Genomic DNA, 56664 nt, shown 5'->3' with positions numbered 1-56664 from the left:
GTTCGTCACGGGCTCGAGCGACTACCACGGCGCGGGCAAGGAGAACCGGCTCGGCGAGAACACCACGTCGGCCGAGGTCCTCGCCCAGATCGAGCAGCAGGCAACCAGCAGCACCGACGTGGTCAGGGCAGGACGAACGTGAACGACATCATCAACCTCCAGACGTTCGGCTCGGTCTTCGTGACCCTGCTCGTCATCATGGATCCGCCCGGCGCGCTCCCGATCTTCCTGGCCCTCACCGGTTCGCTGACCCAGAAGCAGAAGGTCGCCGCCGCCCGGCGCGCGTCGCTCGTGGCGCTCGGAGTGATCGTCCTGTTCGCCGTCTTCGGCCAGCAGATCCTCACCTACCTCCACATCTCCCTGCCGGCTCTGCAGGGCGCCGGCGGGCTGCTGCTGCTGCTCGTGGCGCTGCAGCTGCTGACGGGCTCGGAGCAGGAACAGCACGCCGATGCCGGCGTCAACGTCGCGCTCGTGCCGCTCGGCACCCCACTGCTGGCCGGCCCCGGTGCCATCGTCGCGACGATGCTCCAGGTCAAGAGTGCCGACGGAGTGAGCGACTACGTCGCTGTCGCGGCCGGGCTGGTGGCCACGATGTTCGTGGTGTGGCTCTTCTTCCGCTTCGCCAGCCAGGTCCACCGGGTGCTCAAGGACAGCGGCACGGTGCTCGTGACCCGGATCGCCGGACTGCTGCTGTCGGCGATCGCCGTTCAGATGGTGGCCGACAGCATCCGAGCCTTTGTCAGCGGCACCACCTAACGTGGGCGGGGTGAGTGCGGGGGAGTTCGTGCAGGAGCAGTTCGGCGGCATGCCGCGGCGCCTGTTCCGGGCCAGCCCCAGCAAGCTGCTGGCCTGGGTCGACTGCCCGCGGCGCTACCGCATGCAGTACCTCGACCGGCCTGCGCCGCCCTCGCGCCCCCAGCGCGGGCACACCTCGTTCGGCGTGGCGGTTCACAACGCCCTGCGCGACTGGTGGGACCTGCCGGCCGAGCAGCGCACCCCGGCGGCGGGCGCCGAGCTCGTGCGGTCGTCCTGGATCGACCTCGGGTTCCGTGATGCCGACCAGTCGCGCGAGTGGCGAGAGCTGGCCCAGCGCCAGGTCGTCGACTACCTCGACGACGTCGATCCCGCCCACCAGCCGCTCGGGATCGAGCGCACCGTCTCGCTGAAGACCGACGTGTTCACCCTCCAGGGCCGGATCGACCGCCTCGACGACCGCGGCGCCGAGCTTGCCGTCGTGGACTACAAGACGAGTCGCTGGGAGCCGACCGACGACGACGCCCGCACGTCGCTGCCGCTGGCGCTCTATGCCGCTGCCGCCTGGAAGATGTTCCGTCGCAAGTGCGTTCGGGTCGAGCTGCACCACCTTCCGAGTGGCGGGGTCGCCAGCCACGAGCACACCGGCGAGTCGCTCCAGCGCAAGATCGCCGAGGCCGAGTCGATCGCCCAGGACGCCCGCAGGGCCGAGGAGGACTACGCCGACTTCGGCGTCGACTCCAGCCGGTTCCCGGCCAAGGTCGGTCCGCTCTGCCAGTGGTGCGACTTCCGCGCCCACTGTCCGGCGGGTCAGGCGTTCGGTCCCGAGAAGTCCGACTGGGCGGCCCTGGAGCAGCCCGCCGTCCGCACCTGACAGACTTGGCCCACCGGCATACGCAACTCTCGAGGTAACCGCACAGAAGAAGGGCGCCACTGGTGGCCAGGACACCCACGAAACCGGCCACGATCGTCTCGGTGGCCAACCAGAAGGGCGGCGTCGCCAAGACGACGTCGGTCGCCTCCCTCGGTGCGGCCTTCGCCGAGCAGGGCAAGCGGGTGCTGCTCGTCGACCTCGATGCCCAGGCCTGCCTGACGTTCAGCCTGGGGGTGGACCCGGACGAGGTCGAGAGCTCGATCAACGAGGTGCTGCTGGGTCGGGCCACGATCGCCGATGTGCGGGTCGCCTGCGATGACGGTGTCGACCTCGTGCCCAGCGTCATCGACCTCGCGGGCGCCGAGGCCCAGCTGCTGCCGCGACCAGGCCGCGAGTACATCCTGCGGACGGTGCTGGAGGAGGTGCGCAGCGAGTACGACGTGATCATGCTCGACTGCTCCCCGAGCCTGGGGGTCCTGACCCTCAACGCCCTCACCGCCAGCCAGGGCCTCATCATCCCCATGCCCTGCGAGATGCTCAGCCACCGCGGCGTCGGCCAGCTGCTCGACACGGTGACCGACGTGCAGAAGATCCTCAACAAGGACCTCGAGGTGTGGGGCATCCTGCCCACCTTGTTCGACGGTCGCAGCAACCACGCGCGCGAGGTGCTCGCCGACGTCGGTCAGCGCTACGACCTGCCGGTGCTGGACCCGCCGATCCCCAAGACGGTGCGGTTCGCCGAGGCCCCGGCGGTCGGGCGGTCGATCCTGGCCACCTCCCGCACCTCCAAGGGCGCCAAGGCCTACCGCGACGTCGCGGCAGCGCTGGCCAAGAGGCTCTGACCCAGGTCCCGGATGGTGGGATCTCGGAATACCCCCGGGGCGAGCCGACTTGTCACTGGACGGCGACTGAACCCGACCCCGAGGAGAATCATGTCCCGCACGGCTGCACTGTCCACCGCCTCCGCAGGCGCCCCGCTGACGTCGACGACGATCGAGCGCCGCGAGCTGCGTGACGACGACATCACCATCGACATCGCCTTTGCCGGCATCTGCCACAGCGACATCCACCAGGTCCGCGAGGAGTGGGGAAGCGCGATCTTCCCGATGGTGCCGGGCCACGAGATCGCCGGGGTGGTGTCCGCCGTCGGTGACGGGGTGACCCGCTACAAGGTGGGCGACCGCGTCGGCGTCGGCTGCATGGTCGACTCGTGCGGCGAGTGCGAGTTCTGCAAGGACGGCCAGGAGCAGTTCTGCGTCGAAGGTGCCGTCATGACCTACAACGGCAAGGGCTACGACGGCGAGGAGACGCTGGGCGGCTACAGCCAGCAGGTCGTCGTGAGTGAGCGGTTCGCCATCCGCATCCCCGACGCCCTCGGGCTCGACGTCGCCGCACCGCTGCTCTGCGCCGGCATCACGACCTACAACCCGCTCAAGCGCTGGGGCGCAGGCCCGGGCACCAAGGTCGCCGTCGTCGGGCTGGGCGGCCTGGGCCACCTCGGCGTGAAGTTCGCCGTGGCGCTGGGGGCCGAGGTCACCGTCCTCAGCCAGTCCACCGCCAAGGAGGCCGACAGCTTGGCCTTCGGCGCTGTCGAGCACCGGGCCACCAAGGACGACGCGACCTTCGAGGACCTACGCGGCCGGTTCGACCTCATCCTCAACACGGTCAGCGCCAACCTGCCGTTCGACAAGTACCTGTCCCTGCTGCGTCCGAACGGCGCGATGGTCAACGTGGGGGCGCCGAGCGACCCGAGCTCGTTCCAGGCGTTCTCGCTCCTCGGCGGCAGCAAGGTCCTTGCCGGTTCCAACATCGGTGGCATCCCGCAGACCCAGGAGATGCTCGACTTCGCCGCCGAGCACGGCATCGCGGCCGAGATCGAGACGATCAGCGCCGACCAGGTCAACGAGGCCTACGACCGCGTCGTCGGCTCCGACGTGCGCTACCGCTTCGTCATCGACACCGCGACCATCGGCGCCTGAGGCTCGTAACGGCCAGGGACGTGGCCGGCCACCGATGAGCGGGTATGCCGTGGAGTTCCGGCGCGTGACGCGCGCCGACTTCCCGCTGCTCGCCCGGTGGCTGGCCGCCCCGCCTGTGGCCCGCTGGTGGAACCACGCGTGGACGGCCGAGGCGGTCGAGCGTGACTTCGGGCCGTCCGCCGACGGGCACGAGCCCAACCAGGACTGGCTGGCCCTCCTCGACGGCGTGCCCGTCGGGCTGGTCCAGCGCTCCCGGGTCACGGACTACGAGGAGAACCTGCGGGACTTCTCCTCGCTGGTGGACGTGCCGGACGGCGCGCTGACGATCGACTACCTGCTCGGTGACCCCGCGGCATACGGGAAGGGGCTGGGCTCGGCGATGATCGCCGCCTTCGTCGCGCTGGCGTTCGACGAGCTCCCCGACGCACCAACGGTTCTCGTGTCGGTGGTGGCGGCCAACATCGCCTCGTGGCGTGCCCTGGAGAAGGCCGGCTTCCGCCGGATCGCCGAGGGCTACCTCGCCCCGGACAACCCGGTCGACGACCCGCTGCACTACGTCCTTCGCCTCGACCGCCCCGCCTGAGCGCGGTCGGTCGCGGGAGCTCGCACCACCCCAGAGAGCGAGCCACGCCCAGAAACAGGTATGCCGCGCGGCCTGGGCCACGCGGCATACCTGGTCTGTCTGTGGGTGGGGCGTCAGGCCTGGGTGGTGGCCTCGCCCGCGTCGGCGCCACCACGGGTGCGGCGACGGTTGCGGTTGCGGCGTGGCTTGGACGCGGCCTCGCCACCCTCGGCGGGTGCGCTCTCGGCGCGACGTTCGCCGCCACGGCCGGCATCCCGACCGCTGTCACGACCGCCGCGACCGCCACCTTCACGGCTGCCACCGTCACGACCACGGCCGCCGTCACGACCGCCGCCGTCGCGACCGGAGCCACCCGCGCCGGGGCGACGCCCTCCGGACTTGCCGGTCTCGCCGAGGTCCTCGAGCACCTCGGCGCCCAGGCCCGCCAGCTTCTGCGCGGCCTTGGGCAGCCTGCCCTTGGCGGTGCGCGGGATGTCGAGCTGGTCGTAGAAGTGGTCGGAGGAGGAGTAGGTCTCCTCGGGCTCGGGGATGCCGAGGTCGAGGGTCTTGTTGATCATGCCCCAGCGCGGCAGGTCGTCCCAGTCGACGAAGGTGACCGCGATGCCGGTGTTGCCCGCGCGGGCGGTGCGGCCGATGCGGTGCAGGTAGGTCTTCTCGTCCTCGGGGCACTGGTAGTTGATCACGTGCGTGACGTTGTCGACATCGATGCCGCGGGCGGCGACGTCCGTGGCCACGAGGATGTCGACCTTGCCGTTGCGGAACGCGCGCAGGGCCTGCTCCCGGGCACCCTGGCCGAGGTCACCGTGGATCGGGGCCGCGGCGAACCCGCGGTCGATCAGGTCGTCCGCGACCTTGGCCGCAGTGCGCTTGGTGCGACTGAAGATGATGGTCAGGCCACGGCCCTCGGCCTGCAGCATGCGGGCCAGCATCTCGACCTTGTCCATCGCATGGGCGCGGTAGACGAACTGCTCGACGGCCTTGACGGTGTGGGCGTTCTCCTGGTCGTCGCCCATCGCGCGGATGTGCGTCGGCTGGCTCATGTAGCGACGGGCCAGGGCGACGACGGCGCCCGGCATGGTGGCCGAGAACAGCATCGTCTGGCGGGCCGGCGACGTCATGGCGAGCAGCTTCTCCACGTCGGGGAGGAAGCCGAGGTCGAGCATCTCGTCGGCCTCGTCCAGCACGACGGACTTGCAGTGCGAGAGGTCGAGGTGGCCCTGCTTGGCCAGGTCGATGAGGCGGCCCGGTGTGCCGACGACGATCTCGACCCCGTTGCGCAGGGCTTCGATCTGCGGCTCGTAGGCGCGGCCACCGTAGACCGTGAGGACGCGGATGCCGCGGCGCTTGCCCGCGCGCTCGAGGTCGCTGGCGACCTGCACGGCGAGCTCGCGCGTCGGGGCGACGGCGAGGGCCTGCGGCTTGCCTGCGTGCGTGAAGGTGTCCCAGCCGTCGTCGCCACGGGCGATCGTGCGGTTGAGCATCGGGACCCCGAAGCCGAGCGTCTTGCCGGTGCCTGTCTTGGCCTGGCCGATGATGTCGTGTCCGCCCAGGGCGACCGGGAGGGTCATCGCCTGGATGGGGAACGGCGAGATGATGCCGGCGTCGCTCAGCGAGGCGACGATGTCCGGGTGGACGTCGAAGTCGGCGAAGGTCAGTTCCGCCGGCGCAGCAACAGCGGCGGTGTCGGGCGTGGTGGCATCGGGCGTGGTGGCATCGGACGCGTTGGCGTCGGGCGCACTCGTGCCCGTGGTGGTTTCAGTCATGAAGTTCTCTCGATCGGGGGCGCTCCCAGAAACAGGGGTGGCGCTCGCACAGCGGGCCGATCGGAGGTCTTCGTCATACGGGGCGCGGACCGTGTCCGCGGCTGATTCGTGCCGACCGGGCACCTTTGACGACTGTGAGTCTAGCGGTGCGCGCCCGACATCCCCGCATCCCCGACGGTCACGGGGCGCCCCGACGTTAGGGTGACCGGCATGACCAAGGACGACTGGCTGGCCGATCCGCAGTACCGCGACGCCGTCGCCGACCTCCTCGGAGCGCTCGCGTACGGCGAGCTGACGGCGTTCACGCGCCTGGCCGGTGACAGCGAACTGTCGCCGAGCCAGCCGCTCAAGGCCGCCGTGGCCGGGCTGGCGGTGGCCGAGTTCCGGCACTACGAGATCCTCGTGGCGCGACTGGACGAGATGGGCATCGATCCCGAGGTGGCCATGGCGCCGTTCATCGCGCCCATCGACGCGTTCCACGAGCGGACCAAGCCGAGCAACTGGCACGAAGGCCTGGTCAAGGCCTACGTCGGCGACGGCATCGCCACCGACTTCTACCGCGAGATCGCCGCGTACGTCGACCCGTCGACGCAGGCCCTGGTGCACTCGGCCATGGAGGACGTGGGGCAGGCCGAGTTCGTCGTCAAGGTGGTCCGCGAAGCCATCAAGGCGGACCCCAAGATCGCGGGCCGGCTGGCGCTGTGGGGCCGCAGGCTCGTGGGCGAGGCGCTCTCGCAGGCCCAGCAGGTGGCTGTCGAGCGCGACGCCCTGGCCTCGCTCATGGTGGGTGGCATCGGGGGAGCGGATCGTCCGAGCGCAGACCTGGCCGAGCTGGGCCGGATGTTCGCCCGGCTCACCGACGAGCACACCCGCCGGATGGGTCGTCTCGGCCTCGCCGCCTGACCGTTCTTCCCCACTTCTGGCCACTGGTGCCGCGTCTCAGCCCCGGATCTGCCGTCTGATGCGGGATGCCTGGCCACAAGTCGGGTGGTCGCGCGACTTCTGGCCACTGGTGCCGCGTCTCAGCCCTGGATCTGCCGTCTGATGCGGGATGCCTGGCCAGAAGTCGGGTGCCTGCGGCCTGGGATGCGGAAGGGCCCCGTCCTGGTGGACGGGGCCCCTCGCTGCGTGCTCGAGCCAGGTCAGACCTTCTTGCGCCCGGTCACGTTGCCGTAGACCGCGATGAGGATCGCTGCGACGACGATGCCCGCCAGGAACGGGATGATCTCGAAACCGCCGTTCTCGTTGTTGTACCCGAGCTGGTAGACCAGCCACGAGGCAATCAGCGAGCCCAGGATCCCGATGATGATGGTCACGATGACCGAGATGTCCTGCTTGCCTGGCAGGAAGAGACGGGCCAAGGCTCCGATGATGAGACCGCCGATAATGGCGCCGATAATCGTTCCGATCACGGTTGCTCCTTTGCGCGGCTGATGCCGCCCTCAGCTGGGGGCCGTCTTCGGCCCGGACAACGCCAACTCGACCACGAATCGGCCCGAAACGCACGTTTGTGACCAGCGAGCCGGATCACGGTGTGGACACGATGTCCGTGATATCCGTGCAGGTCAGGGCCGTGTAGCAGGGGACCCGAGGTCGCGGTGAGCCCCGGTCGCGGCCGGAAGGGTCAGACGCCGAAGCCGACACCGCGCTTGTCGGACTCGCCGATCTGGACGTAACCGAGCACCGCGGCCGGCACGAGCAGCTGGCGGCCCTTGTCGTCGACGAGCGTGAGGACCGTGCCCTTCTCGAGCGACTTGCTCACGGCGGCAGCGATGTCGGCTGCACTCTCGGTCGACTCGAAGACGACCTCGCGCGAGACGTTCTGGACGCCGATGCGGACCTCCACGGTGGTTCCCTTCAGGTTTGGGTGGGCACGCGGCATACGAGCGCGTGCGGAACTGTCGACAAGGCTAACCAGCGGTGCGTCAGGAACCTTCCCCGCCCACCTTGGGGAACGATCCGAGGCCCCGCCACGCGAGCGCACCCATCAGCAGGGCAGCCTCGTCCTTGGGGACGTCGGACCCCTGGGCGAGCCAGTGGCGGGCGCTGACCTGGGCCAGGCCGGTGAGGGCCATGCCGAGCAGCGACGCGTCCTCGTCGGTGAGACCGGTGTCCTCGGCGATGACCTCGGCCACGGCTTCGGCGCAGACCAGCCCCACGGCGTCGAGGCGGTTGCGCACGGCCGACTCGTTGGTGAGGTCGGACTCGAAGATGAGCCGGAAGGCCGCGCCGTCGCGCGACACGAAGTCGAAGTAGGCCGCGATCGTCGCGTAGACGCGTTCCCGGTTGTCCTGGGTCGAGGCGAGGGCCTCGCGGACGAGCTGTTCGAGCGCCTCGCTGTGCTTGTCGAGCAGGGCGAGGTAGAGCTCGAGCTTGCCGGGGAAGTGCTGGTAGAGCACCGGCTTGGAGACTCCGGCGCGGTCGGCGATGTCGTCCATCGCGGCCGCGTGGTAGCCGGACTCCACAAAGGCGGCCTGCGCGGCTTCGAGGAGCTGGGCGCGGCGGGCGGAGCGCGGAAGGCGTTGGCCTCGCGCGTTGTCGGTGCCTGGAACTGCTCGAAGCGACATGGTGACTCTCTGTTCGGCGGCGGGTCGGGCCTGACTGCGGTGTCGTGGACATCGTACGGGTGGGTAACCTGCATCACATGGCGATCCCACCGCTGGTTGCGCCCGGACCCGAGCTGACGACCGAGCAGAAGGCCCGCTACGCCCGCCACATCCTGCTCCCCGAGGTCGGTCTGGAGGGGCAGCGACGGCTGGCCAACGCGCGCGTCCTGGTCGTCGGGGCCGGAGGCCTGGGGTCGCCCGCGCTGATGTACCTCGCCGCTGCCGGAGTGGGCACCATCGGGGTGGTCGACGACGACGTGGTCGACGCGTCGAACCTCCAGCGGCAGGTGGTGCACGGCATCGCCGACGTCGGTCGGGCCAAGACCGAGTCCGCGGCCGAGACCGTGGCGGCCATCAACCCCCTGGTCACTGTCGTACGCCACGACCTGCGGCTGACCTCCGAGAACGCCCTCGAGATCCTGGCCGACTACGACGTCGTCCTCGACGGGGCCGACAACTTCCCGACGCGCTACCTCGTGAACGATGCGTGCGTCTTCCTCGGTATGCCGCACGTGTGGGGCTCGATCTACCGCTTCGACGGCCAGGTCTCGGTGTGGTTCTCCGGCCACGGCCCCTGCTATCGCTGCGTGTTCCCTGAACCGCCGCCTCCCGACGCGGTGCCGTCCTGCGCCACGGGTGGCGTGCTCGGTGTGCTCTGCGCAGCGATCGGATCCGTCCAGGTTGCCGAAGCTGTGAAACTCATTGTGGGACAAGGCGATCCGCTCGTCGGACGTCTCCTCGTCCACGACGCCCTGCGCCAGACCTGGGACTCCCTCACCGTCCGTGCCGACCCTGAGTGCCCCGTGTGCGGCGAGTCCCCGACGGTCACCTCGCTCGTCGACTACGAGCAGTTCTGCGGTATGCCGGGCGCTTCCGTGTCGGGGTCCCTCCAGGGAGTGGGCCAGGAGGGCGAGGACGGCGAGGCGGGGCCCCCGGCTGCCGCCTTCGCCGAGGTGTCGGCGACGGACCTGGCCGCCATGCTGGCGGAGCGGGACAGCGGGGACCGCGAGTTCGAGCTGGTCGACGTCCGCGAACCGGGGGAGCGCGCCGTCGTGTCGATTCCCGGTGCCCGGGACCTCCACCTCGACCGGTTCCGCGACGGGACGGCCGCCGACGAGCTGCCACCCGGCATACCGGTCGTGCTCATGTGCAAGTCCGGCGTCCGGTCCGCCGAGGCGGCCGGGCTGCTCGCCGCGACCGGTCGAGCCGACGTGGCCAACCTGACCGGGGGCGTGCTGGCCTGGGTCAAGGACGTCGACCCGAGCCTGCCGGTCTACTGAGAGGGCGGGGATGGTCACGCAGTCCGGGCGGGTCAGTGGTGCCCCGAGCGACTTCGCCGACGACGTCCTCGAGGTGGTCGACACGATCCCCGAGGGCATGGTGATGACCTATGGCGACATCGCCGAGCTGCTCGGTCGCGGTGGGCCGCGAGGCGTCGGGACCGTCATGGCGAGGTACGGCTCGGACGTCCCCTGGTGGCGGGTGATCCGCTCCGGTGGCTACTTCCCGCAGGGGCTCGAGGCGGAGGCCCTCGCGCACTACCGCGAGGAGGGCACCCCGCTCGTGCGTGGCCAGGTCGAGGGGCGACGCGTCGACCTGACGCGCGCCCGGTGGTCGGAGGCGAAGCTCCCTGTCCCGCCACCGGTCTCCTGAGGTCCCGATGGGGCCTCGCCGCGACGATGCGCAGCGGCACCGGGCGGGCGCGGAGGGCGTGGCGGTCGGTCGCCTGTCGGTCATGGATGGTGGGATGAGCGGATGCTGACGCTGCGCCGTGCTCCGAGCGTGGTGGCCGAGGCGCCGCCGCTCGACGACGTCCAGCAGGCTGCCCTCGCCCACCGCGGTGGAGTGCTGCGCGTGCTCGGGGGCCCTGGCACCGGCAAGACGACCACTGCCATCGAGGCCGTCGTCGCACGCGTCGAGTCCGGTGAGGCGACGCCCGACCAGTGCCTCATCCTCACCTCCTCGCGCGTGTCGGCGGGCAGCCTGCGAGAGCGGGTCACCTCCCGGCTCGGCGGCACCTCGACCGAGCCGCTCGCCAGGACCCACCAGGCCCTCGGCTTCGGCATCCTGCGCCAGGCGGCCGCCTTGCGCGGCGACCCCACGCCGCGGCTGCTGAGCGGACCCGAGCAGGACGTCATCCTGCGCGAGCTGCTGGCCGGTCACGCCGAGGAGGGCACCGGCCCCGACTGGCCCGAGCGGGTCCACCTGGCGCTGGGCACCCGGGGCTTCCGGGGTGAGCTGCGCGACCTGTTGATGCGGGCGGTCGAGCACGACCTCGAGCCCGCCGACCTCGTCCGGCTGGGGCGCGAGCACGACCGGCCCGAGTGGGTGGCGGCGGCGGACGTGCTGGCCGAGTACGACGAGGTCACGGCGCTCTCCGCACCGGGCGCGTACGACCCGGCGTGGATCCTCGGGGCCGCGGCCGACCTGCTCGAGGAGGACCCGGCGGCGCGCGCGCGTCTCGTCGACGGGCTGCGCCTCGTGGTCGTCGACGACGCCCAGGAGCTCACCTCCGCAGCGGCCCGCCTGCTGCGCACCATCGCCTCTCCGGGCCTCGACCTGATCCTGCTCGGCGACCCCGACAGTGCGGTCCAGACCTTCCGCGGCGCCGACCCACGCCACCTCAGCGACGGCTGGACCCAGCTGGCCACAGGTGTGGAGCGCGCGGTCGGTCCACGCGGGGCCGATGCAGGCCCGGGCGGTGAGCCGCGCACCCTGGTGCTGCCCACGGCATACCGGCTCCCGCAGGCAGTCGTCGACGCCGCAGCCAGGGTTGCCCCCAAGATCGGCGCCCTCGGTGGTGGCCTCCAGCGAGGTGCCGCGGCGGGGCGAGCCGGTGGCCACGTCGACGTGCGGCTGCTGCGCGCGGTGAGCCAGGAGGCCAGCCACGTCGCCGCGGAGCTGCGCGAGTCGCACCTGCGGTTCGGCATCCCCTGGTCGGAGATGGCCGTCATCGTCCGCGGCCAGGGCCGCACCTCGACCCTGCGACGCGTGTTGATGGCCGCGGGGGTGCCGGTCGCAGGGACCGCCACCGACCTGCCGGTGCGCGACGAGGTGGCGGTCCGGCCGTTGCTGGCGCTGCTCGAGGTGGTCCTCGACCTGGCCCGCGGTGCCACCGACGCGCTCGACCCCGAGGTGGCCGTCGACACCCTCCTGTCCCCGATCGGTGGCGCCGACGCGGTCGGGCTTCGACGGTTGCGCCGGGCGCTGCGCAGGTTCGAGCTGGAGAACGGCGGGGGGCGCACGAGTGACGAGCTGCTCGCCGAAGCCCTCGTCATGCCCGGCGCACTGATCGAGCTCGGGCCGGAGGCCTACCCCGCTCGGCGGGTGGCCGCCACGATCGCCGCCGGGGTCAAGGCGGCGCGGGGCGCGGTGGAACGCAATGCGGCCATGGAGGGGTCCGGTGCACCGGAGGGGGATGGTGTCGCCGCGGGCGGCGGTGACGGCGAGGTCTGGCGCTGGGAGGCAGGCGTCAGCGCTGAGTCGGTGCTGTGGGCGATGTGGGCCGCGACGGGGCTCGGCGCCGAGTGGCAGGCGACCGCCCTGGGCGGTGGCGCCGGCGCTGCCCGGGCGGACCGTGACCTCGACGCCGTCGTGGGACTGTTCGACGCGGCGGCCAAGTTCGTCGACCGGCTGCCGCAGGCCGGACCTGAGGAGTTCCTCACCCACATCGGCAGCCAGGACATCCCGGGGGACACGCTCGTCGCCCGGTCACCGGTGGGCGAGTCGGTCACCGTCACGACCCCCCAGGCGGCAGCCGGTCGCCAGTGGCACCTCGTCGTGGTGGCGGGCGTGCAGGAAGGCGTCTGGCCCGACCTGCGGCTCCGGGGTTCGCTGTTGGGTTCGGAGCACCTCGTCGACGTGGTGTCGGGGCGGGCGACGACGTTCCGGGCCGCGCAGGCCGCCGTCCGCTACGACGAGACGAGGTCCTTCCTCGTCGCCCTGACCCGGGCGAGCGACCGGGTCATCGTGACGGCGGTGCGGTCCGACGACGAGCAGCCCTCGGTCTACCTCGACATCGTCGACCCGGAAACCATTGCCACCCAAGGAGATCGACGGTTCGCCGAGGTCGCGCGCACCATGACCCTGCCGACCCTGGTGGGTGAGCTGCGCCGTCAGCTCGTCTCCGACGACTCCGCCGTGCGCGCCACCGCGGTGGCCGCGCTCTCCCGCCTCACCCGCGAGGGCGTGCCGGGCGCTGACCCGGCCCAGTGGTGGGCGCTGCGCGAGGTGTCCGACGACCGGCCGCTGCGTGCGGAGGACCAGGAGGTCAGGGTCTCGCCGAGCAAGGTCGAGTCGTTCGGCAACTGCGGCCTGCGCTGGCTGCTCGGCTCGGTCGGCGGCGACGGGCCGTCCGTGGGCGCTGCCGACATCGGCACTCTCGTCCACGACATCGCCGCGGAGCTCGGTGACGTCGATGCCGACACCCTGGTCGCCGAGGTGGACGCCCGCTGGGGACGCCTCGGTATGCCGGCCGGCTGGGTCTCCGACCGCAAGCGCCACGAGGCGCACGGCATGGTCCGCCGGCTGGCGACCTACTTCGACGAGGCTCGAGCGGGTGGCTGGGTGCGGCTCGGTGCCGAGATCGACATGAGAGTCGTCCTCGGCAGGGCCGTGCTGAGTGGCAAGGTCGACCGCATCGAGGGCGCGCCCGACGGCACCGGCCTGCGCGTCGTCGACTACAAGACGGGCAGCAGCAAGCCCCGCGGCGAGGAGCTGGCGCGTCATCCGCAGCTCGGCGCCTACCAGCTCGGGGTCGAGAGTGGCGCGTTCGGCGAGCTGGGTGACCGGTCCGCCGGGGCCGCCCTGCTCCAGGTCGGCAAGGCCGCGTTGGTCAGGACCACCCTGCAGACGCAGGGCCCGCTGCGCGACGACGCGGACCCCCAGTGGGCATCCGACCTGGTGACGGCGACGGCCGAGGGGATGGCCGGCTCGACCTTCCGGGCGACGATCGGGGACTGGTGCAAGCTGTGCAGTGTCAGGGCATCCTGCCCGGCGCAGCCCGAGGGGCGGGTGCTCTGATGACGCACAACCCCGCAACGCAAGACCTGGCAACCCAGGACCTGGCAGCCCAAGACCTGGCGTTGCAGGGCCCGATGGCGCGGGACCTGTTGTCCGCCAAGGAGATTGCCCTCGCTCTGGGTCAGCCGGAGCCCACGACTCAGCAGGTCCAGGTCATCGAGGCGCCGATGTCGCCGCTCCTCGTGGTGGCCGGAGCCGGCTCGGGCAAGACCGAGACGATGACCGGTCGCGTCGTGTGGCTGGTCGCCAACGGTTTCGTCGAGCCTGACCAGATCCTCGGTCTGACGTTCACGCGCAAGGCCGCGACCGAGCTGGCCGAGCGCATCGGGGCCCGCCTGCGGCTGCTCCAGCAGCGTGACGTGTGGCACCCGCGCACCGACGACGCCGAGACGGGCGCCGAGGTCCTCGGCGGCACGCCCACCGTGTCGACCTACCACTCGTATGCCGGGCGGCTGGTGCGCGAGCACGCGCTGCGGCTGGGGTACGAGTCGGAGTCGCGGTTGCTGTCCGAGGCCGCCGCCTGGCAGTACGCGTCCGAGGTGGTCGCGGGCTACGACGGGTCGATGGACGACGTGCAGTTCGCCGAGTCCACCGTGACGGCGGCCGTCGTGGACCTGGCCGGCGAGATGGCCGAGCACCTCGTGGGGGTCGGTGACGTCGCGGCATACCTCGACCGGGTCCTGGACGCACTCGCCGCGCTGCCCCCGCATGCCGGGGCGCGCGGCAAGGACCTGCCCGGCGAGGTCAAGAAGATGCGCGAGCAGCTGCGGGCGCGCGCGGGCGTGCTGCCGATGGTCGAGCGCTACCTCGCACTCAAGCGCACCCGTGACGCCATGGACTTTGCCGACCAGATGGCGCTGGCCGCCCGACTCGCGATGACCTTCCCCGACATCGGCGCCATCGAGCGGCAGCGTTTCGGTGCGGTGCTGCTCGACGAGTTCCAGGACACCTCGGCCGCCCAGCTCGAGCTGCTCCGGTCGCTGTTCGTCGCGCCGGGGGAGCCGTCGCCCGTGACCGCCGTGGGCGACCCGCACCAGTCGATCTACGGGTGGCGAGGAGCCAGCGCCACCACCCTCAGCGAGTTCCGCAGCGCGTTCGGCACCGACACCGCCCTGGCTCCGGTCCTCCCGCTGGCCACCAGCTGGCGCAACGACGTGGGAGTGCTCCAGGTGGCCAACGCGGTGGCCGGTCCGCTGCGGGCGGGGTCGAAGGTCCCCGTCGACGAGCTCGTCTCGCGGGTGGGGGCCGGGCCGGGTCGGGTGGTCGCTGCCCGCGTGGAGACCGCCGGCGACGAGGCTGCGCTGGTCGCGGCGTGGCTGGAGGAGCGTCGGGTGGCTGGGGCGAAGTCGTCGGCGGTGCTGTGCCGCAAGCGGTCCCAGTTCGCTGCCCTGATCGACGCGCTCGACGCGCGGGGAATCCCCCACGAGGTCGTCGGCCTCGGCGGGTTGCTGCTCACCCCCGAGGTCGAGGACATCACCGCCTTGCTCCACGTGGTCAACGACCCCAGTCGTGGGGACCAGCTCATGCGGCTGCTCACCGGCCCCTTGTGTCGTCTGGGGGCGGCCGATCTCGATGGCCTGATGGCGTGGGCCCGTCACCAGCAGGACCTGCGGCTGGGTGTCGACGACCGCTTCGCGCCACAGGACGACGACGACGCGGAGGGCGCGGTCGCGGGGCCGGCCACGCGCGAGACCCGCGACCAGGCGCCCGACAGCTCCGACCGGGTCAGCATCGTCGAGGCCGTCGACGACCCACCGCGCCCCGGGTGGACCAGCTGGGACGGCAAGCGCCTGAGCGACGTCGGGCTGGGGCGGCTGCGCGGACTGCAGCAGGCCATCCGCCGGCTGCGGTCCCTGTCGGCGCTGCCCTTGGCCGACCTCGTCGGCGAGGCGGAGCGGGCCCTGGGCCTCGACATCGAGGTGCTGGCCCGAGAGGGCTACACACCTGCGGCGGCACGTGCCCACCTCGACGCCTTCGCGGACGTCGCGGCGACCTTCACGGTGAGCGCGGACCGGCCGAACCTCGGTGGGTTCCTCGCCTGGCTGGCGGCGGCGCTCAAGGAGGAACGCGGACTCGACAAGGGCTACATCGAGGCCTCTTCCGACGCGGTCCAGATCCTGACCGTGCACGCGGCGAAGGGCCTTGAGTGGGACGCCGTGGCTGTCCCCGGGCTCGTGGAGGGCTCGTTCCCCGCGCTGTCGTCGGCGGCCAGCCGCTCCGACGGCGAGCAGTGGCGGATGTCCTCGCCCAAGCAACGCGGCTGGATCGGCGGATTGTCCGACGGTGGCATTCCCTATGCCCTGCGGGGCGACCGCGACGGCCTTCCCCTGCTCGACTGGCAGGGGGCGTCGGACTGGAAGGCCATGGAGACCAGGGTCGAGGACTTTCTCCGTGCCGGAGGCGACCACGGCGTCGACGAGGAACGTCGGCTGGCCTACGTCGCCTTCACCCGTGCCCGGTCCGACATGCTGCTGACGGCGCCGGTGTGGACCGACGGCAAGACCCCCAAGGTCACCTCGCGCTTCCTCACCGAGGTCCTGGACGCCGAGTCGGCCCTGCCCGTCGAGCGCCTGGCGTGGGTCGAGATGCCTGACCCAGCTGTGCCCGAGGAGGCGGTGAACCCCACCGCCGCCGAGGCCGTGTCGGTCCAGTGGCCGGCCGACCCGCTCGCCCAGCGGCGTGCCGCCCTCGCCACCGGGGCCGCTGCCGTCCGGTCCGCGGTCCAGGCGCATGCCGAGGGGTCGGGCCAACCCGTCACGCCCGCAGAGCAAGGGCTGCTGCCGATGCCCGGCGCCCCGCTGCCGGTGCTCGAGGAGCTCGACCTGCTCCTCGAGGAACGCCGTCGACTGGCCCACCGTGGCGACGTCACCGTCCTCATGCCGCGGCACCTCTCGGCGTCGGCGGTGGTGGCACTCGCCCAGGACCCGTCCCGTTTCGCGTCATCCCTGCGCCGCCCCATGCCCGAACCCCCTGCTCTTGCCGCTCGACGCGGGACGGCCTTCCATGCGTGGGTGGAGCAGCACTTCGCCCAGGCCGCCATGGTCGACATCCTCGACCTGCCCGGCAGCGCCGACGACGACCCCGGTGACGACGCCGACCTTCCCCTCATGAAGGAGCGGTTCCTCGCCAGCGACTGGGCGCACCGCACGCCGGCCGAGATCGAGATCGCGGTGGAGACCGTCATCGACGGGATCGCGGTCCGGGGTCGCATCGACGCGGTCTTCCCCCGGCCGGGGGGTGGCTTCACGATCGTCGACTGGAAGACCGGCGCCACGCCGCGGGGCGGTTCCGGTGCGACCCGCGCTCTGCAGCTCGCGGCCTACCGCGTCGCCTTCGCGCGCCTGCGCGGCCTCGACCTGGAGGCCGTCGATGCGGCGTTCTACTACGCCGCCACGGGCGAGACCGTCTGGCCGGACCTGCCCGACGACGGTGCTCTCGCACAGCTGCTGCAGGGCGTGCCCGACTAGTCGTCGAGCGAGACTGCCCTGTGACGCGTTGTTACGGCCGTGGGCTGTAGCCGGGCTCGAACTCGGGTCCGGGGTCGTCGCCCTTGATGGGCTCGGGAGCTCGCAGCTCGGACACGTCGATCTCCGCCGTGACGTCGTGCTCCACCAGCTCGAACTGGGGCGCTCCCTCGTCCTCGAGTTCCGCGTTGTCCTCGAGCTCCGACTCGTCCTCGAACGGTGGCGCCCCCTCGTCCGAGTCGGACCCGTCGAGGTCGGTGTCGTCCGCATCGATGGCTTCGTCGACCTCGTCCGACCAGGACTCGCCGTCGCCGTCGCCGTCGCCGTCGCCCACGCCTTCGTCATCGTCAGCCGTCCGGCCGAACATCACCTCGACGTCGTCCTCGTCGTCGTCATCGTCCTCGACGACCGGCGGCGGCACGAGCACCGGGCTCTTGGGCCGTGCCGGTGTCAGGCCGGCCCGGCGGTAGTCGTTGGCCGCTTCCTCCTCGGCGTGCACCCGCGCGTCCAGTCGGCGCAGCGCCGAGGCGTGGCGCTCGACCTCCAACCGGTCCCCGCCGGTCACGGCGGACATGAGCTGTGACAGGGTCCGCATCTGGGCGCACAGCCGAGCCCGGGTCAGCAGGTGGATGTCAGGGCGTTCGGCGCGGGCGTGCGCATAGGCCTCCATCAACGTCTCCATCGCCCTCGGCGACGCCTGGGTGACCAGCGCGAAGAAGTCGTCCGCGGGGTCGGCGACCTTGGCGTCCTCCCAGCCCGTGAGCGCCTTGACCCGACCGGTCGACGCGTCGTCCTCGTCGTCGAAGACCACCAGCACCTGGTCGCCCGTGAGGTCGCCGTGGGTCGGAGTCGGCGCGAACCGCCAGAGCGTGACGTCCTCGAGGAGCTTCTCCCAGCGCGCCAGGAGCCCCGTCGGCACGTGTCCGGTGGCCGCCGCCCGGTCCAGCTCGCTGAGCCTTCGCGTGCGGTAGGTGTCGGCGTCGTAGGCAGGGAGCCCGGCTTCGTCGAACAGCCCGTGGTCAGCGTTGTGCAGGGCGGCGATGGCCCGCCCGAGCTCGGCGGCGACGCCGGGACCGCTCGGCAGCTGGGCGAAGTCGACGTGCTGCCCCGGCAGGTAGGGATAGATCGCGGCCCGGCCGCCCTCCTTCAGCGCAGCGAAACCCTTGGGCGTCGGCACGCTGAACGGCAGGCGTCGCGCCAGCAGGGCCAGCAGGCCGAAGGTCGACTCCATCTGGGCCGCGGCTGCCTGGCTGCGCGGTACCCGCACCACCCACCGACGGTGTTGGGTGTCCTGGACGAACGCCACGTCGTAGTGGTGGTCCGGCGCACCGGGGAGAGCCTCGACGCTCGCCGGGTCGAGGCCCGGCACGGCGGCACTCGCGAGTGCGGCGAGGAAGAGGGGGCTGCGGTCCACACGGTCACCGTATGCCGTGCGGGCGCGCCTAGGGTGGAGGCGTGGGCCTCCTGACCGAAACTCTCCCGAATCTGTCCCTCGCCCGTCCTGGCCTGGACCGCCACGCGGAGCGACGGGCGGATCCGGACCTCGTGCCGCAGCTGTTGGCCCAGCCGGCGACCCGGGTCCTGGTGGTGCGCGGTGACAAGGTCCCCGTGGTCACCCACGACGCCCCCAGTGAAGGCGCCACCGGTGACCCCGTCCTGGCGCTACGACCCCCTCTGGGGTCCGACTCGGCCGCGCTGGTCCTCTACCTCGGGCAGGACGGTGAGGGCACGGCATACCTCGCGGTGGCGGAGCCGGCCGCTCCGGAGGGCGAGGTGCCCGCGGGCGAGGAGGACCACTGGCGCTCGCTGCGCCAGATCGGGGCCGACCTGTCCGACCGCGACGCCACGATCTTCGCCACGGCGCTGGCGCTGGCGAACTGGCACGCCACCCACACCCACTGTCCGCGCTGCGGCGCCCCGACCACCCCCGTCCAGGGAGGATGGCTGCGCCGGTGCGAGCAGGACGGCAGCGAGCACTACCCGCGGACCGATGTCGCGGTCATCATGTCCGTCATCGACGACCAGGACCGGATCCTGCTGGCCCGGGGTGCGGGTTGGGGGACCGGGCGGTTCTCTGTGTTGGCGGGCTTCCTCGAACCGGGCGAGAGCCTGGCCGCGGCGGTTGCGCGAGAGGTGCACGAGGAGGTCGGCCTGGAGGTCAGCGACGTGGAGTACCTCGGGGACCAGCCCTGGCCGTTCCCGAACTCGATCATGGTCGGGTTCACCGCGCGCGCGAATGGCAGCGACCTGCGACTGCAGGAGTCAGAGATCGCCGAGGCCCGGTGGTTCACGCGCGACGAGTACCGCGAGATCCTCGCCGCGGGTCACGTCAGTGCGTCGACCCGCCTGTCGATCGCACGCCGCATCATCGAACGCTGGCTGGGCCACGACCTCGAGGACGCCGCGCCCGCCTGAGCAGGGAGTCGACGCAGGCAGGTCAGCGGGTCAGGACGCGAGCTTCTTCTTGACCTCGTGGATCGAGGGGTTCGTGGCAGAGGAGCCGTCCGGGAAGAGCAGCGTCGGGACGGTCTGGTTGCCGTCGTTGGCGTCCATCACGAACTTCACGGCCTCGGGGACGTCCTCGATGTTCACCTCAGTGAAGGCAATGCCCTCGCGACCCATCTGGGCCTTGAGACGGTTGCAGTACCCGCACCAGGACGTGCTGAACATGGTCACGGAGCCGGGGGCAGGGGACTTCAGGGCGGTGGGGCTCATGCGTCTCTTTCGAAGGTGGGGTCGCGGGTGGGGGCGGTCGCAGGGACCCGGGGGTGTGCCTGGTGGTCAACACCGACCCGGCGGCATACCTTCCGCGCAGGAGTGTGACCTCTATGACCATGATGTCCCATGCCGCAGAATCCCGCGCACGACCCCGCCCTGCTCGCCCTGGCCGCGGGGCGCAACCTCGGCACCCTGGCCGCGCTCAAGCGCGACGGCCGGCCCCAGCTCTCGATGGTCAACTTCGCCCTCGACCAGCCCGGCCCCAGTGACCCCACTGGTCCCGACAGCCCCACCGGCCCCACCGTGCGGGTGTCGGTGGTCGACGGCCGCGCCAAGGTGGCGAACCTGCTGCGCGACCCGAGGGCTTCGCTCATGGTCACCTCGCCCGACGGCTGGTCGTATGCCGTGCTCGAGGGTGACGTCGAGTTCTCGCCCGTGGCGAGGGCGCGGGACGACGAGACCGTGGAGGAGCTGGTCGAGCTGTTCCGCACGATCCGGGGAGAGGACCACTCGGACTGGGACGACTACCGGCGCGCGATGGTGCAGGACCACCGCCGGATCCTCCGGCTGCACGTGACCCGGGTCTACGGCCTGGTCCAGTAGGTCACGGCCCGGTCCGGTGGCGACGGGCGTCGGTCGCGCATGACAGGATCGCGCCGATGCCTATCCAGCCCCGCGGCATACCCGTGCACGCCTCTGCCGACGACATCCTCGACGCCCTCGACCCCGAGCAGCGCGAGGTGGCCGCGCACCCCCTGGGGCCCATGGTCGTGCTCGCGGGCGCGGGCACGGGCAAGACCCGGGCGATCACCCACCGCATCGCCTACGGCGTGCACTCCGGCGCCTACCAGGGCCAGCGCGTCCTGGCGGTGACGTTCACCGCGCGTGCAGCCGGTGAGATGCGCACCCGCCTTCGCACGCTCGGCGTCGCCGGCGTGCAGGCACGCACCTTCCACGCTGCCGCCCTGCGGCAGCTGCACTACTTCTGGCCGCAGGCGATCGGCGGCGCGGCCCCCGAGGTGATGAGCCAGAAGGCCGCCGCGGTGGCCCAGGCCGCCGCATCGCTGCGGCTCGACCTCGCGCGTGACCGCACCGCCATCCGTGACCTCGCCGCCGAGGTGGAGTGGGCCAAGGTCTCGATGCTCACCCCGGAGACGTATGCCGCGGGGGCACGCGCCGCGCGTCGCGAACCTCCCGGTCTTGACGCCACCGCCATGGCGCGCGTGCTCGAGGCCTACGAGCAGGTCAAGACCCAGCGCGGCGTGATCGACTTCGAGGACGTCCTGCTGCTCACGGTCGGGATCCTCGCGGAGCGCGACGACATCGCCCGTGCGGTGCGCTCGCAGTACCGCCACTTCGTCGTGGACGAGTACCAGGACGTCAACGCGCTGCAGCAACGGCTGCTCGACCTGTGGGTGGGGCAGCGCGACGACCTGTGCGTCGTGGGCGACCCGGCCCAGACGATCTACTCCTTCACCGGTGCGAGCCCCGCGCACCTGCTGGACTTCCAGACGCGGCACCCCAAGGCCCAGGTCGTCCGGCTGGTCCGCAACTACCGGTCGACCCCCCAGATCGTGGGGCTGGCCAACCTCGTCGTGCGTGGTCCGTCGGGCTCGATGCGCAGCAACGCCGTGCAGCTGCAGGCCCAGGGTGCCGACGGCCCGACACCGGTGCTGAGCTCCCACCCCGACGATCCGGCCGAGGCGGCAGCGGTGGCCGGCGAGATCGCCAAGCGCGTGGCCGACGGGGTCTCCCCGGCCGAGATCGCCGTGCTGTTCCGCACCAACGGACAGTCCGAGGCTTTCGAGTCCGCGCTGGCCGAGCAGGAGATCCCCTACCTCGTCCGCGGAGGGGAGCGGTTCTTCTCGCGCAGGGAGGTCCGCGACGCGATCCTGCTGCTGCGCGGGGCGGCCCGCTCGGACGACTCGTCGAAGCCGCTGCCTGAACTCGTTCGGGACGTGCTCCTCGGTGCCGGCTGGACCCGAGAGGCTCCCGGATCGGGAGGGGCTGGCCGCGAGCGGTGGGAGTCCCTGAGTGCGCTTGCCGCCCTGTCCGACGACCTGGTGGTGGCGACCCCCGAGGCGCGRCTGCCCGACTTCGTCCGCGAGCTCGACGAACGCGCAGCGGCCCAGCACGCCCCAGCAGTGCAGGGCGTCACGTTGGCCTCCCTGCACGCGGCCAAGGGGCTGGAGTGGGACGTCGTGTTCCTCGCCGGCGTCTCTGACGGCTACCTGCCGATCATGATGGCCGAGACACCCGAGGCGATCGAGGAGGAGCGGCGGCTCACCTACGTCGGGGTGACCCGGGCCCGGCGCGAGCTGCGGTTGTCCTGGTCCGGTGCGCGGACGCCGGGCGCCCGGGCCAGCCGTCGGCCGTCGCGTTTCCTCGACGGCGCGGCGAGCATCCTCGGCGACGGCGCCCGCTCCGCACCCAAGGGATCCGGCAAGGTCGGGTCCACCAAGGGCGGCCGGGGCAAGGCACTCAAGCCGGCCCTCCCCGTGCACTGCCGCACCTGCGGCGCCGAGCTGACGACGGCCGGCCAGCGGAAGACCGGTCGCTGCGACACCTGCCCCCCGACGTACTCCGAGGAGACGTTCGAGCGCCTCCGTGCCTGGCGCCTGGCAGTCGCGCGCGAGACCAGCGTGCCGGCCTACGTCGTCTTCACCGACGCGACGCTCACCGCGATCGCCGAGCGTGAGCCCACGTCCGAGGGCGAGCTGACCCAGATCTCGGGCGTCGGGGCACGCAAGCTCGGGCTCTACGGCGAGCAGGTGTTGGCCCTGATCGGGGGCGAGGACGTCGAATCTGTGCTCGAAAGTCGTTCTGCCGCAACGAATTCCGACGAATAGGCGTTCGTTCACCAATTCGTTGCAGGAAATCTCGTTAAATGCGTTGCTGCCGTCGCAGAACGTCCCCTACTCTGGACGAACACACCAACCCAGGGTGTCGCGCGCGATGCGCTGGGGTCCACGAGCAGCCGAAGGAGGGTAGGTCCCAATGGAGAACATCACGATGACGATCGACGCGACTCACATGTCCCGCGTCCGTTCCGTGTGCCCCGAGGTCGGCCGTGTCCTCCTCGCAGGCAACCGTGGATGGGTCCAGGGGACCACTGTGCCCGCGCCCATCGCCGCCCAGGTGACCACCGATGCCCCGGTTCCGACGTTCTACGTCGGCGGCTTCGGCGCCACCACCAAGGATCTTGAGTTCCGTCCCTTCGGAGACCCACCTGTCTAGGCCACCAGCCAGCAGGCCCTCTCCAAGGCCGCGGAACCCGATATCCGGGATCCGCGGCCTTTCTGTTTGTCAGAAACAGGTGTTTGCCCCACCGGTTGTTCGCCCCGGCGGTTGGCCAACAGCAGAGATTTCTTCCGCACCACCACCAGCAGGAAGAAGCACCACCAGATGAAGTTCGACACCGAAGAGAACGGGCCGGCCCCCGACCGGGGACCCGCCGGCCAGACGAAACCAGGAGAACTCGCCACCACCGTGGCGGGACGACGAGAGAGAGGTGACACCCGATGCATCTGAGCGCACTCCACGACCTGAACGAGCAGGCCGCGATCGTTGGCGCCGGCATCCCGTGTCGAGACAACGACGCCGAGATGTGGTTCGCCGAGAGCCCGGCCGACGTCGAGTTCGCAAAGTCGCTGTGCCACACGTGTCCGGCCCTGGCCGCCTGCCTTGCGGGTGCCCTCGAGCGGTCGGAGCCGTGGGGCGTGTGGGGCGGTGAGCTCTTCGTCCAGGGAGCCGTCGTCGCACGCAAGCGGCCGCGGGGCCGGCCGCGGAAGAACCCGGTCGCCGCCTGATGTCGTCCACGACGCACGTCGTGACCGGTCGGGGGAACACCGGCGGGGGCGCCGGAGAGGTGATCGCGGGGCCAGCCACAGGAGCTGGCCCCGCGGGACCGACCGTCGATCCCGCCCGCGATCCCGACCACACCACCGAATTCACCTTTTCACTCACCAGGAGTCTCACCATGTTCCAGGCCTTGTACGCCGACCTGGCGCGCGCTCATCGAAAGCGCCGCCAACGGGAGTACCAGCGCCGGCTCGAGGCGCAGGCGCAGCACGACATGCTGCTCGCCCTGCCTCGCATGCTGGCCCGGTGACCCCCGTGCCCGAACCCGCCGGGACCTTCCGCTCTGGAGGTCGTCCCGGCGGGTTCTTCATGTCCGGGGGGCCGTCGAGAGTGCACGACACGCTGACGGCTGGCCCGCGTCGTCAGCGTGTCGTGCACGCTCGACTCGTTTATCGTCCGGGCATGTCCCGCGAAGCCGTCGTCACGGCGCTGACCGCCCCCGACCTGTCCACCGTGGTCGACCTCGTGGTCTGGGTGGACGAGGGTGTCGCCCACGCCGCCAGCCACCTGGGCGTCGTGCGGTTGCACGCGGACGGCAGCCACGAGGTGGTGTCAGGCGTCGATCCCGTACCGAGCGAGGACCCGATGGCGTTCCTGCCCTACGAGGCCGAGCTCGCGGCCGCCGGTCCGCGGGTGTCCACCGACAACGCCTACCCGTATGCCGCGCAGCGGATCCTCTCGTTGTTCGGCGACCCCGACCGCAGTCCCGACGTCGCGGTCGTGCACACCCCCAGGCACTACTTCCCCGATGAGGGCGGCCACCTGGGCGAACACGGTTCGCTGGACGTGATCCAGTCGCGGGCGCCGTTGGTCATGTCCGGCCCCGGCGTCGCCAGGCTCGGCTTCGTCGACGACCACGCCCGGCTGGTCGACGTGGCCCCGACCCTGGCGGTGATGTCCGGGGTGCCGGAGGCGGACCTGCGCGACGGCAGAGGTGAGGCGCTGGACGGTCGTGTGCTCACGGCATACCTCGAACCGCTGCCCGTGGGGCAGCGGCGCAGGGTCGTCGGGATCCTGTGGGACGGTGCGCACTGCGGCGACCTGCTGCACCTCGCCGAGGCGGGGGATCTGCCCGGAGTGGCGCGGTTGGTCGAGCACGGGCTGGCGTTGCGGGGAGGTGCGGTCGCGGAGTTCCCCAGCGTGACCCTGACCAACCACACCTCGATCCTGACCGGGGTCGGACCGGGGCGGCACGGGGTGCTGGGCAACGTGTACTACGACCGGGCACTCGACGAGCAGGTCGTGCCCAACAATGCCGAGACCTGGCACCGGAGCGCAGAGTGGCTGCGTCCCGGCGTTCGGACGGTCTTCGAGATGGTGAACGACCATGTGCAGCAAGGAGATTCGCCCCGAACGGCGAGTGTGGACGAGGCGATCGACCGCGGGGCCGACTACGGGACGATGGCTCTGCTGCGCGCGGCAGGTGGGTTCGAGGCGGCGACGAACGGCATGGGCGACCTGCTGCCGGACCCGGACGCCTCGCGGTTCGTGCAGCGGGCCGAGCACCTCGAGGACGCGTACTTCCGGTGGGGTGTGCAGGTCGACGACATGGGGCTGCAGCAGATGCTCCAGCTCTGGGAGGACGCCGAGGAGGCGCCCACGCTGACCTGGTGGGCGCACGTCGTGACCGACGCCGGTCACCACGGGGGCGGCCCGAGGTCGGAGATGGCGCGGGACTCGTTGCGGCAGAGCGACGCCCGGCTGGTGGCCTTCCTCGACCACCTGGAGACCCAGGGGGTGCTCGAGGAGGTGACCTTCCTGCTGACCGCCGACCACGGGTTCGAGGGGGCAGACCAGAGCGTGACCGGTTCGTGGAAACCCGCCCTCGATGCGCTCGGCATCGCCTATCGCGACGAGGGCCCCGGCTTCGTCTACCTCCTCTGACACGGTCTACCGAGAGCCTTATCCGCCCGGTTAGGCTGGCGCGCATGGCTACGCAGATCCGGATCGCCCAGGACGAGGCTGCCGACGAGGTGCTGAGCAGCGACCCGTTCGCCCTGCTCGTCGGCATGCTGCTCGACCAGCAGTACCCGATGGAGCACGCGTTCCGGGGGCCGTGGAAGATCCTCGACCGGTTCGGCACGCTGGCGCCGGATGCGATCGCGGCGGCCGAGGCCGAGGCCTTCGCCGACCTGTGCGCGACGCCGCCTGCCATCCACCGCTATGGCCGGTCGATGGCAGGGCGGGTGCAGCAGCTGGCGACCGTGGTGCGCGACCAGTACGACGGCAGGGCCGAGACCATCTGGACCGACGCCGAGGATGCCCGCGACCTGCTGGACCGGCTCAAGGCGCTGCCCGGTTTCGGCGACCAGAAGGCCCGCATCTTCGCAGCGCTCGTGGCCAAGCAGCTCGACGTGCGACCGGCGGGCTGGCAGGAGGCGATCGGCCCCTACGCCGAGGACGGCTCCTACCGCTCGGTGGCCGATGTCGTGGACGCCTCGTCCCTGGCCAAGGTGCGCGAGTTCAAGCAGGCCGCCAAGGCAGCCGCCAAGGCCAAGGCCGCCACCGTCGCGAAGAAGTAGCCGTGGCCGAATCCGTCGCGGCCCACGAGCAGCCACCGGTCTGTGCCACCTGCGGCACCACAGCGCCAGATGCGTCGCTCGCCGCGATCACGTGGACTCGTGGCGTCGAGAACGGTCGCGACACGTGGACCTGCGACCGCTGCAGCCGCGAGCACCTGCGCAGCATCGAGGGCAAGCTCGACTCCGCCTGGTGGTGAGCTGGGTCGTCTCCCACTTCGGGCCACTGGTATGCCGCGTCAGGGCCGAATCCCGTCCGAGACCCAGCATGCGTGGCCAGGAGTGCGGGGAGGCCGCGACTTCTGGCCAGCCGTGCGGCACGGAAGCGGCGCAATCGGGGTCGCGTGCGGCATACCTGGCCAGAAGTGCGGAAAGCCGCGGGGTCAGGCGACGGGCGGGGGGAGGTGCCGCAGCTGCATACCGGGCATGTGGTCGACCACGATCTGGCGCGCAGGCACGGTGCCACCGAGCTGGCACAGCACCCCGATCCCGCCCAGCCAGACCCGGTGGATCAGCAGGTAGGACGGCGGCAGGTTGAGCTTCATCCCCACCAGGAACTCGGGCCGCCGGATGTCGTTGACGTGCGCTGCGACCCCCCGCAGCCACGGGCGGCTGAAGGTGAACTCCGCGTGCGTCAGGGGCTCGATGAACGGTTGGAGGTACTCGAGCAGCGCCTCGGCGTCCAGTGACATGGACGGCTTGATGAACCCCTCGGAGCGCAGGCCCTTCTCCAGCTCGGGCGCCTCGGACCGCAGGGCCGCGCTCACGAGCGAACCCATTGCGGGCGGCAGTCCCGAGGGCAGCCGGTTGACGGCGCCGTAGTCGATGACGCCGAGCCGTCCGTCGTCCAGGAGCCGGAAGTTGCCCGGGTGGGGGTCGGCGTGCAGCAGCCCCGCGCGAGCCGGGCCCACCAGCAGGAAGGCCATGTAACGGGCCGAGGCGGCATTCCGCTCTTCCGGCGTGCCCGACGCCACGATCTGGGACAGCGGAGTGCCGTCCATCCACTCGGAGACGATGACGTGCTCGCTGTTGACGAGGACGTCGGGCACCGCGAAGTGCGGGTCGCCGCGGAACGCCTTGGCGAAGGTGCGCTGGTTGGCCGCCTCGAGGTTGTAGTCGAGCTCCTCGCTCATCCGCGACTTGAGCTCGTCGGTGATCGGCTTGATGTCCATGCCGGGGATCCAGCCGCCGGCCAGGCGAGCCACCCGCGCGAGCTGGTTGAGGTCGGACAGCAGTGCCTTGCCGGCGCCGGGGTACTGGATCTTGACGGCCACCTCGCGCCCGTCCCGCCAGACCGCCTTGTGCACCTGACCGATCGAGGCGGCAGCCGCTGGCTTGTCCTCGAACGACTGGAACTTCGCCGTCCGCCAGCGCGGCCCGAGCTCCTCGGCGAGCACCTTGTGGACCGTGGCCGTGGGCAGCGGTGGCGCCGCCTCCTGCAGCTTCGTGAGGGTGGCGCGGTAGGGACCGGCCATCTCCTCGGGCAGCGCGGCCTCCATGACCGACATCGCCTGCCCGAACTTCATCGCCCCGCCCTTGAGCTCGCCGAGCACCTTGAACAGCTGCTCGGCCGTGCGGGCCTGGAGCTCGGCCGCGACGGCCTCGGCGGGCTTGCCCCCGACCCGCTTGCCGAACCCCATGGCGGTCCGCCCGGCGAAGCCGAGGGGCAGGCTGGCCAGACGGGCCGTGCGGGTGACGGCGCGGCGGGGGATCTCGTTCACCCGGCCATTCTCGCCTGTGCGGGGGTGTCGACGCGGGCGGGTCGCCCAGACGCGTCGGATCCGGCCCCGCAGCCGCACCGCGGGTGCACCTCCCACTGCCGCTGGCGCACCCGCGGCCACGGCAGCGAAACCTCCAGTGAACGCCCCACCGGAAGCACCTGACCATCGAGCACCGCGAGGGCCACCATCGCCGTCATGGACGTGGCCAGCCCCACGAGGGTGGTCTCGCCGCTGACCTCCGTGCCGGCGCCGACCCGGGCCGGAAGCAGCTGGCCGAGCAGGGCCGGCCACCCGGGGTCGCGGTCCGCGCGGGCGAGGTCCAGGCACCGCAAGCACGGCCCGTGCGGCACGACGACCGGCCCCACCACGGCCTCCAGCCCGTGCAGCACCACGGGCACGACCGGTATGCCGCGGGCTCGCCACGGACTCGCGGCCGCCGGATCGAGGGCGCAGCTACCGACCAGGACGACGAGCGCGGGCGCGGTCGGGCCGCCCCGTCCGGTGAGCGACGGCGTGAGCGACTGCTCCCAGTCGTCGGCCACCTCGAAACCCTGTCGTACGGTGCCCACCCCGGCGTGGCGCAGCTCGGCGGCCACCGCGGACGGCAGCTCTCCCCGTCCCACGACGAACAGGTGAGCAGCGCGGCGCCTGGCCAGCGCGGCATACCCCTGCAGTGGTGGCGTGGCGGTGCGCAGCAGCGCCTGGGCATCGTGGGTGAGCAGGGCACGTACTGGTGGCGGCAGCGAGACGGGGTCACCGGCCTCGACGACCAGCCCGTGCCCGAGGAGCAGGTCCAGGAGGTCCTGCCCGGCGGGGGAACGCAGCACCGTGGGCACCTCGCGGGTGCCGTCGAGCGACTCGAGGGCGGACACCTCGTCCTCGTGCAGCCCGTCGAGGACGACCGCGTGGTCCGGGTCGGTGCCGAACTGCACGCATCCGGCGCCCCGCCGGAACACCGGCCACAGGGTCCTGAGGAGGGGTCGTCCGGTCACGCGGCCCAATCTCGCACAGCCGCAGGGGCCGGCCGCCGGTCATCCACAGGGTTGCGGGAGGTGCGGGCAGTCATGGCCGTGCGCCCGGGGAATGCCGCGAGGGGCGGACCCGACCGAAGTCGGACCCGCCCCTCGCGATGGAAAGCCTGGTGTCAGGCCTTGCCGAGAATGCGGTTCAGGTTGGTGCCGCACACGGGGCAGACGCCCTTGGCCATACGACGGCCGTTCGTCTCCACGACGCGGCCCTCGGCCTCGCGCTTCTCCTTGCACTTCACGCAGTAGAACTCGCCTTTGTAGGTCTCTTCAGCCATCGCCATGTCTCCTCTTGTTCACGGCACACGGTGCGCCGTCGGACTTCGGCCAAACTTAGACCATGCTGAGCACAAAATGGCGCAAGGGGGGCCTGTGCGTCGTGCTCAGGGCCCACCCCTAGTCTTCGCCCCATGAGCGCACAGCCGTGGTGGGAGACCGAGCTCGACGACCTCGGAGTCGAGCTGCGAGAGGCCTCGGGCCGTCGAATCGCGGTGGTGACACTCGACTTGCCGGAGCGTCGCAACTCGATGAGCACCGCCATGACCGCGTCATGGGTGAGGCTCATGGGGTTGCTGCGCACGGATGAGGCGCTCGCGGCCGTCGTCGTGACCGGCGCGGCCCCCGCCTTCAGTGGTGGTGGTGACCTGTCGTGGATCGTCAAGGACCCTGACGCGTCGGTCAGCGAGCTGCGCGCGCGCATGCTCGCCTTCTACCGCTCGTGGCTCTCGATCCGCGACCTCGAGGTGCCCACGATCGCGGCCGTGAACGGCGCGGCGATCGGTGCCGGCTGCGCCGTCGCCCTCGCCTGTGACATCCGGTATGCCGCCGCTGACGCCCGTCTGGGCGTGCCGTTCACCTCCTTGGGGCTGCACCCGGGCATGGCGACGACCTGGTCGTTGCCCAACATCGCCGGGCTCGCCGTGGCCCGCGACCTGCTGCTCACCGGTCGCGTCGTGACGGGCACCGAAGCCGTGGGACTCGGTCTCGTGTCCCAGGCGCTGCCGACCGACGAGGTGCTCCACGAGGCGATCCTCGCGGCCGAGCGCATCGCGGCCGCAGCGCCGGTCGCCACGCGGCTGACGTTGCAGGCTCTGCGCGACGGCGGGCACGCGACGTTCGAGGACGCGCTCCAGTGGGAAGCCCTGGCGCAGGCGGTCACGCTCGCCACCGACGACCTGCACGAGGGGATCGCAGCGGCGGCGGCCAAGCGGCGACCGACCTTCCACGGCCGCTGACCTCCGCCCACCCGCGACTTCTGGCCACTGGTGGCGGATCCCGCGGCCATTCCGGGGGGTTGGTGCGGCACGGCTGGCCAGAAGTCGCCGTAGCCCCGGACTTCTGGCCACTGGTGCCGGATCCCGCGGCCATTCCGGGGGGTTGGTGCGGCACGGCTGGCCAGAAGTGGGGGAGGGACGCGCCGGCGCGGCCGTGACTAGGGTCGGGCGCATGGACTTCTCCCTGTCACCCCGTGCCACCGACCTGCGCGACCGCGTCCGGGCGTTCGTCGACACCGAGGTCGAACCCGTCGAGGCCGGCGTGCACGCCGAGATCCTCAGCCGGCGTGAGAGCGGCGGCGACCCGTGGACCCCGTCGCCGGTCATCAAGGAGCTCCAGGCCAAGGCCCGTGCCCAGGGGTTGTGGAACCTGTTCCTGCCCAAGGAACACGCCGGCCGCTATGCCGCGGACTTCGGGACCGACGGCGGCGAGGGTCTGTCGAACGTCGACTACGCGCCCGTGGCCGAGGCGATGGGCCGCTCGGCGCTGGCACCCCTCGTCTTCAACAGCAACGCCCCCGACACCGGCAACATGGAGGTGCTCCTGAGGTACGGCTCGCCCGACCAGCAGCGCGAGTGGCTGGAGCCGATGCTCGACGCGCGGATCCGCAGCGCCTTCTGCATGACCGAGCCCGACGTCGCCTCCTCCGACGCGACCAACATGGCCGCGACCGCTGTGGTCGAGGGTGACGAGGTGGTCGTCAACGGGCGCAAGTGGTTCTCCACCGGGATCGGCAACCCGGAGTGCAAGATCCTCGTCTTCATGGGGCTGTCCGACCTCGGCGCCGACCGGCACTCGCGCCACACCATGGTCCTCGTGCCGCGCGACGCCCCCGGCGTCAGGGTCGAGCGGATGCTCTCGACGATGGGCTACTACGACGAGCCGCTCGGCCATGGGGAGGTGTCCTTCACCGACGTCCGCGTCCCCGTCGCCAACATCCTGCTCGGGCAGGGCCGCGCCTACGAGATCGCCCAGGGACGACTCGGACCGGGGCGCGTCCACCACTGCATGCGGACCATCGGCCTGGCCGAGCGATCCCTCGAGCTGGCGTGCCAGCGGGCCCTGTCGCGCACCGCGTTCGGCAAGCCCATTGCCAGGCTCGGGGGCAACCTCGAACGCATCGCTGACGCCCGCATCGCCATCAACCGCTCGCGCCTGCTGGTCATGCACGCGGCGTGGCTGCTCGACCAGGGCATGTCGACCGAGGCGTTGTCGGCCGTCAGCGAGATCAAGGTCGAGGTGCCGGCCATGGCGCTCGACGTGATCGACCTCGCCGTCCAGCTGCACGGCGGCGCCGGCATGACCACGGACTTCCCCCTGGCCGCGGCCTGGGTGGGGGCCCGGTCGCTGCGGCTCGCCGACGGCCCCGACGAGGTGCACCGCAGCGTGGTCGGCCGGATCGAGCTGGACAAGCACCAGTGAGTGCCGTGGCCGGCGCCAGGCCGGTGCGCTCCGAGGACGCCTTCGACGTCGACACCGCCGTTGCGTGGCTGCGCACCCACACCGACCCCAGGTATGCCGCAGGGCTGGCTGGGCGGCCGGAAGTGCTCCAGTTCTCGGGGGGTGCGTCCAACCTGACGTATCTGCTGCGGTTCCCCGACCTCGACCTCGTGCTCCGTCGGGGTCCCAGCGGCACCAAGGCCAGGGGCGCCCACGACATGGGCCGCGAACACCGGATCCAGTCAGCGCTGGCACCCGTCTTTCCTTATGTCGCAACGATGGTCGCGTTCTGCGACTCCCCGGAGGTCATGGGGGGCGACTTCTACGTGATGGAGCGTCTCGTCGGCACGGTGCCGCGACGCGAGATGCCGGTGGAGCTGTCGCCTGACCAGGCCGGTCGGCTGTGCCAGTCCATGCTCGACGTCCTCGTGGAGCTGCACTCCGTCGATGCAGCGGCATGCGGGCTGGTCACCCTGGGCAAGGGCGAGGGCTACGTCCGACGCCAGGTCGAGGGCTGGTCGGCGCGCTACCGCAAGGCACACACGTCCGGTCAGCCCGACCTCGAGCACGCCATGGTCTGGCTCGACGAGCACCAGCCTGCCGACGTGCGCAGCGGCGTGATCCACAACGACTACAAGCTCGACAACCTCGTCCTGGCACCGGACGACCCGACCCGGATCGTGGGCATCTTCGACTGGGAGATGGCCACGATCGGCGACCCGCTGATGGACCTCGGCGCGGCCCTCGCCTACTGGGTGCAGGCCGACGACGACGAGGACTTCCAGGCCTTCCGTCGAGTGCCGACCCACCTGCCGGGGATGCTGACGCGCGAGCAGCTGATCGCCGGCTACTGCGAGCGGATGGACGTCGCCGTCACCCCCCGGCAGGCGCTGTTCTACCAGGCCTACGGCGTCTTCCGGCTCGCGGTCATCGCCCAGCAGATCTACTACCGCTACGCCAACGGTCAGACCACCAACGAGGCCTATGCGGTGTTCGGGCCGGCCGTCCAGATCCTCGACCGACGGCTGCGCAAGCTCCTCACCTGACGCGGGGACGGCGCGGATCACCGGAGTTGTCGGCGTGCTCGCCTATCGTGGTGGGTATGGGGAGCAACGACGTCGAGGTCCGTCGCAGCCGCAAGCGCCGCCGCACCGTGAGTGCCTACCGCGAGGACGGGCGCACGATCGTGCTGATCCCTGCCCGGTTCACCAAGGCCGAGGAGCAGCAGTGGGTCGCCACCATGCTCGACAAGCTGGCCAAGGGTGACAAGCGCCGGCGCCCGAGCGACGCCCAGCTGCGCACCCGCTCGGTCGAGCTGTCGCAGCGTTATCTGGATGGCCGGGCCCGACCGAGCAGCATCCGCTGGGTCACCAACCAGAACTCCCGGTGGGGTTCCTGCACGCCGTCCGACGGCACGATCCGGATCTCCACCCGGGTCAAGGGCATGCCGGGCTTCGTCCTCGACTACGTCATCCTGCACGAGCTGGCCCACCTGCTCTCACCGGGCCACGGCCCGGACTTCTGGGCGCTGCTCGAGGGGTACCCGCGACTCGAGCGCGCGCGCGGCTACCTCGAGGGTGTGGCGGCGACGGCCGGTCTCGACCTGTCCGACGGCGAGACCGACACCGACGAGCTGGGCCAGGCCGCCCTGGACTTCGGTCCCAGCGACTGACCCGCGACGTCGGGGCCTTCCAGGGGGCAACCCCTAGGTGCCCAGCACCCGTCTGGCTGCCTCGGCCAGCGGTCGGATCTCGCCCGCGCTCGCGTCGGGGAGCCCGTCCACCGGCCACCAGGCCACGTCGAGGGACTCTTCGCTCACGGCATACGCGTCCTCGTCGCGGGCCACGCCGACATATCTGAGGTCGAGGTGTTCGCTGCACCGACCGAAACCCGCGGCCAGCAGCGCGTGCCGGTCGAGGTGGACGAGCTCGGGATGCAGCACGAGGTCGGCGATACCCGACTCCTCGCGGGCCTCTCGGGTCGCCGCCCCGAGCACCGAGTCGTCGCCGGGCTCGAAATGGCCGCCGAACTGAAGCCAGAGACCGGCCTTCGCGTGCAGGGTGAGCAGCACCTTGTCGAGAGAAGCGCTGAGCACCAACGCACTCGCCGTGAGGTGGGCCGGTGGGCCCTGCTTCCACAAGGCGTCCGGGTGCGCCTCGCAGTGGGCGAGCAGCTCGACCCTCAGCCGGTCCTGCTCGGCGTCGGGTGCCTGCCACCCCTCCAGCACCCGTCGGGCGTCAGCCCGGAGCGCAAGGTATGCCGTGGGCACGCGCGTCGGCGGCGCCGTCACCGTCCGTCCTCGTCGGGGGAGTCCGGGCCGTCGTGCGGGCCGTCGGTCGGCTGCGCACCGCCGTTGGCCTCTCCCTCGGCGAGGAGCTGGTCGAGGGCGGCGTCGAGGTCGGCGCTGTCGGACGTGCCGTAGCGCTCGACGTAGCCGAGGGGGTCGTCGAGGTCCGCGCCGGTGGGCGCGACATCGGGGTGGCCCCAGGCGCCGTCGCGTCCGGCGGCCCCGTGCCTGGCCTCGAGGGCGGCCCACAGGTTGGCGGCGTCACGCAGCCGCCGTGGCCGCAGCTCCAGTCCGACCAGTCCGGCGAAGGCCTTCTCTGCCGGACCCCCGGTGGCCCGCCGGCGTCGCACGGCTTCGCCCAGGGCGGCCGCTTGTGGCAGGTGCTGGCGGGTGGTGCGGTCGGCGACGACGTCGACCCAGCCCTCGACGAGGGCGAGGTAGGTCTCGAGTCGGGCCAGCGCCGCGCGTTGCGCGGGACTGGGGTCCGGGCGGAAGAGCTGGTCCTGGAGCGCTGCCTGCAGGGCGTTCGCGTCGCTGGCGTCGACGGATTCCAGCGCCGTCTCGATCCGGTCGGTGTCGATGCTGATGTCGCGGGCGTAGTCGCGGACGGCCGCCACCAGCTGTGGCCCGATCCACGGGACCTCGGAGAACAGCCGGACCCGCGCAGCCTCGCGGACGGCGAGGTAGATGCGGACCTGGTCGAGGTCGACGCCGAGTCCCTCGGCGAAGGCCTCGACGTTGGCGGGGAGCAGGGCCACCGACCGGTCGGGCACGAGCGGCAGACCGACCTCGGTGCCGCTGACGGTCTCGGTCGCGAGGGCGCCCACGGCCTGGCCGACCTGCAGCCCGAACATCGCACCGCTCATCTTGGCCAGCATCGGCTCCATCTGGCCGAGCATCGCCGCGGGGTCCATTCCCGCGGGCAGGATCCCCTCGGGGAGGGCGCCCTCGCCGAGCTGCTGGAGCTGGGCGCGCATGGCGTCCCCGACGGCCCGCCCGACGCCTTCGGCGACCGGCTCCACCAGCGTGCGCCAGGTCGGCATGGTCGCCTCGACCCATTCGGCCCGGCTCCAGGCGTGGGTCGTGATGCCGGGTGCCTCGAAGGAAGTCACCTCGTCGAGCCAGAGCTCGGCGACCTGGACGGCCTGGTCGAGCTGGCGGCGGGCCGCGTCGCCGACCACGGCATCGCCCGCCTCGGACACCGTCTTGCGGGCCGTGTCGGTCGCGAGGGTGAGGTTGAAGGCGTCGGTGTCGGTGCTGGCGAACATGGACTGCATCTGGCCGACCATCATCTGGAGCATGGCGGGGTCGACCTGGTCGATGCCCATGTCCTTGAGGGCCTTGGCCATGTCAGGGTCCACCTCGCCCCCGGTGAGCCGGGCCAGCACGGCCTCGATCTCGGGCGACAGCCCGGAGCCCGAGGAGGAGTCGTCGGACGTGTCGTCCGGCTCGTCACGCGGGTCGCGTGAGTCACTGGGGTCATGGGGGTCTGGGTCGTTGCGGTCACGGGGAAGGTCGGGCACAACTGCTCCTCAGCGGTTCTGAGAGGATGGTCTCTCACTAGACAACCACGCGGAGGCCACAGTGAGTTCCCCCGGGCGGGCTGGACGGGACGCCGTTCGCTCGCGGCGTAGCGCCATCGACGTCGCGGTGATCGGCACGGCCGGTCCTGCCAGTCGTGCGGTGTTGCGCGCGCTGGTCTCGGCGGCTGCCCGGGGGTCCACCACGGCTCGGCCGGGCGGTGCTGTCGGTGAGGCGCGCATCGGTGCCGTCGTCGCGGTCGACACGGAGCCACCTCCGGTCGGTGGGGTGCAGTTCCGCTACGCCGACCCTGGCGAGCCGAGCCTGGTGAAGGCGCTCGCGGGAGTCCACGCCGCGGCATACGTGGCGGCGAGCACCAACCTGGCACGCGACCTGGCGATGGGCACGCGGTCGCGCCGCGAACGCAGCCTTCGGGTCGCCCAGACGGTCATCACCGCCGCCGCGGCCGCGGGGGTCCGCCACCTGGTCGTCGTCACGTCGGCGCAGGCCTTCGGGGCGCTGGCCGACAACCCGGTGCCGCTGGAGGACGACGCGCCGCTGCGCGCGCCCTCGGACGGGGGACAGGTCGGTGACCTGATGGACGTCGAGCAGCTCATTCGCGTGGCCCGCGACGTGCACCCGGGACTGGCCATCACGGCGGTGCGGCCCGCAGCCCTCGTCGGCGCCGGCGTGGACACCGTCGTCACCCGCCACTTCGAGGCACCCCGGCTGCTGATGCTGCGGGGCGCCGAACCCGCGTGGCAGTTCTGCCACGTCGACGACCTGGGCTCGGCAATCGCCCTCGTGATGGCTCAGGGGCTCGCCGGCGACGTCTCGGTCGGTGCGCCGGGCCACCTGGCGCAGGCCGACCTCGAACGCCTCACCGGCATGCGCAGGGTCGAGCTCGGCATGGTGGCGGCGATGGGAACTGCGGACCGCCTGCACCGCGTTGGGGTGTTGCCGGCACCCGCCAGCGACCTTGCCTTCGTGGCTTTCCCCTGGGCAGTGTCTGCCCGCACTCTGCTGGGTCGCGGCTGGGTGCCGGTCCACGACAACGAAACCTGCGTCGGCGTGCTGCTGGACACCATCCGGGGTTCGCACGCAGTGGCGGCCCGCAGACTGGACCGCAAGGATGCCGCTCTCGGGGCGGCCAGCGCCGCGGTGGCCCTGGTGGGCACGGCAGCAATCATGCGGCGACGCCGCAGGAAAGGTTCGACGGCATGACCGACCCGGTCCCAGAGCTCGACAGCGAGCCCACGGTGGTGCTCAGCGACGTCCGCGACGAACCCCTGAGCGTCGACGAGGTGCTCGCCCTCGTGCAGCACCCCCAGTGCGGGGGCATCGCTCTGTTCGTGGGCGTCGTGCGCGACCACGACCACGGCGCGCCGGTGTCGGCGCTCGACTACTCGGCCCACCCCAGCGTGGTCGAGACGCTGGAGCGGGTATGCCGCGAGGTCGCCGCGCGCCACCACGTCGCCCGCCTCGCGGCGGTGCACCGCGTCGGGCACCTCGAGATCGGCGACCGCGCCGTGGTGGCGGCGGTCTCGGCTCCGCACCGCGGCGAGGCGTTCGAGGCCTGCCGTGACCTCATCGACACGCTCAAGGGGACGGTGCCGATCTGGAAGCACCAGCTGTTCACCGACGGCAGCGACGAGTGGGTGGGGCTGCCGTGACCGGGCCCCACCAGCAGCACTCCCCGCCGGAGGAGCACGCAGCGGACGAGCACGCACCCGATGACCAGACCCCGGTGGGTGTTCCGCTCGACGATGATCCCTACCGGCTCAGCCGACGGTCCACCGTGGCCCTGGTCGGCTTCTTCCTGCTGATCGCCCTGGGGGCCCTGTCGACCATGGTCGGACTGCCCTATGTCGTGATGAAGCCCGGACCGATCACCAACACCCTCGGCACGCTCGACGGCAAGCAGCTGATCACCGTCTCGGGCGCCCAGACCTTCCCGACCCGGGGAGCGCTCGACTTCACCACCGTCCGCGTCGTCGGCGGCCCCGGCTACCGCGTGACCGTGTGGAACCTGCTGGCGGCCGCCATCGACCCCAGTGAGGCCGTCGTCGACGAGGAGCTGTACTTCCCCAAGGGCGTGACGGACAAGCAGGTCGAGGAGGAGAGCACCGCCGAGATGATCGACTCCCAGCAGGAGGCCGTGGCGGTGGCGCTGAAGGCCCTCGGCACCAAGGTCGTCGAGCACGTCGTGATCGGCCAGGTCGCCAAGGACGCGCCGTCCGCGGCTCTGCTGAAGGCCGGCGACGAGATCGTCACCATCGACGGCAAGCCGGTGGCCGACTCGGACGCGGTGCGTGCCGGCGTCGGCGCGCACAAGCCGGGGGAGAGGGTGGCCCTGGGGTTGGTCCGCGGCGGCAAGCCGCTCACGGTCCAGGCCCAGACGCGCGAAGCCGACGGTCGCGCCACGGTCGGTGTCTTCCTCGGCATCCGGTTCGAGTTCCCGATCGACGTCAAGATCAACGCCGGCAACGTCGGAGGCCCGTCGGCCGGGACGATGTTCTCCCTGGCCGTCTACGACACGCTCACGCCCGGCCCGCTCACCGGTGGGCAGAAGATCGCCGGCACGGGCACGATCAACGCGGCCGGCCAGGTGGGCCCGATCGGTGGCATCCGGCAGAAGCTCGTCGGCGCCCACGACGGCGGTGCCACGTGGTTCCTCGCTCCCGCGGACAACTGCGACGAGGTCGTGGGCCACATCCCCGACGGACTGCGCGTGGTCAGGATCGCGACCTTTGACGAGGCCAAGAAGGCAGTCGAGGCCATCGCCGACAAGCGCGCCAGCTCCCTGCCCACCTGCACGAAGTAACGGCAGGGGTATGCCGCGGGGCCGGCTCAGCCCTGGAGCGTCGCCCTGAGGGCGTGGACCAGACCGGGCGCGATCTGGTCGCCGAGGGCGACCTTGTCGTCGCTGTCGTTGGCGCGCTGGCGGAGCAGGCAACGGCTCTGACCGTCACGGGTGACGGCGACGAGCAGCCGGACGTCCTGGCGGCCAGGGTGGGACGCCAGCGCGTCGACGGCCGACTCCGTGTGGGCGGGCAGGTCGCGCTCGGCCTCCGGGGGCACGACGATGCGCTCGACGGCCAGGGCGGCGCCCACGACGCTGTCCGGCCACGCGATCCCCCCGAGCAGGCTCTCGAGGTTCGAGGTCGGCGGCAGGTCTTCCTGCTCGATCGCACTCAGGGCGCCCTCGGCCAGGTCGGAGCCACGCATCTGGGTGCGCAGGTGCGGCTCGCGCTCGAGGAGCTCGGCCGTGGGGACGAGTGCGAACAGCCGCGGGTTCTGGTCCCACCCGGAGGCAGCGACGTGGCGTTCGGTGTCCAGTGCGGCGATGGACAACGGGTCGGCGACGGGCTGGGAGTTCTGGCTCACGCGCCCATGGTGCCCCATGGCGCGTGGTGGCCGGCCACGCGGCATACCCAGGGGTTGCACAGCTGGTGCCGAAGCGTGTCCAAGGTGAGCGTGGGAACCACTGGGGCGGTCGGTAAGTTGGACCCACTACAGCAGGCGGCCCCGCTGGGCGGTCGCACGGCAGATCGGGCGTGGCGTGAGTTCTTCTGAATGGTTCGGCCAGGGCGAGTCGGGCGCCGAGGGCTCCCGTCCCGAGGGCACTCCGCGCGGGGCAGGGGCGGGAGGAGGCGCTCGCCGCCCTCCGCAGCTGTCCTTCGGCAGACGGCGTGGGCCCCTGGTCCCGACCGTCGTGATCCTGGTGGTCCTGGGGTTCGTCGTGTCGATCATGGCGTCCTTGTGGACCGAGGTGCTGTGGTTCGACTCGGTCGGCTACGAGGGTGTCTTCGTCACGCAGCTCACCACCAAGATCCTGCTGTTCGTCGTGGGCTTCGTGCTGACCGCGGGAGTGGTGGCGTCGAGCCTGCTGATCGCCTACCGCACCCGACCGATCTACGCGCCGGTGACGCCGCAGCAGCAGAGCCTCGACCAGTACCGCGAGGCGATCGAGCCCTTGCGCAAGATCGCCATGTTCGCCATCCCCGGCATCCTGGGCCTGCTGGCGGGCACTGGTGCGGCAGGGCAGTGGAAGACGTTCCTGTTGTGGCGCAATGGCGTCCAGTTCGGCAGCCAGGACGCGCAGTTCCACCGCGACCTGTCCTTCTTCGTCTTCACGCTGCCATGGGTGCAGTTCCTGCTGGGCTTCCTCACGATGGTGCTCGTGATGGCCACGCTGGCCGCCGCGTTCACGCACTACGTGTACGGCGGGCTGCAGATCCAGGCGCGGGCGGAGCGCACCTCGCGGGCGGCGCGGACCCATCTGGCCATCCTCGTCGCGGCGCTGGTCCTGGTCCGGGCGGCCACCTACTGGTTCGACCGCTATGCGCTCGCGACCAAGGACTCACCGCTGCTGACGGGCATCCGCTACACCGATGCCCACGCGGTGCTGCCGACCAAGGCGATCCTCGCCGTGGCCGCGCTCATGACCGTCGGTCTGTTCATCGCCTCCATCTGGACCCGCTCCTGGCGGCTCCCCGTGGTCGGCGTCGCCCTGCTCGTGATCACCTCGATCGTCGTCGGGAGCATCTACCCCGGGCTCTACCAGCGGTTCAAGGTCAAGCCCTCGGAGAAGTCCCTCGAGCAGGTCTACATCGACCGCAACATCAAGGCGACCCGCGCGGCCTACGGCATCGCGAACGTCGACACCGAGGGCTACACCGCGACGACGGAGGCGAGCCCCGGTCAGCTGCGCGACGACGCGGAGACCATCCCGGGCATCCGCCTGGTCGACCCCATCGTGGTCTCCCCGACGTTCAAGCAGCTCCAGTCGGTGAAGTCCTACTACGCCTTCCCCGATGCCCTCGACGTCGACCGCTACAACATCAACGGCAAGGTCAACGACACCGTCGTGGCAGTCCGCGAGCTGGACCTCGACGGCCTGCCGCAGAACCAGCGCAACTGGCTCAACGACCACACGGTGTACACCCACGGGTTCGGTGTGGTGGCGGCCTACGGCAACCAGCGCGGGGCTGACGGCCAGCCGGTCTTCTACGAGCAGAACATCCCCCAGATGGGTCCGCTGGGACAGTTCGAGCCGCGGGTCTACTTCGGCGAGCAGTCGCCCACCTACTCCATCGTCGGCAGTGCCGCCGGTTCCAGGGCGCGTGAGTTCGACTACCCCGACGGCAGCGCAGCCGGACAGAAGAACAACACCTACACCGGCAAGGGCGGGGTGCCCCTCACGTCCTTCCTGCGCAAGTCCGCCTATGCGATGAAGTACCGCGAGCTCAACTTCATGCTCTCCGACGCCGTCAACGACAAGAGCCGGCTGCTCGACCACCGCGAGCCGATCGACCGCGTGCAACGGGTCGCGCCCTGGCTGACCCTCGACGGCAACCCCTATCCGGCCGTCGTCGACGGGCGGGTGCAGTGGATCGTGGACGGCTACACCACCACGGCCGACTACCCCTACTCACGGCTGACCGAGATCGACAGCGCCACGTCCGACTCGACCACCGCCACCTCGCAGTCGGTGCGCCCCATCGGCACCGGTCAGGTCAACTACATCCGCAACTCGGTGAAGGCCACCGTGGACGCCTACGACGGCTCGGTGAAGCTGTACTCGTGGGACGACAAGGACCCGCTGCTCAAGGCGTGGTCCAACGCGTTCAAGAACACGGTGCTGCCCATGAGCGAGATCAGCGGCGACCTCATGTCGCACCTGCGTTACCCCGAAGACCTCTTCAAGGTGCAGCGCACGATGCTCAACCGCTACCACGTGACCGATGCCGACTCCTTCTACGGCGCGGGTGACTTCTGGGAGGTGCCGGAGGACCCGGCCCAGGAGGGCAACGTCGACCAGCCGCCCTACTACCTCACGCTCAAGATGCCCGACCAGAGCGGAGCACGCTTCTCGCTGACGACGACGTTCAAGCCGATCGGCGACCGGCAGGTCCTGTCCGGCTTCCTCGCTGTCGACGCGGATGCGGGTTCCACCGACGGCAAGCGCAGCGACGACTACGGCACGCTGCGGCTGCTCACCCTGCCCAAGGACAGCCAGGTGCGAGGGCCGGGTCAGGTGCAGAACGACATCAACTCGTCGAACGTCACCTCGCCCGACTCGACCCTCAACCTGAGCCAGTTCCTCAACAACGCGCGACAGACGGGGTCCCAGGTCACCCTGGGCAACCTGCTCACGCTCCCTGTCGGCGGTGGGCTGCTGTACGTCCAGCCGATCTACGTGCGGGCCCAGGGCACCTCGGCGTTCCCGCTCCAACGGGCCACCGTCGCGGCGTTCGGCGACAAGCTCGCGTGGGCCTACACGCTCGACGGCGCCCTGGACGGCCTGTTCGGCGGCAACTCCGGGGCCAGCGCGGGCGACTCCGGCTCGACGCCGACCACGCCGCCCACCACCGGTGGCGGCACGCCGACGACACCGACCACGCCACCACCGGCTGACGCGGCCGCGCTGGCGAAGGCGCTGGCCGACATCCAGACGGCCTACGACGCGGGGCAGAAGGCGCTCAAGGCAGGTGACTTCGCGGCATACGGCACGGCCCAGAAGCAGCTCGCCGACGCCATCGCGCGCGCTGTGGCCGCCGCCCCGAAGGGCGGGTCGGTGACGTTCACTCCCACGCCGTCATCGAGCACCACGACACCGGCGCCGACCGCGACGTCGACTCCCTAGGGGTCTCGTCCGACCTCGGTGCGGCCCGATTTGGTTCTGGCGCAGGGGCTCCCGTAAGGTGGTGTCTACCGACGCGGGGTGGAGCAGCTCGGTAGCTCGCCGGGCTCATAACCCGGAGGTCGCAGGTTCAAATCCTGCCCCCGCTACCAACGCGTCACAGACAGAAGGCCCGGACCACTGGTCCGGGCCTTCTGCTGTTCCCTCGCACTTGCCGGGTATGCCGCGTGGCTCAGGTGCGCCGCGCCCGGACGAGCGTGCTTCCGAGAGCAGCGGTGACCAGCGCGACGACCGCAGCGGCGGTGAAGGCCGCCGAGAACCCGTTTGCTCCGAGCAGGCCGGTGTCCGTGGCTCCCGCGGAGATGCCGATCGCGGTGAACGTGGCCGTGCCGAGCGCGGCCCCGACCTGGGTCGCGGAGCCGGCGAGACCGGACGCCAGTCCTGTGTGCGACTCGGGGGCGGCCGAGGCGATGACCATGGTGGTGGGCGTGAAGCTGAGGGCGACACCGATGGCGACGAGCAGGAGCCCGGGGAGGACTGCGACGAGGTACCCGCCTGCCGGGGGTGCGTAGGCCAGCCACAGGTGGCCGGCGGCGAGGACCACCAGCCCGATGACGAGGGCGCGCCGCGGACCGAGCGCGCGCAGGACCCGCGGCAGCAGAGCAAGTGAGACGGCGAAACCTGTGAGCGACGTGGGGACCATCGCGAGCCCGGCTTGCTGCGGAGCCATCGTGAGGGCCTGCTGGAGATAGAGGGCGACGAGCACGAAGGTGGATGCCCGGGCGGCCCCGCCGAGGACAGCCAGTCCTACGCCGGTGCTGAGAGTCCGGGACGCGAAGAGCTCGAGCGGCACGAGGGGGTCGGCGCTACGGCGTTCGACGGTCACGAACACCGCGACGAGGAGGGCGGAGCCGACGAGGCTTCCGAGGACGGTGGGAGAGGTCCATCCGCTGTCGGCGATGCCGAGGGCACCGTGGACCAGGGCGATGACCGCGCCGGTGATGGCCGCCGCACCGTGCCAGTCGAACCGGCGGCGCCCGCCGTGCGCACCCTCGGGGAGCACGTACCGGGCCATGGCGACGGCGCTGAGCGAGATGGGCACCGTGACGAAGAACACCGACGACCAGCCGAACGAGCCGACGAGCAGTCCGCCGGCCATGACACCGGTGGCTCCTCCGAGCGCCGAGGCGGCCCCCCAGATGCTCATGGCCCTGGCTCGCTGTGGTCCGGGGAAGGTCACGAGGAGCAGCGACATGGCGGCTGGGCTGAGTGCCGCGGCGCCGACGCCCTGGACGATGCGACCGCCGAGGAGGAGTCCTTGGTTGGTTGCTGACGCGGCGAGCAGCGTGCCGACGGTGAACAGGGCTGAGCCGGCGACGAACATGCGGCGGCGGCCGAACAGGTCTGCCGCCCGTCCGGACAGGAGCAGCAGGCCGCCGAAGGCCAGGACGTAGGCGTTGACCACCCACGTGACGGCGGTGGGGCTGAGCTGGAGATCGGTCTGGATGGACGGCAGCGCCACGTTGACGATGGAGGTGTCGAGCATGACGACGAACTGGGCGGATACCAGGAGCCCGAGTGCGACCCCGCGACGATGACGTGCCCCGACGTCCGTCGTGCTGGTGCCCGGGGGGGTGCTGGTGCCTTGCGCTGGGCGGGTGGTCGCGCGCGGGGTCTGGACGGAGGTGGACACGATGRCTTCCTTCAGGAGGGTGACCGGGGAGTGTGGTGCTGCGTGAGCGCTGGCCGCCGTGTGGTGTCAGCGAGTCGGCAGCGGGCTGTGGGTGCGAGCGGCGGTGACGACGTCGGTGATGGCGGTGACGGTCTGGGCGGCGCCGGTCGGGTCGGTCAGGAGTCCGACGTGGGACAGGTCCTCGACCGTGTGCCGGGAGTTGGTCGACAGGGCGGCCATCTGGTCCTGCGCGGTGCCCCATCCGGGCTTGGCGTCGATGTTGTCCTGTGCGGTCAGCACCACCAGCGGGGTGTCCCCGAGCGTGGTCAGTGCCTGGGCCTGACGGAACGCCACGGGCAGTGCGGCCTGGTCAGCGCGCGTGTTCGCAAAGCCTCGAGGGCTGTTCGTGAACGCGGACACCTGCGCACCGGCGTTCCCGGGCAGCGACGGGCTGCCCATCGCGGTCAGGGCGTGACCGACTCCGAAGCGGAACAGGGTGGGTGCAACCGCGAGGACGCGCCGCATGACCTGGTACTCACCCTTGAACGGCTTCACGAGCTCGACCTGGCGCGGGCTGGCACTGTCGAGCAGCACCACTCCGGCCACGTCGTTCGGGTACAGGTGGGTGTAGGTGAGGGCGTGGACGCCGCCGCTGGAGTGTCCGGCCAGGACGAACGGGCCGGCCTCGCCGGCAGCGGTCAGGAGCTTGTGCAGGTCGGTCGCCGCGGTGGTGGCGTCGGCCGGGTTCGACGAGTCGTCGCTCCAGCCCTGCCCGGCCCGGTCGTACGCACAGACCCGAGAGGTGGCCGCGACGGCCGGCTGGACGCGCGCCCACAGGGGGGACGTCTCACCGAGACCGTTGAGCAGCACGACGGTGCCGGTGCCGGTGCCGGTGCAGCTCAGGTGCAGGCGGTACCCGCCGACGTCCACCAGCTTGCCGGGCATGGCGCCGGCCGCGGCCTGCGGCGCCTTGGTGGTGGCCTGGTACAGCCCGCCGAGACCGGCGAGCAGCATGGCGAGGGTGACCGGGTAGACCCAGAGGCGGGCGCGGCCGGGGAGGTCACGGCGGGTGCGGCGCTCAACCCACACGGCCCCAACCACGAGGGCAGGCGCCCACACCCACGCGAGGCGGGTCATGGCCGGCTCGCCCGGGTTGACGGCGGCCAGGGCGACGCCGGCGGTAGCCAGGATGGTGGCGGGCGCGTACGCCCACCGCTGCGGGCGGGTCGTCTTGCGGGTGGACAGGAACGCGAGCATGGCCCACCCGGTGGCGAACGCGACCAGGACGGCGCCGACGACGCGGGCCTCGGTCGCGTTCGGCACGACCCCGATGAGCAGAGCAGCCGCGGCCACGACGCCGGTGGCCATGGACGCGAACGTGATGCGACCCATCGGGCCGACCCGGGTGGCCGACGAAGGGGTCGCGACCTCGGTCGGGGTGGTGCGGGCTGTGGTGGTCATGACGGTTGTCCCCTTTTCCTGGCCGTCCGGGAGTGGTCGGCCACAGACACCACGGTCGCGGTGAACGGATTTGCTCGCCCCGGTCACATGGCCGGGATTGCCCGGCCCAGAACCCGGTCACTTGACCGGGGCGAACCACCCGCCCTTTGCGTCAACCTCGAAGCAGACCAACTGGGACGAAGGAGAGACATGCACGCCGCCACCACCGTGGGAACCGTCGACTGGACGATGCGCACCGGCGGCCACCTGCAACCCGCAGACACTCGCCGACTGCTCGTCGACCTCGCCCGCGCCCACGCCACCAACGCCGTGGGCCGCCTTGCCCTGCTGACGCACCTGCACCCTGGCCGGAACGCCTACGTGCCGCCCGCCCGCCTCGTCGCCCCGAGCTCGGCCCTGACGCGCGCAGCCACCGACGCCGCCACCAAGGTCCTGCCCACACCGCTGCTCAACCACAGCCACCGCACCTACCAGTTCGGTCGAGCCATCGGCGAGCTCGAAGGAGTCGACGTCGACGCCGAGCTCCTGTACGCCGCGGCCCTGCTCCACGACACCGGCCTCGTCCTCGCCGACGGACGCGCTGACTTCACCCTCACCTCAGCTCGCATCGCCAGAGACGTCGCCGAACACGTCGGCCTGTCCACGGCGGCCACCGAAACGCTGCAGACCGCCATCACCATGCACCACAGCCCCCGCGTCACCCTCGATGCAGGACCCGTCGCCTACCTGCTCTCCGCTGGCGCCGGTGTCGACGTCGTCGGCGTCCGCACCTGGCAGCTACCCGCTGCCACCCTCACCACCGCCGTTCGCGACCACCCCCGCGACGGTTTCAAGAAGTACTTCACCCAGGCATGGGCGTGCGAAGCAGCCCGCGTCCCAGAAGGCCGCGCCCGCCTTCTGCGCCGCTACGGGGCGTTCACCGCCGCCGTCGCACTCGCCCCGTTCGACGAATGAACACCCTCGCCCCTCCACCCACCCCACTCGCAAAGGACCCAGTGACATGAAAGCCATCGTGCAGGACCACTACGGAAACGCCTCCTCGCTCCGGTTCGACGACATCGACCACCCCCAGGTCGGCGACGACCAGGTCCTCGTCCAGGTCGTCGCCGCCGGCGTCGACCGCGGCGCCCTCCACTTCATGACCGGACAGCCGTACCTCATGCGACTCGGCACCGGCCTGCGAACCCCACGGGTGCGCGTCCCCGGCGTCAGCTACGCCGGACGCATCGAAGCCATCGGCTCCAACGTCACCGGCTTCGCCGTCGGCGACGAGGTCTACGGCGCAGCCCGCGGAACCTACGCCGAGTATGCCGCCGCGTCGCCCAGCAAGATGGCCCTGAAGCCACCACGGCTCACCTTTGAGGAAGCCGCCGTCCTGCCGTACGCGGCATACGCGGCCCTCCAGGCAGTTCGAGACCACGGACGGGTGCAGCCCGGCGAACGTGTCCTGGTGGTGGGCGCCACCGGAGCCGTCGGAAGCATCGTGGTCCAAGCCGCCAAGGCAGCCGGAGCCGAGGTGGCCGGAGTGAGCGGACCCCGCCACCAGCAGCTCCTCACATCCCTCGGAGCCGACCACATCGACTACACCCAGGGCGACTTCACCGACGGCGCCCGCACCTACGACGTCATCATCGACGTGTTCGGCCGCACCCCCACGAGGCGCCTACGCCGCGCACTCACCCCCCGAGGCCGGCTCGTCATCGTCGGCGGCGAAGGCGACCGATGGGTCGGCGGCATCCAACGCCAGGCCGGCGCCATGCTCCTCACCCCGTTCATCAGCCAAACGCTGCGAATGTTCGTCGCCAAGGAGAACACGGACACCCTCGACCGCCTGAACGACCTCATCGCTGCGGGCAACGTGCAGCCCCCGCACATCCGGGCCTACCCGCTCGCAGACGCAGCCAACGCAGTCGCTGCCGTCGAGACGGGCTCAACAGCAGGACGCCTCGCGCTCACCATCTGACCTGACGAGACACCAGCAACCGCGAGTTCGAGCATCCGGACGGAGATGACGGCCATGACCCTCGACAACAGCCCCCGCACCACCACACCGCATGCCACCAGCGGGCAGCGCGCGGACGCCTCCCAGCGGCGTCGAGTCATCGAGGCGGTCGGGTTCGTGACCACCTGGGTGACCGCCGGATACCTGCTCGGGCTCAGCTCCAACGCGTACCTGCTGCTTGGCATCCCCCTGACCGCCGCGTTCCAGCTGGGTGTGCGTCGCCGCCCGCTGCGCGAGCTGTTCGCCGCGGGCGAGACCCGGTTCGCGTTGGACCACAAGGGGGCCGCGATCGCGACCGCCCTTGCCATCACTCCCGGGTACTACGCCACGCTGGCGTTCACGGACGGCGACTGGACCACCTTCGGCTGGTACCTGGCCGCGATGGCCGGTGCCGTGGCCGCTGCGTTCTCCCTGCGGGCCAGCTCGAGCGTCGCCACGCTCCGCTCGGCAGCCCTGCCGATGGCGGTCGGCGCCGGCGGCATGGCCACCGTCTACGGGGTGCTGCACATCGCGACCGGGACCCCGCTGCCCGCGATGGCTGCGGTCGCCGCCCTGGTCAAGTACACCGCCCTGTACTTCCCGGCCACGTTCCTGCTCGAGGAAGTTGCGTTCCGGGGAGCCATCGACGCGCACGTGCACCACGACGGCGACGCGCGCGGCTGGCAGTCAGCAGTATTCGTGTCCGCGCTCTGGGGCTTGTGGCACCTTCCGGTCGCGTCAGGCTTCCCCCTGCCGGTCCTGGTCGCCGAGCTCGTCGTCGTCCACGTCGTGCTCGGGGTGGGGCTGTCGCTCGCGTGGCGCCGCACCCGCAACCTGGGCGGGCCAGCGCTGGCGCACGCCGTCATCGACGCCGTCCGCAACGCCACCATGCTCGGGCTGTGAACCCGCCCCTTGAGACGGCACCGCCAGCCCGGAAGGGGCCCGCTGCGCCTGCCCCGGTGGCATGCTCGCGAAAGGTGGCCGCGCGGGACGTGAAAAGCTCGTGAAGCTCGGCGGCCGCAACCACGGGCGACGGCGAGGCCAGTCTGAAACTGCGCAGGCCCGGCCGATCCCGACGCCGAACCATGATCGGGTCGCGACGAGGCCCGGAGCAAACGGTCCGGGCCCGCCTTCGTGTCCGCCCGACGTGCGTACGTCAGCAGTGCGCCCCGCCTTGGCCGCTGACTGCCATCGGCACGCTGCGAAGGTCGACAACGAGGGTCGTCACCCTGCCATCGGCGTCGCGGACGACCTCGTCGATGAACCCGGTGGCCTGCAGCGCCCTGAAGTCGGACTGGGTGAACTCCAGCGGTTCGGGGAAGGAGACGGTCAGGAACGGGAAGTTCACGGTGATGATCTCCTCGGTCAGCGCGTCTGGCGTCTGGCCGGGCGGGTTGGCGACGGGCGCGTGGGCAAAGGCGGCCGCTGCGGCGCAGTTGATCGACTGGACGATCGGGTGGATCGTTGCTTGTGCGGGACTCGGCATCAGGACCAGGGTCGCCACGCACACTGCAGTGGGAACAGCTGCACGGACAATCGCACGGGTGATTGACATTGGTCGGCTCCCTTCGGGCCAGTTCTTGGAGTACGGACCAAAGCATCCCCCCACTGGCCGGGCCTCGAATCCGACAATGGGGTGAGGAGCCTGGGGCACTGAGTCGGGCACCCGTCCCCCCGACGCGGCCAGGCGGCGTACCCGCGGCGACCCGGCTCGGCTCCGGGCCTAACGCGGACCCTCACGCGACGCAACGGGGGGGGCAGCCAGTGGGAGTCCCCAGGACGCGCGGGTCAGCATCGTTGGAACTACTCGGAGTGAAGCTCCTCGAACACGGTGAGCTGGAGGTCGGCCGGCGCCTGAAGCCGAGCGTTGAGCGAGTCCCAAGGTGTGAGCGTCGGCTCTGCGATGAGCTCCGCGCCCGCGTCAACGAGGCGATCAGTCACCGAGCGTGCAGAGGCGACCTCGAACGCGACACGCATGCGCGGGCTGACGCGCCGGCCCACCTCGACACGGTCGATCATGTCGACCTGTCGCGGGTTGGAGATCTCCAGCGTTGCCCGGCCCACATCCAGGATGGTCACCTTCTCGCCGTCGTCTCCGTGGACCTGAAGCTCCACCTGCCCGCCGAGCGCGTCCCGGTAGAACCGCACCGCCTCGTCGTAGTCGGCCGCTTCGACAACCAGCCGCATCTGCAACACCGACCGGTCGGGGTGGTTCGTCTCGTCCATCGTCGTCCTCCGATTCCCGCGGTCACCACAGCCGCAGGCGGTCGCCCGTGGCCAGCACCAGGAGGCTCATCTTGGGGGTGTCACTGTCCCGGCCAACCTGATTCTGCTGGCGGTCCTGGGAGGAGGAGAAGTCGCCCGCGTAGTAGCCATTGTGCGGGTGAATCGTGTGCCGAGAAGTGCCTGATTCTTCCTCGAGGGTCATCCATGCAGCCATTGGTCTCACGTTCCTTGTCTTGGGGCCGGCGGTCCGGCGCTGAAGTCCTTGAGACCACGGTGCAGGGCGCCTCTTGCCCACCACTGTCCCTGCGCTTTCGCGCCCCACGTGGCCTGGTGACCAGTCACGTGCGGCGGGCGGTATGACCGTTCTGCCGCGGACAGTCGACGGACAGCGCCGCATCGCATCGTGGAGCCATGACAGGTCCTACAAGGGAGGTGATGGCCGCATGCGGCAGCTCAACCTGTTCGTCGGTGGCATGAGTTGTCGGCGTTGCGTTCGCGAGGTCACCGCGATGCTGCGGGACGTGCCGGGAGTCGTGACGGTCAGCGCCGACGCGGCCCGGTCCGTCATCAGCGTGAGCGGAACGATGCAGCTGCGGGACGTCATCGCAGCGTTCAACGGCTCAACGTTCGCCACATCACTGCCGCCCATCGCAGCTGAGTCCGTCAACCTCCAAGCCCACCCAGACGGCCCGACAGAGTGAGGACAGGACGAGGACAGGGGTCCTGTGAACGCTTCTCCCACTAGCTCACAGCCGCCGTCGGCTGTCAGACACGAGAGAGGCACCTAATGTCTTCCACCCCACCCGTTGCGGGGCGCCAGAGTGGCCGGCGCTGGTTGGCCCTTGGCCTGATCGCCACCGCACAGTTCATGGTCATCATGGACACGTCCATCATCGGAGTTGCCCTGCCCAAGATGCAGGCCGACCTCGACTTCACACCCCAGGGCTTGAGCTGGGTCTTCAACGCGTACGTCGTCGCGTTCGGCGGTCTGCTCCTGCTCGGGGGCCGGCTGTCCGACCTGTTCGGCGCGCGCCGCATCTTCTCCACCGGATGGGCCGTCCTCGCGGCCGGCTCACTGGTCGCGGGCCTCGCCCAGAGCGGACCGGTAGAGCTCATCGGTCGGGCCATCCAAGGGGCCGGGTCCGCGCTCATCGCACCCGCCGCCCTGACCCTGCTGTTCACCATCTTCGGGGCCACTCCCAAGGAGCTCACCAAGGCGCTGGCGCTGTACGGCGCCGCAGCGCCCGCCGGTGGCACCGCTGGCGTGTTCCTCGGTGGGGTCCTGACCCAGTACGCGAGCTGGCCGTGGGTGTTCTTCATCAACATCCCACTCGCTGCCGCCGTCCTGGCCCTGACCCCCGCGGTCATGCCGCACGGGGCTCGAGCCCGCGGCTCGCTTGACGTCGCAGGTGCGGTCACCGTCACCGGCGGCCTGGGTGCGCTCGTGTTCGCCATCGTCCAGGCACCCAACAGCGGCTGGACCTCACCCACCACGCTGGCCGCCGCCGCGGCAGGAATCGTGCTGCTCGCCGGGTTCGTGGTACTGCAGGCCCGGCTACGTCAGCCGCTGATGCGGCTCGGCATCTTCCGCGCCCCCAACCTCGCCGCCGCCAACGGCGCCCAGTTCCTGCTCGGGGCCGCGTGGATTCCGATGTTCTTCTTCATCAACCTGTACCTGCAGCAGGTCCTGGGCCTGGGTGCGTTCGCCAGCGGAGCGGCGCTGCTGCCGCTGACCGTGACCATCATGGTCGGAATGGTCGTGGCCGCACCCAAGCTCATCGCCCGGTTCGGACCCAAGACGATGACCGTCACCGGTCTGGGCACTCTGGCCGCAGGGTTGGTGTGGCTGTCCTTCATCCGCTCTGATGGCACCTTCCTGGTCGACGTGCTCCCAGCGACCCTGGTCACCGCTGCCGGCATGGCGATGGCGTTCATCCCCTCCCTGGGCCTGGCCCTGTCCTCGGCTGCGCCGCACGAGGGCGGACTCGCCGCCGGCATCGTCAACACGAACTACCAGGTTGGGTCAGCTCTCGGCCTGGCCGGGATGACCGCGGTCGCCGCTGCCGCCGGCGGCGCTGGCACGGACCTCGCGTCGCTGACCGACGGGTTCTCCGCCGGGCTGCTCGGCGCGGCCGCCATCGCCGCCCTCGGCGGCGTCGTCACCGCCGCCTGGCTGCGCAGCCAGCAGCCGGCACCGCAGACCGTCGACGGCGCGTCCACGGGCAAGCCGGAGCACGCGACGGCCTGATCCAACCCCAGGCTCCGTGCCCCCGGTGAGCACCCCGATCCCGCCGGGGGCACGGTCCCAACGTCGCACCCCGCCACCTTGCCGCCCACGCACCACCACCACTCGCCACGTCCCGTCGGCACCACCTGAGGACATCATGTTCGACCAGCTCAGCCCTGACGTCGTTGACGTCCGCCCCAAGCCCGAACGTCGCCGCGTGCTGCGGGCAGTGAGCACAGTCCCCGCCCTGGCCGCGGCACTGCTCCTGGCAGCCGCGCCAGCGCCCGCCGCCACCACTACCGCCACCCCGCCTGTGCCGGTCACGGTCGCCCAGCAGGTGGACCACTTCCTGGCCACGCAGCTTCGGCAGTCAGCCATCCCCGGGACCGCCGTCGCCCTCACCCGCGGCGACCAGGTCCTCATGGTCCGCGGGTACGGGCACGACTCCACCGGAGCCGCAGTGACTCCGAACTCCCTGTTCCGGGTCGCGTCGCTGTCCAAGTCGTTCACCGCCCTGGCCGTGATGCAGCTCGTGGACGCGGGCCGGTTGAACCTCGACGACCCGGTCCAACGGCACCTGCCCGAGTTCCAGATGGCAGACCCGCGCGCCAGCCGCATCACCGTCCGGCAGCTGCTGGACCACACGTCCGGCATCAGCGACGCGGTCGTACCCGACCTGAGCCGCCCCGCGCCGACCAGCCCAACCGACGCGACGACGAGCCTGCGGTCCGCCCGGCCGGCGTCCACCCCGGGAACGAAGTGGGCCTACTCCAACCCGAACTACCAGGTCGCGGCCCGCCTCGTCGAGGTCATCACCGGTCAGGAGTTCGGGCAGTACATGAGCGACCACATCTTCGGGCCCGCGCACATGACGTCCACGACCTCCACGACCACCGACCGGCAGCCCGTTCCCGGCCTCGCAGACGGTCACGTCACCGCGTACGGTCACGCGTTCGCCACGCCCGGGTTCGGCAGCTTCACCGTCGGCGAGGGCGGCATCGTCAGCTCCGCCACCGACATGGCCCAGTGGCTCATTGTGAACGCCCACGACGGCCGAACCGCTGACGGCACGCCCGTCGTGTCCAGCCGCGGCCTGCGGCTGCTGCACACCCCCAGCGCTCCCCACGTCGGTTACGCCCTCGGCTGGTCCACCCGCGGCCCCCGCAGCGCCCCCACCCGCATCGACCACAGCGGCAGCCTGTTCACGTTCACGTCCCAGCAAGCCGTCTGGCCGGGCACCGGGTACGGCGTCGTGCTGCTGTTCAACAGCGGGTCCCCGATGGTGCTCGACCAGACCGCCATCGCCCGCGGCGTGTTCGACATCATCGAAGGGACCACCCCACCGACCAACGCCTTGCACCCCACGACCACGTTCGACACGGTCCTCGCCGCGCTCACCGCGCTGGCGCTCATCCTCGGCACGGCCGGTGTGGTCCGCGCGGGCAGCTGGGCTCGCCGCCGCCGCGGCGGCCGGGTCAGCACGACCCTGCGGATGGTGCCGTCCGCCATCGTGCTCACCGTCGGAGCAGAGTTTCCGCGGGTCGCCGACGCGTTGATCGGACGCGACGTGACCTGGCGTGCCCTCATGTACGAGTGGCCAGCGCTGGTCGTGTTCGTCAGCGCGGCGCTGCTCGCCGCGCTCGCCACCACGCTCACCCGGTCCTGGCAGTGGGGTCGTGCCCGGCGCCCGGACCAGCAGCCAGCCCGCTCGTCACGACGGTTTGTCCCCGGACCGCAGGACGGCGACACCAAGCCCGCGCAGTCCCCGGCCGTCGTCGGCTGGCACGACCCAGAACGGCCCGTCTACGGGCCCGTTCGCCCATGAGTCGCCGGTGCCCGACGAGCACGCTCGCGGGCACGGGCGAGAAACCGCCGGACACCGGCACCAACCCAACCCACAGGAGGAACCACCAATGAGCACCACCCAGACCTACACCGTCACCGGCATGACGTGTGACCACTGCGCCCGGGCAGTGCGCGCCGAAGTCACGGCGGTGGACGGCGTGACCGGCGTCGACGTTGACGTCGTCCGCGGTCAGGTCACAGTGACCAGCACCGGGACCGTCCCGTTCGCGGCGCTGCGGTCCGCAATCACCGAGGCCGGCTACACCCTGTCCGCCTGACGGGCGCCCGGCGGGGCTCTTCCGAGCCCCGCCGGGCCACGGGCACCGTCCCACCGAAAGGCCAAGCCCGCGCGGGCACGCCTGGGTCAGGAGTGTCCGACCACCTTCGAACCAGCCCCACGCAGCCGATCCGGGCGACCACACCGACCAGACAGCAGACGGACAGCGCCACCGCCCACCGTTGGCGCAACCAGAAACTCACAGTCTCAGGAGAAGGAATGACCACCCAGACAACGACCGACGCCGCACGCGTCACGGGCGCCGACCCCGGCACCCAGGGCGAGACATGCACGCTGCAGATCGGCGGCATGACGTGCGCGTCGTGCGTGCGACGCATCGAGAAGGCACTGAACAAGCTCGACGGCGTCACCTCAGCGCAGGTGAACCTGGCCACCGAGGTCGCATCCGTCACGTTCTCGCCCAACCTCATTGGCGTGCAACAGCTCACTGCCGCCGTCACCCGTGCCGGCTACACCGCGACCCCGACCAGCGCACCCGCGCAGAGCCCGAACACGCCGGTTGCCGACACCGCCGGTCACGACAGGGACCGAGAGCTTCGCCAGCTCAAACGCCGCTGGCAGGTCGCCCTGGCCACCGGCCTGGGGCTGATGGTCCTCATGTACGTCCCGCTCTACCTCGACGCCATGGACTGGCTGATGCCGGCCATCTTCGTCGTGGCGACCGTCGTCCAGTTCTGGGCCGGTCGAAGCATCTACGCCACAGCGTGGGCAGCGGCCAAGCACCACAGCACCAACATGACAACCCTGGTGTCTCTGGGGACCGGCGTCGCCTACGGCTACAGCACGTTCGTCACCCTCTGGCCCGGCCTGGCCGAAAGCTGGGGCCTGCCACTGCACGTCTACTACGAGACGTCGCTGGTCATCATTGCCCTGGTCCTGGCCGGCAAGTGGATGGAGGCAAAGGCCAAGCGCGCGACCGCGGCCGCCGTCAGCGCCCTGCTCAGCCTGGCACCGCCCACCGCCCGGGTCGTCAGAGACGGCATCGAAACCGACGTCCCCCTCGACGAGGTCGTCGTCGGTGACACGGTCCGCATCCGGCCCGGGGAGAAAGTTCCCGTGGACGCTGTCGTCACCACCGGCAGCACCACGGTGGACGAAAGCATGCTCACCGGCGAAAGCCTCCCCGTCGACAAGGAGCCCAGTGACACCGTCATCGGGGGCACCCTGAACACGACAGGAACCGTCCTGGTGCGCACCACCGCGGTAGGCGCCGACACCGCACTGGCACAGATCGTGCGGCTCGTGGAGGACGCCCAGGGCGCGAAAGTGCCCATGCAACGGCTGGCCGACACCGTGTCCTCGTTCTTCGTGCCCGCCGTCATCGTGGCGGCAGCCCTCACCTTCGTCGGCTGGGCCCTGTTCGGGCCCGGGTCCGAGAACCTGACCATGGCAATCACCACCACCATTGCCGTGTTGATCATTGCGTGCCCCTGCGCCCTCGGCCTCGCGACACCGACCGCCGTCATGGTCGGCACCGGACGCGCCGCCGAGCTGGGCATCCTCATCTCCAACGGTGAGGCCCTCGAGCAGGCCAAACGAGTCACTGCAGTGGTGCTCGACAAGACCGGGACCATCACCCGCGGACGTCCGTCCCTGACCACGTTCACCACCACCGGCGGCTGGGACGAGAACGACCTGCTGTCAATGGTCGCCGCAGCCGAGGCAGGCAGCGAGCACCCGGTGGCGCAGGCCATCGTCACCCACGCCCGTGAGCTCGGCCTGCGCCTGCCCCAGCCACAGTCGTTCGACGCCGTCCCCGGCCACGGACTGCAGGCCGCCGTGGACGGCTACAGCCTCACCATAGGCAACAAGGCCCTCATGGACCGGGCCGGAGTCAACGTCTCGACACTGGAACCCGGCGCAGACCGCGCGGCCGCCCAAGGCCAGACGCCGATGTACGTCGCCGTGGACGGCGCTCCGGCCGGGCTGGTCGCGGTTGCCGACACCGTCAAGCCTGAGTCGGCACAGGCCGTGGCCCAGCTGCACGCGCTCGGGCTCGACGTGTGGATGATCACCGGCGACAACGCCCTCACCGCCCAGGCGGTCGCCGCGCAGGTCGGCATCAGCAACGTCCTGGCCGACGTCCTGCCCGCGGACAAGGACGCGGCGGTCGCGAAGCTGCAGGCGCAAGGCCACGTCGTGGCCATGGCCGGCGACGGCATCAACGACGCAGCAGCCCTGGCTCGCTCCGACCTCGGCATCGCCATCGGCACCGGCGCCGATGTGGCCATCGCCGCCTCCGACATCACCCTCGTGGGCGGAGACCTGCGCGGCATCGTCTCGGCCATCGCCCTGTCCAGGCGCACCGTCAGCACCATGAAGCAGGGCCTGGTGTGGGCGTTCGGCTACAACGTCCTGCTGGTACCGGTGGCTGCGGGGGCGCTGTTCGCCTTCGACGGGCTCCTGCTGGACCCCGTCCTGGCGTCAGCGGCCATGGTGATGAGCTCGATCAGTGTGCTGAGCAACGCGCTGCGGCTCCGGCGCTTCCGCCGACCGGCGTCGGCCCAGGAGATCCTGCACCCGCCGCTGCGGTCCCGGGTCGGCCAGTACGCCTACCTCACGGCCGTGGCAGTCCTGGCCCTGGCCATCGGGGGCGCCCTGACGGCGGTCAGCCGGATGGACTTCGCCGAGCGCGGCATGAACGGCCTGCTCGCCTGGAACCAGTCCACCGGCATGCCGATGCGTCCGTCCATGAGCACCATGATGAACGCCGACGTCCCCGCTGTGGAGGCCGCGCAGGCCGGCCTGGATGTGCGACTGTCCCTGCCGGACACCACCCGACCCGGCCTGCCGACGCGGGTGACCGCCACGGTGACACAGCAGGGCAGTGCAGAACCGGTGACCGACCTGACGTTGAGCCACCAGGGGTGGATGCACGTGATCGCCGTGCGGGACGA

The 56664-nt window shown here is 71.1% G+C and carries 53 protein-coding genes and 1 tRNA gene (2 of these 54 running past the window's edge); 37 read left to right on the top strand and 17 right to left on the bottom strand.

The window, feature by feature from the left end:
* From AC1DVZ_RS03055 to AC1DVZ_RS03030, 6 genes are all read left to right on the top strand, one after another.
* Positions 1-142, top strand: part of the annotated coding region (locus AC1DVZ_RS03055; protein WP_477616711.1) for a PHP domain-containing protein (this coding region is incomplete at its 5' end). 469 nt of the annotated region lie to the left of the window's left edge; 142 of its 611 annotated nt are in view.
* Positions 139-756 carry a MarC family protein gene (locus AC1DVZ_RS03050; RefSeq protein ID WP_477616710.1) on the top strand — a complete coding sequence of 206 codons (618 nt, stop codon included), beginning with the start codon at positions 139-141 and terminating at the stop codon, positions 754-756. The genes AC1DVZ_RS03055 and AC1DVZ_RS03050, both read left to right, overlap by 4 nt.
* Before the next feature lie 10 nt (positions 757-766).
* Entirely contained in the window at positions 767-1627 is an 861-nt protein-coding gene (locus AC1DVZ_RS03045; RefSeq protein WP_477616709.1) for a RecB family exonuclease, read from the top strand.
* A 62-nt stretch (positions 1628-1689) separates the two neighbouring features.
* Positions 1690-2469 (top strand): ParA family protein, encoded by a 780-nt coding sequence (locus tag AC1DVZ_RS03040; RefSeq protein ID WP_477616708.1) that lies wholly within the window; start codon positions 1690-1692, stop codon positions 2467-2469.
* Between the two features lie 90 nt (positions 2470-2559).
* Positions 2560-3606: an NAD(P)-dependent alcohol dehydrogenase gene (locus AC1DVZ_RS03035; RefSeq protein ID WP_477616707.1), complete on the top strand. Its 1047-nt coding sequence runs from the start codon at positions 2560-2562 to the stop codon at positions 3604-3606.
* A 34-nt stretch (positions 3607-3640) separates the two neighbouring features.
* Positions 3641-4189 (top strand): GNAT family N-acetyltransferase, encoded by a 549-nt coding sequence (locus tag AC1DVZ_RS03030; RefSeq protein WP_477616706.1) that lies wholly within the window; start codon positions 3641-3643, stop codon positions 4187-4189.
* A gap of 113 nt (positions 4190-4302) precedes the next feature.
* Here AC1DVZ_RS03030 and AC1DVZ_RS03025 read toward each other — a convergent pair whose 3' ends face one another.
* Entirely contained in the window at positions 4303-5952 is a 1650-nt protein-coding gene (locus tag AC1DVZ_RS03025; protein WP_477616705.1) for a DEAD/DEAH box helicase, read from the bottom strand.
* Positions 5953-6162: 210 nt separating this feature from the next.
* Between AC1DVZ_RS03025 and AC1DVZ_RS03020 the strand changes: the two genes are divergently transcribed.
* Positions 6163-6855 carry a ferritin-like fold-containing protein gene (locus AC1DVZ_RS03020; protein ID WP_477616704.1) on the top strand — a complete coding sequence of 231 codons (693 nt, stop codon included), beginning with the start codon at positions 6163-6165 and terminating at the stop codon, positions 6853-6855.
* 239 nt (positions 6856-7094) lie between these two features.
* On the opposite strand, the gene AC1DVZ_RS03015 is transcribed toward AC1DVZ_RS03020, so the two are convergent.
* From AC1DVZ_RS03015 to AC1DVZ_RS03005, 3 genes are all read right to left on the bottom strand, one after another.
* Positions 7095-7364 (bottom strand): GlsB/YeaQ/YmgE family stress response membrane protein, encoded by a 270-nt coding sequence (locus tag AC1DVZ_RS03015; protein ID WP_477616703.1) that lies wholly within the window; start codon positions 7362-7364, stop codon positions 7095-7097.
* Between the two features lie 212 nt (positions 7365-7576).
* Entirely contained in the window at positions 7577-7798 is a 222-nt protein-coding gene (locus AC1DVZ_RS03010) for a DUF3107 domain-containing protein (protein ID WP_477616702.1), read from the bottom strand.
* A gap of 79 nt (positions 7799-7877) precedes the next feature.
* On the bottom strand, positions 7878-8519 hold the full coding sequence (locus AC1DVZ_RS03005; protein ID WP_477616701.1) for a TetR/AcrR family transcriptional regulator: 642 nt from the start codon (positions 8517-8519) through the stop codon (positions 7878-7880).
* Positions 8520-8596: 77 nt separating this feature from the next.
* On the opposite strand from AC1DVZ_RS03005, the gene moeB reads away from it, so the two are divergent.
* The 4 genes from moeB (at position 8597) to AC1DVZ_RS02985 (ending at position 17047) form a co-directional block, all read left to right on the top strand.
* Complete coding sequence (gene moeB, locus AC1DVZ_RS03000; RefSeq protein WP_477616700.1) at positions 8597-9838, top strand: molybdopterin-synthase adenylyltransferase MoeB; 1242 nt, start codon at positions 8597-8599, stop codon at positions 9836-9838.
* Between the two features lie 10 nt (positions 9839-9848).
* A complete protein-coding gene (locus tag AC1DVZ_RS02995) occupies positions 9849-10211 on the top strand; it encodes an MGMT family protein (protein WP_477616699.1) in 363 nt (120 codons plus the stop codon).
* A gap of 102 nt (positions 10212-10313) precedes the next feature.
* On the top strand, positions 10314-13580 hold the full coding sequence (locus AC1DVZ_RS02990; protein ID WP_477616698.1) for an ATP-dependent helicase: 3267 nt from the start codon (positions 10314-10316) through the stop codon (positions 13578-13580).
* Complete coding sequence (locus tag AC1DVZ_RS02985; protein ID WP_477616697.1) at positions 13580-17047, top strand: ATP-dependent helicase; 3468 nt, start codon at positions 13580-13582, stop codon at positions 17045-17047. The genes AC1DVZ_RS02990 and AC1DVZ_RS02985 overlap by 1 nt, the downstream gene beginning before the upstream one ends.
* Positions 17048-17078: 31 nt before the next feature.
* Here AC1DVZ_RS02985 and AC1DVZ_RS02980 read toward each other — a convergent pair whose 3' ends face one another.
* Positions 17079-18458, bottom strand: a complete 1380-nt coding sequence (locus AC1DVZ_RS02980) for a phosphotransferase (RefSeq protein ID WP_477616696.1) — start codon at positions 18456-18458, stop codon at positions 17079-17081.
* A 41-nt stretch (positions 18459-18499) separates the two neighbouring features.
* Between AC1DVZ_RS02980 and nudC the strand changes: the two genes are divergently transcribed.
* Positions 18500-19459 (top strand): NAD(+) diphosphatase, encoded by a 960-nt coding sequence (gene nudC / locus AC1DVZ_RS02975; protein WP_477616695.1) that lies wholly within the window; start codon positions 18500-18502, stop codon positions 19457-19459.
* A gap of 30 nt (positions 19460-19489) precedes the next feature.
* On the opposite strand, the gene AC1DVZ_RS02970 is transcribed toward nudC, so the two are convergent.
* On the bottom strand, positions 19490-19759 hold the full coding sequence (locus AC1DVZ_RS02970; RefSeq protein ID WP_477616694.1) for a glutaredoxin domain-containing protein: 270 nt from the start codon (positions 19757-19759) through the stop codon (positions 19490-19492).
* Positions 19760-19888: 129 nt separating this feature from the next.
* Here AC1DVZ_RS02970 and AC1DVZ_RS02965 point away from each other — a divergent pair, with 129 nt between their 5' ends.
* From AC1DVZ_RS02965 to AC1DVZ_RS02930, 8 genes are all read left to right on the top strand, one after another.
* Positions 19889-20365: a PPOX class F420-dependent oxidoreductase gene (locus AC1DVZ_RS02965; RefSeq protein WP_477616693.1), complete on the top strand. Its 477-nt coding sequence runs from the start codon at positions 19889-19891 to the stop codon at positions 20363-20365.
* 56 nt (positions 20366-20421) lie between these two features.
* Positions 20422-22611 (top strand): ATP-dependent DNA helicase UvrD2, encoded by a 2190-nt coding sequence (locus tag AC1DVZ_RS02960; RefSeq protein WP_477616692.1) that lies wholly within the window; start codon positions 20422-20424, stop codon positions 22609-22611.
* A gap of 148 nt (positions 22612-22759) precedes the next feature.
* Positions 22760-22999 (top strand): hypothetical protein, encoded by a 240-nt coding sequence (locus tag AC1DVZ_RS02955; RefSeq protein ID WP_477616691.1) that lies wholly within the window; start codon positions 22760-22762, stop codon positions 22997-22999.
* Between the two features lie 284 nt (positions 23000-23283).
* Entirely contained in the window at positions 23284-23571 is a 288-nt protein-coding gene (locus AC1DVZ_RS02950) for a WhiB family transcriptional regulator (RefSeq protein ID WP_477616690.1), read from the top strand.
* Between the two features lie 170 nt (positions 23572-23741).
* Positions 23742-23873: a hypothetical protein gene (locus AC1DVZ_RS02945; RefSeq protein ID WP_477615687.1), complete on the top strand. Its 132-nt coding sequence runs from the start codon at positions 23742-23744 to the stop codon at positions 23871-23873.
* 152 nt (positions 23874-24025) lie between these two features.
* On the top strand, positions 24026-25507 hold the full coding sequence (locus AC1DVZ_RS02940; RefSeq protein WP_477616689.1) for an alkaline phosphatase family protein: 1482 nt from the start codon (positions 24026-24028) through the stop codon (positions 25505-25507).
* A gap of 44 nt (positions 25508-25551) precedes the next feature.
* Positions 25552-26145 carry an HhH-GPD-type base excision DNA repair protein gene (locus AC1DVZ_RS02935; protein WP_477616688.1) on the top strand — a complete coding sequence of 198 codons (594 nt, stop codon included), beginning with the start codon at positions 25552-25554 and terminating at the stop codon, positions 26143-26145.
* A gap of 2 nt (positions 26146-26147) precedes the next feature.
* Positions 26148-26342 carry a hypothetical protein gene (locus AC1DVZ_RS02930; RefSeq protein ID WP_477616687.1) on the top strand — a complete coding sequence of 65 codons (195 nt, stop codon included), beginning with the start codon at positions 26148-26150 and terminating at the stop codon, positions 26340-26342.
* A 183-nt stretch (positions 26343-26525) separates the two neighbouring features.
* On the opposite strand, the gene AC1DVZ_RS02925 is transcribed toward AC1DVZ_RS02930, so the two are convergent.
* From AC1DVZ_RS02925 to AC1DVZ_RS02915, 3 genes are all read right to left on the bottom strand, one after another.
* A complete protein-coding gene (locus tag AC1DVZ_RS02925) occupies positions 26526-27863 on the bottom strand; it encodes an ABC1 kinase family protein (protein WP_477616686.1) in 1338 nt (445 codons plus the stop codon).
* Entirely contained in the window at positions 27860-28855 is a 996-nt protein-coding gene (locus AC1DVZ_RS02920) for a hypothetical protein (RefSeq protein ID WP_477616685.1), read from the bottom strand. Before AC1DVZ_RS02920 ends, AC1DVZ_RS02925 begins: the two co-directional genes overlap by 4 nt.
* A gap of 152 nt (positions 28856-29007) precedes the next feature.
* Complete coding sequence (locus tag AC1DVZ_RS02915; protein WP_091788997.1) at positions 29008-29166, bottom strand: DUF5679 domain-containing protein; 159 nt, start codon at positions 29164-29166, stop codon at positions 29008-29010.
* Positions 29167-29298: 132 nt separating this feature from the next.
* Between AC1DVZ_RS02915 and AC1DVZ_RS02910 the strand changes: the two genes are divergently transcribed.
* The 4 genes from AC1DVZ_RS02910 to AC1DVZ_RS02895 all read left to right on the top strand — a co-directional run bounded on the left by AC1DVZ_RS02910 (position 29299) and on the right by AC1DVZ_RS02895 (position 33275).
* The gene (locus AC1DVZ_RS02910) at positions 29299-30123 is read left to right on the top strand and encodes an enoyl-CoA hydratase/isomerase family protein (protein WP_477616684.1); all 825 of its coding nucleotides are present in this window, start codon (positions 29299-29301) and stop codon (positions 30121-30123) included.
* A gap of 211 nt (positions 30124-30334) precedes the next feature.
* A complete protein-coding gene (locus AC1DVZ_RS02905) occupies positions 30335-31585 on the top strand; it encodes an acyl-CoA dehydrogenase family protein (RefSeq protein WP_477616683.1) in 1251 nt (416 codons plus the stop codon).
* A complete protein-coding gene (locus AC1DVZ_RS02900) occupies positions 31582-32649 on the top strand; it encodes a phosphotransferase family protein (protein ID WP_477616682.1) in 1068 nt (355 codons plus the stop codon). The genes AC1DVZ_RS02905 and AC1DVZ_RS02900 overlap by 4 nt, the downstream gene beginning before the upstream one ends.
* Positions 32650-32705: 56 nt before the next feature.
* On the top strand, positions 32706-33275 hold the full coding sequence (locus AC1DVZ_RS02895; protein ID WP_477616681.1) for a M48 metallopeptidase family protein: 570 nt from the start codon (positions 32706-32708) through the stop codon (positions 33273-33275).
* 33 nt (positions 33276-33308) lie between these two features.
* Here the strand turns inward: AC1DVZ_RS02895 and AC1DVZ_RS02890 are convergent, their stop codons facing one another.
* Both AC1DVZ_RS02890 and AC1DVZ_RS02885 read right to left on the bottom strand, forming a co-directional pair.
* Entirely contained in the window at positions 33309-33893 is a 585-nt protein-coding gene (locus tag AC1DVZ_RS02890; RefSeq protein WP_477616680.1) for an NUDIX hydrolase, read from the bottom strand.
* Positions 33890-35413, bottom strand: a complete 1524-nt coding sequence (locus tag AC1DVZ_RS02885) for a zinc-dependent metalloprotease (protein WP_477616679.1) — start codon at positions 35411-35413, stop codon at positions 33890-33892. The genes AC1DVZ_RS02890 and AC1DVZ_RS02885 overlap by 4 nt, the downstream gene beginning before the upstream one ends.
* Before the next feature lie 61 nt (positions 35414-35474).
* Between AC1DVZ_RS02885 and AC1DVZ_RS02880 the strand changes: the two genes are divergently transcribed.
* From AC1DVZ_RS02880 to AC1DVZ_RS02870, 3 genes are read left to right on the top strand one after another with little or no spacing between them, the layout of a single operon-like run.
* Positions 35475-36635, top strand: coding sequence for an NAD-dependent epimerase/dehydratase family protein (locus AC1DVZ_RS02880; protein ID WP_477616678.1), 1161 nt, complete (start codon positions 35475-35477; stop codon positions 36633-36635).
* Positions 36632-37084 (top strand): molybdenum cofactor biosynthesis protein MoaE, encoded by a 453-nt coding sequence (locus tag AC1DVZ_RS02875; protein WP_477616677.1) that lies wholly within the window; start codon positions 36632-36634, stop codon positions 37082-37084. The genes AC1DVZ_RS02880 and AC1DVZ_RS02875 overlap by 4 nt, the downstream gene beginning before the upstream one ends.
* On the top strand, positions 37081-38235 hold the full coding sequence (locus tag AC1DVZ_RS02870) for a YlbL family protein (protein ID WP_477616676.1): 1155 nt from the start codon (positions 37081-37083) through the stop codon (positions 38233-38235). The genes AC1DVZ_RS02875 and AC1DVZ_RS02870 overlap by 4 nt, the downstream gene beginning before the upstream one ends.
* Before the next feature lie 26 nt (positions 38236-38261).
* Here the strand turns inward: AC1DVZ_RS02870 and AC1DVZ_RS02865 are convergent, their stop codons facing one another.
* Positions 38262-38816 (bottom strand): PPA1309 family protein, encoded by a 555-nt coding sequence (locus tag AC1DVZ_RS02865; protein WP_477616675.1) that lies wholly within the window; start codon positions 38814-38816, stop codon positions 38262-38264.
* Between the two features lie 157 nt (positions 38817-38973).
* Between AC1DVZ_RS02865 and AC1DVZ_RS02860 the strand changes: the two genes are divergently transcribed.
* Together AC1DVZ_RS02860 and AC1DVZ_RS02855 are read left to right on the top strand one after the other, a co-directional pair.
* Positions 38974-42060, top strand: coding sequence for a UPF0182 family membrane protein (locus AC1DVZ_RS02860; RefSeq protein ID WP_477616674.1), 3087 nt, complete (start codon positions 38974-38976; stop codon positions 42058-42060).
* 72 nt (positions 42061-42132) lie between these two features.
* Positions 42133-42209: transfer RNA gene (locus AC1DVZ_RS02855), tRNA-Met, on the top strand.
* Positions 42210-42289: 80 nt separating this feature from the next.
* Here the strand turns inward: AC1DVZ_RS02855 and AC1DVZ_RS02850 are convergent.
* Positions 42290-43750: an MFS transporter gene (locus tag AC1DVZ_RS02850; RefSeq protein WP_477616673.1), complete on the bottom strand. Its 1461-nt coding sequence runs from the start codon at positions 43748-43750 to the stop codon at positions 42290-42292.
* Between the two features lie 66 nt (positions 43751-43816).
* On the bottom strand, positions 43817-45190 hold the full coding sequence (locus tag AC1DVZ_RS02845; protein WP_477616672.1) for an alpha/beta fold hydrolase: 1374 nt from the start codon (positions 45188-45190) through the stop codon (positions 43817-43819).
* A gap of 189 nt (positions 45191-45379) precedes the next feature.
* On the opposite strand from AC1DVZ_RS02845, the gene AC1DVZ_RS02840 reads away from it, so the two are divergent.
* Genes AC1DVZ_RS02840 through AC1DVZ_RS02830 form a run of 3 tightly spaced genes read left to right on the top strand, consistent with a single transcriptional unit; the run spans position 45380 to position 48074 of the window.
* A complete protein-coding gene (locus AC1DVZ_RS02840; RefSeq protein WP_477616671.1) occupies positions 45380-46144 on the top strand; it encodes an HD domain-containing protein in 765 nt (254 codons plus the stop codon).
* Between the two features lie 46 nt (positions 46145-46190).
* Positions 46191-47153, top strand: a complete 963-nt coding sequence (locus tag AC1DVZ_RS02835) for an NAD(P)-dependent alcohol dehydrogenase (protein ID WP_477616670.1) — start codon at positions 46191-46193, stop codon at positions 47151-47153.
* A 54-nt stretch (positions 47154-47207) separates the two neighbouring features.
* A complete protein-coding gene (locus AC1DVZ_RS02830) occupies positions 47208-48074 on the top strand; it encodes a CPBP family glutamic-type intramembrane protease (RefSeq protein ID WP_477616669.1) in 867 nt (288 codons plus the stop codon).
* Positions 48075-48327: 253 nt separating this feature from the next.
* Here the strand turns inward: AC1DVZ_RS02830 and AC1DVZ_RS02825 are convergent, their stop codons facing one another.
* From AC1DVZ_RS02825 to AC1DVZ_RS02815, 3 genes are all read right to left on the bottom strand, one after another.
* A complete protein-coding gene (locus tag AC1DVZ_RS02825; protein WP_477616668.1) occupies positions 48328-48657 on the bottom strand; it encodes a hypothetical protein in 330 nt (109 codons plus the stop codon).
* Between the two features lie 317 nt (positions 48658-48974).
* Positions 48975-49397 carry a VOC family protein gene (locus tag AC1DVZ_RS02820; protein WP_477616667.1) on the bottom strand — a complete coding sequence of 141 codons (423 nt, stop codon included), beginning with the start codon at positions 49395-49397 and terminating at the stop codon, positions 48975-48977.
* A gap of 22 nt (positions 49398-49419) precedes the next feature.
* Complete coding sequence (locus tag AC1DVZ_RS02815) at positions 49420-49599, bottom strand: hypothetical protein (protein WP_477616666.1); 180 nt, start codon at positions 49597-49599, stop codon at positions 49420-49422.
* A 241-nt stretch (positions 49600-49840) separates the two neighbouring features.
* Here AC1DVZ_RS02815 and AC1DVZ_RS02810 point away from each other — a divergent pair, with 241 nt between their 5' ends.
* From AC1DVZ_RS02810 to AC1DVZ_RS02790, 5 genes are all read left to right on the top strand, one after another.
* On the top strand, positions 49841-50098 hold the full coding sequence (locus tag AC1DVZ_RS02810) for a heavy-metal-associated domain-containing protein (protein WP_477616665.1): 258 nt from the start codon (positions 49841-49843) through the stop codon (positions 50096-50098).
* Positions 50099-50184: 86 nt separating this feature from the next.
* Positions 50185-51645 carry an MFS transporter gene (locus AC1DVZ_RS02805; RefSeq protein ID WP_477616664.1) on the top strand — a complete coding sequence of 487 codons (1461 nt, stop codon included), beginning with the start codon at positions 50185-50187 and terminating at the stop codon, positions 51643-51645.
* 136 nt (positions 51646-51781) lie between these two features.
* On the top strand, positions 51782-53449 hold the full coding sequence (locus tag AC1DVZ_RS02800; RefSeq protein WP_477616663.1) for a serine hydrolase domain-containing protein: 1668 nt from the start codon (positions 51782-51784) through the stop codon (positions 53447-53449).
* Positions 53450-53537: 88 nt separating this feature from the next.
* Complete coding sequence (locus tag AC1DVZ_RS02795; RefSeq protein ID WP_477616662.1) at positions 53538-53747, top strand: heavy-metal-associated domain-containing protein; 210 nt, start codon at positions 53538-53540, stop codon at positions 53745-53747.
* Between the two features lie 218 nt (positions 53748-53965).
* Positions 53966-56664 carry the 5' portion of a heavy metal translocating P-type ATPase gene (locus tag AC1DVZ_RS02790; RefSeq protein ID WP_477616661.1) on the top strand. 574 nt of this gene lie beyond the right edge of the window, so only the first 2699 of its 3273 coding nucleotides appear in the window; the start codon lies at positions 53966-53968; its stop codon lies off the right edge, out of view.

It is taken from the genome of Pedococcus sp. P2_E5 (genome assembly GCF_056403895.1).
The sequence above is the reverse complement of the archived record's forward strand: the minus strand, read 5'-3'. Positions and strand labels throughout refer to the sequence as shown.

Excerpts from the sequence above, each read along its gene's own strand:
- AC1DVZ_RS03035 (WP_477616707.1), top strand. The coding sequence starts at position 2,560 with ATGTCCCGCACGGCTGCACTGTCCACCGCCTCCGCAGGCGCCCCGCTG.
- AC1DVZ_RS03030 (WP_477616706.1), top strand. The coding sequence starts at position 3,641 with ATGAGCGGGTATGCCGTGGAGTTCCGGCGCGTGACGCGCGCCGACTTC.
- AC1DVZ_RS03025 (WP_477616705.1), bottom strand. The coding sequence starts at position 5,952 with ATGACTGAAACCACCACGGGCACGAGTGCGCCCGACGCCAACGCGTCC.
- AC1DVZ_RS03020 (WP_477616704.1), top strand. The coding sequence starts at position 6,163 with ATGACCAAGGACGACTGGCTGGCCGATCCGCAGTACCGCGACGCCGTC.
- AC1DVZ_RS03005 (WP_477616701.1), bottom strand. The coding sequence starts at position 8,519 with ATGTCGCTTCGAGCAGTTCCAGGCACCGACAACGCGCGAGGCCAACGC.
- moeB (WP_477616700.1), top strand. The coding sequence starts at position 8,597 with ATGGCGATCCCACCGCTGGTTGCGCCCGGACCCGAGCTGACGACCGAG.
- AC1DVZ_RS02995 (WP_477616699.1), top strand. The coding sequence starts at position 9,849 with ATGGTCACGCAGTCCGGGCGGGTCAGTGGTGCCCCGAGCGACTTCGCC.
- AC1DVZ_RS02990 (WP_477616698.1), top strand. The coding sequence starts at position 10,314 with ATGCTGACGCTGCGCCGTGCTCCGAGCGTGGTGGCCGAGGCGCCGCCG.
- AC1DVZ_RS02985 (WP_477616697.1), top strand. The coding sequence starts at position 13,580 with ATGACGCACAACCCCGCAACGCAAGACCTGGCAACCCAGGACCTGGCA.
- AC1DVZ_RS02970 (WP_477616694.1), bottom strand. The coding sequence starts at position 19,759 with ATGAGCCCCACCGCCCTGAAGTCCCCTGCCCCCGGCTCCGTGACCATG.
- AC1DVZ_RS02965 (WP_477616693.1), top strand. The coding sequence starts at position 19,889 with ATGCCGCAGAATCCCGCGCACGACCCCGCCCTGCTCGCCCTGGCCGCG.
- AC1DVZ_RS02955 (WP_477616691.1), top strand. The coding sequence starts at position 22,760 with ATGGAGAACATCACGATGACGATCGACGCGACTCACATGTCCCGCGTC.
- AC1DVZ_RS02950 (WP_477616690.1), top strand. The coding sequence starts at position 23,284 with ATGCATCTGAGCGCACTCCACGACCTGAACGAGCAGGCCGCGATCGTT.
- AC1DVZ_RS02945 (WP_477615687.1), top strand. The coding sequence starts at position 23,742 with ATGTTCCAGGCCTTGTACGCCGACCTGGCGCGCGCTCATCGAAAGCGC.
- AC1DVZ_RS02940 (WP_477616689.1), top strand. The coding sequence starts at position 24,026 with ATGTCCCGCGAAGCCGTCGTCACGGCGCTGACCGCCCCCGACCTGTCC.
- AC1DVZ_RS02935 (WP_477616688.1), top strand. The coding sequence starts at position 25,552 with ATGGCTACGCAGATCCGGATCGCCCAGGACGAGGCTGCCGACGAGGTG.
- AC1DVZ_RS02915 (WP_091788997.1), bottom strand. The coding sequence starts at position 29,166 with ATGGCTGAAGAGACCTACAAAGGCGAGTTCTACTGCGTGAAGTGCAAG.
- AC1DVZ_RS02910 (WP_477616684.1), top strand. The coding sequence starts at position 29,299 with ATGAGCGCACAGCCGTGGTGGGAGACCGAGCTCGACGACCTCGGAGTC.
- AC1DVZ_RS02905 (WP_477616683.1), top strand. The coding sequence starts at position 30,335 with ATGGACTTCTCCCTGTCACCCCGTGCCACCGACCTGCGCGACCGCGTC.
- AC1DVZ_RS02895 (WP_477616681.1), top strand. The coding sequence starts at position 32,706 with ATGGGGAGCAACGACGTCGAGGTCCGTCGCAGCCGCAAGCGCCGCCGC.
- AC1DVZ_RS02875 (WP_477616677.1), top strand. The coding sequence starts at position 36,632 with ATGACCGACCCGGTCCCAGAGCTCGACAGCGAGCCCACGGTGGTGCTC.
- AC1DVZ_RS02865 (WP_477616675.1), bottom strand. The coding sequence starts at position 38,816 with ATGGGGCACCATGGGCGCGTGAGCCAGAACTCCCAGCCCGTCGCCGAC.
- AC1DVZ_RS02845 (WP_477616672.1), bottom strand. The coding sequence starts at position 45,190 with ATGACCACCACAGCCCGCACCACCCCGACCGAGGTCGCGACCCCTTCG.
- AC1DVZ_RS02840 (WP_477616671.1), top strand. The coding sequence starts at position 45,380 with ATGCACGCCGCCACCACCGTGGGAACCGTCGACTGGACGATGCGCACC.
- AC1DVZ_RS02835 (WP_477616670.1), top strand. The coding sequence starts at position 46,191 with ATGAAAGCCATCGTGCAGGACCACTACGGAAACGCCTCCTCGCTCCGG.
- AC1DVZ_RS02830 (WP_477616669.1), top strand. The coding sequence starts at position 47,208 with ATGACCCTCGACAACAGCCCCCGCACCACCACACCGCATGCCACCAGC.
- AC1DVZ_RS02825 (WP_477616668.1), bottom strand. The coding sequence starts at position 48,657 with ATGCCGAGTCCCGCACAAGCAACGATCCACCCGATCGTCCAGTCGATC.
- AC1DVZ_RS02820 (WP_477616667.1), bottom strand. The coding sequence starts at position 49,397 with ATGGACGAGACGAACCACCCCGACCGGTCGGTGTTGCAGATGCGGCTG.
- AC1DVZ_RS02815 (WP_477616666.1), bottom strand. The coding sequence starts at position 49,599 with ATGACCCTCGAGGAAGAATCAGGCACTTCTCGGCACACGATTCACCCG.
- AC1DVZ_RS02810 (WP_477616665.1), top strand. The coding sequence starts at position 49,841 with ATGCGGCAGCTCAACCTGTTCGTCGGTGGCATGAGTTGTCGGCGTTGC.
- AC1DVZ_RS02805 (WP_477616664.1), top strand. The coding sequence starts at position 50,185 with ATGTCTTCCACCCCACCCGTTGCGGGGCGCCAGAGTGGCCGGCGCTGG.
- AC1DVZ_RS02800 (WP_477616663.1), top strand. The coding sequence starts at position 51,782 with ATGTTCGACCAGCTCAGCCCTGACGTCGTTGACGTCCGCCCCAAGCCC.
- AC1DVZ_RS02795 (WP_477616662.1), top strand. The coding sequence starts at position 53,538 with ATGAGCACCACCCAGACCTACACCGTCACCGGCATGACGTGTGACCAC.